This is a genomic window from Streptomyces sp. NBC_00328 (assembly GCF_036139655.1).
Taxonomy (GTDB): domain Bacteria; phylum Actinomycetota; class Actinomycetes; order Streptomycetales; family Streptomycetaceae; genus Streptomyces.
This window is the reverse complement of the sequence record NZ_CP108013.1, coordinates 57,672-115,342: the sequence shown is the minus strand read 5'-3', so window position 1 is coordinate 115,342 and position 57,671 is coordinate 57,672. Positions and strand designations below refer to the sequence as shown.

Annotated in this window: 48 protein-coding genes and 4 pseudogenes (2 of these 52 cut by a window edge); 33 read left to right on the top strand and 19 right to left on the bottom strand. The window is 67.8% G+C overall.

What is annotated here, in order from left to right:
• Positions 1-170, top strand: partial view of a TIGR03668 family PPOX class F420-dependent oxidoreductase gene (locus OG485_RS00465; protein ID WP_328663328.1) — the 3' end only. 325 nt of this gene lie to the left of the window's left edge; only the last 170 of its 495 coding nucleotides appear in the window; its start codon lies beyond the left edge, outside the window; its stop codon occupies positions 168-170.
• Between the two features lie 637 nt (positions 171-807).
• Here OG485_RS00465 and OG485_RS00460 read toward each other — a convergent pair.
• Genes OG485_RS00460 through OG485_RS00450 form a run of 3 tightly spaced genes read right to left on the bottom strand, consistent with a single transcriptional unit; the run spans position 808 to position 2,590 of the window.
• Positions 808-1,389, bottom strand: a complete 582-nt coding sequence (locus OG485_RS00460; RefSeq protein ID WP_328663326.1) for a TniQ family protein — start codon at positions 1,387-1,389, stop codon at positions 808-810.
• Positions 1,386-2,417, bottom strand: a complete 1,032-nt coding sequence (locus OG485_RS00455; protein ID WP_328663325.1) for a TniB family NTP-binding protein — start codon at positions 2,415-2,417, stop codon at positions 1,386-1,388. Before OG485_RS00455 ends, OG485_RS00460 begins: the two co-directional genes overlap by 4 nt.
• The gene (locus OG485_RS00450; RefSeq protein WP_328663323.1) at positions 2,414-2,590 is read right to left on the bottom strand and encodes a hypothetical protein; all 177 of its coding nucleotides are present in this window, start codon (positions 2,588-2,590) and stop codon (positions 2,414-2,416) included. Before OG485_RS00450 ends, OG485_RS00455 begins: the two co-directional genes overlap by 4 nt.
• Before the next feature lie 1,521 nt (positions 2,591-4,111).
• Between OG485_RS00450 and OG485_RS00445 the strand changes: the two genes are divergently transcribed.
• The 9 genes from OG485_RS00445 (at position 4,112) to OG485_RS00405 (ending at position 15,187) form a co-directional block, all read left to right on the top strand.
• Positions 4,112-6,982, top strand: coding sequence for a CRISPR-associated endonuclease Cas3'' (locus tag OG485_RS00445; RefSeq protein WP_328663322.1), 2,871 nt, complete (start codon positions 4,112-4,114; stop codon positions 6,980-6,982).
• Positions 6,983-7,286: 304 nt separating this feature from the next.
• On the top strand, positions 7,287-8,822 hold the full coding sequence (gene casA / locus OG485_RS00440) for a type I-E CRISPR-associated protein Cse1/CasA (protein ID WP_328663320.1): 1,536 nt from the start codon (positions 7,287-7,289) through the stop codon (positions 8,820-8,822).
• Complete coding sequence (gene casB, locus OG485_RS00435) at positions 8,822-9,466, top strand: type I-E CRISPR-associated protein Cse2/CasB (protein WP_328663318.1); 645 nt, start codon at positions 8,822-8,824, stop codon at positions 9,464-9,466. The genes casA and casB overlap by 1 nt, the downstream gene beginning before the upstream one ends.
• A 258-nt stretch (positions 9,467-9,724) precedes the next feature.
• Positions 9,725-10,879: a type I-E CRISPR-associated protein Cas7/Cse4/CasC gene (gene cas7e / locus OG485_RS00430; RefSeq protein ID WP_328663315.1), complete on the top strand. Its 1,155-nt coding sequence runs from the start codon at positions 9,725-9,727 to the stop codon at positions 10,877-10,879.
• On the top strand, positions 10,876-11,685 hold the full coding sequence (cas5e, locus tag OG485_RS00425) for a type I-E CRISPR-associated protein Cas5/CasD (RefSeq protein ID WP_328663314.1): 810 nt from the start codon (positions 10,876-10,878) through the stop codon (positions 11,683-11,685). The genes cas7e and cas5e overlap by 4 nt, the downstream gene beginning before the upstream one ends.
• A complete protein-coding gene (cas6e, locus tag OG485_RS00420) occupies positions 11,682-12,320 on the top strand; it encodes a type I-E CRISPR-associated protein Cas6/Cse3/CasE (RefSeq protein WP_328663312.1) in 639 nt (212 codons plus the stop codon). The genes cas5e and cas6e overlap by 4 nt, the downstream gene beginning before the upstream one ends.
• A gap of 24 nt (positions 12,321-12,344) precedes the next feature.
• Positions 12,345-13,904, top strand: coding sequence for a Mu transposase C-terminal domain-containing protein (locus OG485_RS00415; RefSeq protein ID WP_328663310.1), 1,560 nt, complete (start codon positions 12,345-12,347; stop codon positions 13,902-13,904).
• An 83-nt stretch (positions 13,905-13,987) separates the two neighbouring features.
• Positions 13,988-14,701, top strand: a complete 714-nt coding sequence (locus OG485_RS00410) for an ATP-binding protein (RefSeq protein WP_328663308.1) — start codon at positions 13,988-13,990, stop codon at positions 14,699-14,701.
• A 186-nt stretch (positions 14,702-14,887) separates the two neighbouring features.
• Positions 14,888-15,187: a hypothetical protein gene (locus tag OG485_RS00405; RefSeq protein ID WP_328663306.1), complete on the top strand. Its 300-nt coding sequence runs from the start codon at positions 14,888-14,890 to the stop codon at positions 15,185-15,187.
• A gap of 504 nt (positions 15,188-15,691) precedes the next feature.
• Here OG485_RS00405 and OG485_RS00400 read toward each other — a convergent pair.
• Positions 15,692-16,003 (bottom strand): hypothetical protein, encoded by a 312-nt coding sequence (locus OG485_RS00400; RefSeq protein WP_328663304.1) that lies wholly within the window; start codon positions 16,001-16,003, stop codon positions 15,692-15,694.
• A complete protein-coding gene (locus tag OG485_RS00395; protein ID WP_328663302.1) occupies positions 16,000-16,299 on the bottom strand; it encodes a hypothetical protein in 300 nt (99 codons plus the stop codon). The genes OG485_RS00400 and OG485_RS00395 overlap by 4 nt, the downstream gene beginning before the upstream one ends.
• Before the next feature lie 58 nt (positions 16,300-16,357).
• Here OG485_RS00395 and OG485_RS00390 point away from each other — a divergent pair, with 58 nt between their 5' ends.
• The 8 genes and pseudogenes from OG485_RS00390 (at position 16,358) to OG485_RS00355 (ending at position 23,240) form a co-directional block, all read left to right on the top strand.
• Positions 16,358-17,890 (top strand): ISL3 family transposase, encoded by a 1,533-nt coding sequence (locus OG485_RS00390; protein WP_443048633.1) that lies wholly within the window; start codon positions 16,358-16,360, stop codon positions 17,888-17,890.
• Positions 17,891-18,683: 793 nt separating this feature from the next.
• Positions 18,684-19,026 (top strand): annotated as a pseudogene (locus OG485_RS00385) (DUF5713 family protein).
• 311 nt (positions 19,027-19,337) lie between these two features.
• Positions 19,338-20,267: a hypothetical protein gene (locus tag OG485_RS00380; RefSeq protein ID WP_328663299.1), complete on the top strand. Its 930-nt coding sequence runs from the start codon at positions 19,338-19,340 to the stop codon at positions 20,265-20,267.
• Positions 20,264-20,602: a hypothetical protein gene (locus tag OG485_RS00375; protein WP_328663296.1), complete on the top strand. Its 339-nt coding sequence runs from the start codon at positions 20,264-20,266 to the stop codon at positions 20,600-20,602. The genes OG485_RS00380 and OG485_RS00375 overlap by 4 nt, the downstream gene beginning before the upstream one ends.
• Before the next feature lie 404 nt (positions 20,603-21,006).
• Positions 21,007-21,474 carry a lamin tail domain-containing protein gene (locus OG485_RS00370; RefSeq protein ID WP_443048632.1) on the top strand — a complete coding sequence of 156 codons (468 nt, stop codon included), beginning with the start codon at positions 21,007-21,009 and terminating at the stop codon, positions 21,472-21,474.
• 146 nt (positions 21,475-21,620) lie between these two features.
• Complete coding sequence (locus OG485_RS00365) at positions 21,621-21,824, top strand: hypothetical protein (RefSeq protein ID WP_328663294.1); 204 nt, start codon at positions 21,621-21,623, stop codon at positions 21,822-21,824.
• A gap of 95 nt (positions 21,825-21,919) precedes the next feature.
• A complete protein-coding gene (locus tag OG485_RS00360; protein ID WP_328663292.1) occupies positions 21,920-22,216 on the top strand; it encodes a hypothetical protein in 297 nt (98 codons plus the stop codon).
• A 358-nt stretch (positions 22,217-22,574) separates the two neighbouring features.
• Positions 22,575-23,240 carry an HNH endonuclease family protein gene (locus OG485_RS00355; RefSeq protein ID WP_328663290.1) on the top strand — a complete coding sequence of 222 codons (666 nt, stop codon included), beginning with the start codon at positions 22,575-22,577 and terminating at the stop codon, positions 23,238-23,240.
• A gap of 86 nt (positions 23,241-23,326) precedes the next feature.
• Here OG485_RS00355 and OG485_RS00350 read toward each other — a convergent pair whose 3' ends face one another.
• The 5 genes from OG485_RS00350 to OG485_RS00330 all read right to left on the bottom strand — a co-directional run bounded on the left by OG485_RS00350 (position 23,327) and on the right by OG485_RS00330 (position 28,000).
• Positions 23,327-24,280, bottom strand: a complete 954-nt coding sequence (locus OG485_RS00350) for a hypothetical protein (RefSeq protein ID WP_328663288.1) — start codon at positions 24,278-24,280, stop codon at positions 23,327-23,329.
• On the bottom strand, positions 24,277-24,981 hold the full coding sequence (locus OG485_RS43845; protein WP_443048886.1) for a protein phosphatase 2C domain-containing protein: 705 nt from the start codon (positions 24,979-24,981) through the stop codon (positions 24,277-24,279). Before OG485_RS43845 ends, OG485_RS00350 begins: the two co-directional genes overlap by 4 nt.
• 422 nt (positions 24,982-25,403) lie before the next feature.
• The gene (locus OG485_RS00340; protein WP_328663286.1) at positions 25,404-26,069 is read right to left on the bottom strand and encodes a vWA domain-containing protein; all 666 of its coding nucleotides are present in this window, start codon (positions 26,067-26,069) and stop codon (positions 25,404-25,406) included.
• 33 nt (positions 26,070-26,102) lie between these two features.
• Positions 26,103-26,543, bottom strand: a complete 441-nt coding sequence (locus OG485_RS00335; RefSeq protein ID WP_328674196.1) for a hypothetical protein — start codon at positions 26,541-26,543, stop codon at positions 26,103-26,105.
• Between the two features lie 62 nt (positions 26,544-26,605).
• The gene (locus OG485_RS00330; RefSeq protein WP_328663284.1) at positions 26,606-28,000 is read right to left on the bottom strand and encodes a hypothetical protein; all 1,395 of its coding nucleotides are present in this window, start codon (positions 27,998-28,000) and stop codon (positions 26,606-26,608) included.
• 362 nt (positions 28,001-28,362) lie between these two features.
• On the opposite strand from OG485_RS00330, the gene OG485_RS00325 reads away from it, so the two are divergent.
• Entirely contained in the window at positions 28,363-28,929 is a 567-nt protein-coding gene (locus OG485_RS00325) for a tellurium resistance protein (protein ID WP_328663282.1), read from the top strand.
• Between the two features lie 169 nt (positions 28,930-29,098).
• Here OG485_RS00325 and OG485_RS00320 read toward each other — a convergent pair.
• Positions 29,099-29,251 (bottom strand): annotated as a pseudogene (locus OG485_RS00320) (IS5/IS1182 family transposase); the annotation flags it as partial.
• A 114-nt stretch (positions 29,252-29,365) separates the two neighbouring features.
• Between OG485_RS00320 and OG485_RS00315 the strand changes: the two are divergent.
• Positions 29,366-30,073, top strand: coding sequence for a DUF1877 domain-containing protein (locus OG485_RS00315; RefSeq protein WP_328663280.1), 708 nt, complete (start codon positions 29,366-29,368; stop codon positions 30,071-30,073).
• A 52-nt stretch (positions 30,074-30,125) separates the two neighbouring features.
• On the opposite strand, the gene OG485_RS00310 is transcribed toward OG485_RS00315, so the two are convergent.
• From OG485_RS00310 to OG485_RS00300, 3 genes are all read right to left on the bottom strand, one after another.
• Positions 30,126-31,739 (bottom strand): ISL3 family transposase, encoded by a 1,614-nt coding sequence (locus OG485_RS00310; RefSeq protein ID WP_328674195.1) that lies wholly within the window; start codon positions 31,737-31,739, stop codon positions 30,126-30,128.
• 361 nt (positions 31,740-32,100) lie between these two features.
• On the bottom strand, positions 32,101-35,001 hold the full coding sequence (locus OG485_RS00305) for an NACHT domain-containing protein (protein ID WP_328663278.1): 2,901 nt from the start codon (positions 34,999-35,001) through the stop codon (positions 32,101-32,103).
• Positions 35,002-35,541: 540 nt separating this feature from the next.
• Entirely contained in the window at positions 35,542-36,483 is a 942-nt protein-coding gene (locus OG485_RS00300) for a hypothetical protein (RefSeq protein ID WP_328663276.1), read from the bottom strand.
• 269 nt (positions 36,484-36,752) lie between these two features.
• On the opposite strand from OG485_RS00300, the gene OG485_RS00295 reads away from it, so the two are divergent.
• From OG485_RS00295 to OG485_RS00275, 5 genes are all read left to right on the top strand, one after another.
• Complete coding sequence (locus tag OG485_RS00295) at positions 36,753-37,016, top strand: helix-turn-helix transcriptional regulator (RefSeq protein WP_328663274.1); 264 nt, start codon at positions 36,753-36,755, stop codon at positions 37,014-37,016.
• A 170-nt stretch (positions 37,017-37,186) separates the two neighbouring features.
• Positions 37,187-38,047 carry a DUF6083 domain-containing protein gene (locus OG485_RS00290; protein ID WP_328663272.1) on the top strand — a complete coding sequence of 287 codons (861 nt, stop codon included), beginning with the start codon at positions 37,187-37,189 and terminating at the stop codon, positions 38,045-38,047.
• A complete protein-coding gene (locus OG485_RS00285) occupies positions 38,044-38,526 on the top strand; it encodes a hypothetical protein (protein ID WP_328663270.1) in 483 nt (160 codons plus the stop codon). Before OG485_RS00290 ends, OG485_RS00285 begins: the two co-directional genes overlap by 4 nt.
• A complete protein-coding gene (locus OG485_RS00280; protein WP_328674194.1) occupies positions 38,523-39,989 on the top strand; it encodes a UvrD-helicase domain-containing protein in 1,467 nt (488 codons plus the stop codon). Before OG485_RS00285 ends, OG485_RS00280 begins: the two co-directional genes overlap by 4 nt.
• Before the next feature lie 466 nt (positions 39,990-40,455).
• Positions 40,456-42,435: a zinc-ribbon domain-containing protein gene (locus OG485_RS00275; RefSeq protein WP_328663268.1), complete on the top strand. Its 1,980-nt coding sequence runs from the start codon at positions 40,456-40,458 to the stop codon at positions 42,433-42,435.
• 31 nt (positions 42,436-42,466) lie between these two features.
• On the opposite strand, the gene OG485_RS00270 is transcribed toward OG485_RS00275, so the two are convergent.
• A complete protein-coding gene (locus OG485_RS00270) occupies positions 42,467-43,150 on the bottom strand; it encodes a hypothetical protein (protein ID WP_328663265.1) in 684 nt (227 codons plus the stop codon).
• Between the two features lie 169 nt (positions 43,151-43,319).
• Here OG485_RS00270 and OG485_RS00265 point away from each other — a divergent pair.
• The 6 genes and pseudogenes from OG485_RS00265 to OG485_RS00240 all read left to right on the top strand — a co-directional run.
• Positions 43,320-43,511, top strand: a pseudogene (locus OG485_RS00265) (SAM-dependent methyltransferase); the annotation flags it as partial.
• A 101-nt stretch (positions 43,512-43,612) separates the two neighbouring features.
• Positions 43,613-43,741: pseudogene (locus OG485_RS00260) on the top strand (IS5/IS1182 family transposase); the annotation flags it as partial.
• A gap of 473 nt (positions 43,742-44,214) precedes the next feature.
• A complete protein-coding gene (locus tag OG485_RS00255) occupies positions 44,215-44,370 on the top strand; it encodes a hypothetical protein (protein WP_328663263.1) in 156 nt (51 codons plus the stop codon).
• 884 nt (positions 44,371-45,254) lie between these two features.
• Complete coding sequence (locus tag OG485_RS00250; protein WP_328663261.1) at positions 45,255-45,848, top strand: sigma-70 family RNA polymerase sigma factor; 594 nt, start codon at positions 45,255-45,257, stop codon at positions 45,846-45,848.
• Positions 45,845-46,516, top strand: a complete 672-nt coding sequence (locus OG485_RS00245; protein ID WP_328663259.1) for a hypothetical protein — start codon at positions 45,845-45,847, stop codon at positions 46,514-46,516. Before OG485_RS00250 ends, OG485_RS00245 begins: the two co-directional genes overlap by 4 nt.
• Before the next feature lie 431 nt (positions 46,517-46,947).
• Positions 46,948-47,751 carry a hypothetical protein gene (locus tag OG485_RS00240; RefSeq protein WP_328663258.1) on the top strand — a complete coding sequence of 268 codons (804 nt, stop codon included), beginning with the start codon at positions 46,948-46,950 and terminating at the stop codon, positions 47,749-47,751.
• 66 nt (positions 47,752-47,817) lie between these two features.
• Here OG485_RS00240 and OG485_RS00235 read toward each other — a convergent pair whose 3' ends face one another.
• Together OG485_RS00235 and OG485_RS00230 are read right to left on the bottom strand one after the other, a co-directional pair.
• The gene (locus OG485_RS00235) at positions 47,818-48,150 is read right to left on the bottom strand and encodes a helix-turn-helix transcriptional regulator (RefSeq protein WP_328663256.1); all 333 of its coding nucleotides are present in this window, start codon (positions 48,148-48,150) and stop codon (positions 47,818-47,820) included.
• A gap of 397 nt (positions 48,151-48,547) precedes the next feature.
• Positions 48,548-49,813, bottom strand: coding sequence for a competence protein CoiA family protein (locus tag OG485_RS00230; RefSeq protein WP_328663254.1), 1,266 nt, complete (start codon positions 49,811-49,813; stop codon positions 48,548-48,550).
• 469 nt (positions 49,814-50,282) lie between these two features.
• Here OG485_RS00230 and OG485_RS00225 point away from each other — a divergent pair, with 469 nt between their 5' ends.
• Both OG485_RS00225 and OG485_RS00220 read left to right on the top strand, forming a co-directional pair.
• The gene (locus OG485_RS00225) at positions 50,283-51,923 is read left to right on the top strand and encodes a PD-(D/E)XK nuclease family protein (RefSeq protein WP_328663253.1); all 1,641 of its coding nucleotides are present in this window, start codon (positions 50,283-50,285) and stop codon (positions 51,921-51,923) included.
• Positions 51,924-52,095: 172 nt separating this feature from the next.
• Positions 52,096-52,830, top strand: coding sequence for a hypothetical protein (locus tag OG485_RS00220; RefSeq protein ID WP_328663251.1), 735 nt, complete (start codon positions 52,096-52,098; stop codon positions 52,828-52,830).
• 10 nt (positions 52,831-52,840) lie between these two features.
• On the opposite strand, the gene OG485_RS00215 is transcribed toward OG485_RS00220, so the two are convergent.
• Together OG485_RS00215 and OG485_RS00210 are read right to left on the bottom strand one after the other, a co-directional pair.
• On the bottom strand, positions 52,841-54,010 hold the full coding sequence (locus tag OG485_RS00215) for an ImmA/IrrE family metallo-endopeptidase (protein WP_328674193.1): 1,170 nt from the start codon (positions 54,008-54,010) through the stop codon (positions 52,841-52,843).
• A gap of 1,221 nt (positions 54,011-55,231) precedes the next feature.
• Positions 55,232-57,671 carry the 3' end of an AAA family ATPase gene (locus tag OG485_RS00210; protein WP_328663250.1) on the bottom strand. 3,902 nt of this gene lie beyond the right edge of the window, so only the last 2,440 of its 6,342 coding nucleotides appear in the window; the start codon falls outside the window, past its right edge; its stop codon occupies positions 55,232-55,234.

Sequence of the window (57,671 nt, the reverse complement as noted above, 5' to 3'; positions counted from 1 at the left end):
ACCGGAAGTACGAGTCGTTCGACGGCCCCCGCTACCTCCAGGACGGCGGACCCGTGGTGGCCATCGACATCAAGGACTGGCTCGGCTGGGCGTACAGCGAGCGATCCGCGGAAGCCGGCCGACGGCGCCCGTGGCGCGACCGGTCATGGCTGCGGTCCAGCCGTGCTTGACCGGTGCTGAAGACGGCTTTGCCAGGCTGCGACTCGAGGCGTACTTCGACCCCTCGCCGCTCGGCTCGACAAGGAGGTCGGCTTCCACTACGAGGACGGCGCGCTCGTTGCGGACGGCAGCGAGCCGCCGGCCCGCGTTCCCATGCGCAACGAGCACCGGCCCACCTCCCGCCCCGGACACCGGCTGCCGCACGCCTGGATCACCTCCGGCGGCCGGCGCCTGTCCTGACCCGGTGGCCCGCTGCTGTCGTCTCCTCCGGGTAGACGCGGACCACTTCGATGAAGGGTGGAGCGAGCCCGAGACGCCCGCCTGGCCGTCTCCCTGACCGGACTACACATCGGTGGCATTGTTCGTGATGGCCTGCCAGCGGCTGTGGCGTAGCTGACGCTTTTGCTTATTGATCTTGATGGTGACGTGCTGTTGTTCAGTTGTACTGAGCCGTGTGTTCGCTTTGCGGGGGCGGTCGTTGCGGGGCTGCGGGGTCGGTGACGGGTGGTACGTGGGCTGAGCTGGCTGTTTGGTGTTGCGCAGTGAGCTGGGTGGGGCGGCGGTTGTTGCTCAGTGTGGTTGGCGCGCCTATAGGTACCGGTGCCGGCCGGTTGTGTGAGGGTCGGGGCGGCAAGGGGTGTGGGCCGTTCAGCGGGCGGTGAGGCGTTGGTGGAGCAGGTCGTGGTCGGCGGGTGCGAGGCGGGGCAGTTGGAGGCGGCTGGCGAGGTCGTGGAGGAAGGCGGTCTGCTGGGTGGGTGTCAGGGGGTGTGGGGGCAGGCTGGGTGCCGGGTGGGTCCATGCGGGGACGGCTTTGTGCGGGCTGCGGTGAGCGGTGCAGGCGGTGCACGCAGGCAGCGGCTGCACCGCGGGCTGGGCGGGCTGCCAGCGGGCGGTGGCGGCGCGGGCCGTGCCGATGGCGGCGGGCGGGGGCCGGCGGGCCAGGGCGCGGGCGAGGTGTGCGGGCGGGATGCGGGTGAAGCCGGACAGGCGGCGGGCGGCTTCGTTGCTGAGGTGGATTTCGGTGGCGGGCGGGGCGGCGGGGGTGCCGGTGGTGGTGATGTGCAGGCCGTCCAGGAGCTGGGCGGCACTGAGGTGGTAGGCGGCTGCGAGGCGGGTGAGGTAGGAGGCGGTGGCCTCGCGGGGCAGCGGCCTCACGCGCAGTGCGCCGGGCGGGGTGGGCCACATGGTTGCGGCTCGCACGGCGGGGCGGGGCGCGGTGGGGGTGGTCACCGGCTGCCGGGCCGGGCGCGGCGGGCGGAGGTGCGGGGCCGGTAGTGCTCCTCGGCGAGGTGGTCCAGGGCAATGGAGTCCAGCAGTGTTCTGGTGATGCGTTCGCTGCTGTCCAGGATGGCTTCGATGGCGGCCTGGCGGATCAGGCGGGCCAGGCTGCCGATCCGTCCGGCGGTCCGCTCGTGCAGGTAGGGAGCCAGCCTGGGCAGGCTGCCCGGCCGGTGCGCGCTCAGGTCAAGGGCAGCTTCCAGAGCGGCGATCAGTTCGCGGAACGGCTCCCGGCCGCCGGTCCGCGCGGGCAGTGCCCCGCAGTCGATCAGGGAGGCCCGCCCAGCCAGTTGCGCCCCGCGCACCCCGGAGAATACTGCGCTGGCGGTGACGTCGATGCCCGCGTAGACGAACGTGGCGGGGACGCGTTCGGTGAGGTCTTTGAGCCAGTCGGCGGCCTCGGCGCCGGTGGAGGTGCGCGGGTTGAGGCGGTGGATCTCGTCGATCAGCACGAGCTTGACCCCGGCCGCGGTGTAGGTGTGGCAGACAGCCGTGGTGATCTGCGCGGTGGTCATGCGCGTGGTGACGGGGATGCCGAGGTAGCGGGCGAACTCCCCGGCCAGTGTCTTGGCGGTGGCGCCGGGCGGCACCAGCACATAGGCCACCGGCACACTGTCGTCGCCCGGGGCGGCACGGCGGGTGTGGGCGAGGTGGCAGGTCCGGCCGACCTGCAGCAGCGCGGTGGTCTTGCCGGTGGTGGCCGGCCCGGTGACGATCAGTGATGGCCGGGCGGTGATGTGCTGGTGCCGTCCGAGGATCATCAGTGTGCGTACCTGGCGTGCCAGGGTCTCGATGGCCGGGGTGCGCACGGTGACGAACCGCGAGTGGTAGGCCAGGCGCTCCTCCAGCGAGCGCGGTTTCTGGCCGGGCTGCGGCGGCGCGGGCGGGGCGGCGTGGGCGAAGCGGGCGAAGGCATCGAAGGTGGTGACTGCCTGCGCGGACGTTTCCTCGACGGGGGGCGTGGTGTCGGGGCTGGTCACCAGTGCTCGGCCTCCTCGAAGGCGTCGTACAGCGCGAATCGGGCCGGCGCCGGGGGCTCGTCGCCACCGGCGTGGCTGTCGTCATCGACAGGGGTGCGGGCGTCGACGGCGTCGAGACTGTCCTCGGCGTCCTTATTGCCTCCGGTCTGTGCGTCGTCACTGCTGACTCTCACGGTCCTGTCTCGTGAAGTTCTCACCCAGGTGTCATTCTCGATGAGTACCAGGAGCGTCTGTATACAGGGGAAGTGGGGAAATTGCTCCTGACATTGGACGAGAATGGCTGACGCATGGCTATGAGAATTGCCTGTTCAGCTCCACGAGAATCACAATACGAGGGTGGCTGTGACCTGCCTCTTTGCTCTATAGGTGGTCTTCAAGTATGGCCTCCACTCGATTTCGCGCCGGACTGTGGGTGCCGTTCCGCCGCGACGGCTCCCTATCGGCCGGCATGCTGGGCTGGCGGATAGGGATGGCCTCGGCGAACTTGGTCAGGTTGTTGCCGAACCCGCGTTAGCCTCGCGTGCTAGTCCTGCGACGACGAAGATTGGAGTTCCGTGTCCCCCGCTCGCGCGGGCTTTACGAGGCGGAGGCCGGCAGCCGAGAAGATCGGCCTCATGCGCGAGTTACTCCCGCTCGCGCGGGTTCTGCAACGTGGCGGTCACCGTCCTGGACAGGAAGTCTGGGTCACTCCCGCTCGCCGTAGGCGCTACCGGAATGTCGGGCGGGGCGTACGCCCAGATGGCGCGTCACTCCCGATCGCGCGGGCTCTACTATCGGCCGGAGTCACTGGTGTGGCTGGAGGGCGAGGCACTCCCGCTTGCGCGGGCTCTACGTCCTCGAACACACCACCGAAGACTGGTACCACGCGTCACTCCTGCTCGCGCAGGCTCTACGTCCACCTCAACCCCCACAAGGTCCGCCAGATCGAGTCATCCCCGCTCGCGCGGGCTCTAACGGAAGCCGATTGCCTCCCAGAGGGCGGCGATCGAGTCATCCCCGCTTGCGCGGGCTTGATGGGGTGGTGTTGCCAACCGAGTCCCGACTTCGAGGCTACTCCAGCCGTGTGCGGGCTGTGCCCTTGCGTCTGAAGACAGAAGCCAGGGAGCGGAGTTGCTCCCGCTCGCGCGGGATTTACCCCAAGTTCGCCCGGCGCAACGGCTTTGGCCTATGGGTCAGGCCCGCCCATGCGGGCTCTACCGCCATGCGCTACCGCCTGAGCTGCGCGACCGCGCGTCACTCCCGCTCGCGCGGGCTCCAACTTCACCCCGGTTCAGGGACTTGCTCCCGGCCGGTCATTCCTACTTGCGTGGGATCTGCAGCGCGGCGGTCACCGTCCTGGACAGGAAGTCTGGGTCACTCCCGCTCACGCAGGCTCTACCCCAGCGTCGAAGTGAACTTGGAGTATATGGCCGAGTCATTCCCGCTCGCGCGGGCTCTACGGGATCCTTGACCCGGTCGAGGGTGACCCGCAGGAGTCATTCCCGCTTGCGCGGGCTCTACCCTCCTTGGCCTGGGTAATCTGGGGCACTTTTCCGTCATTTGCTCGCGACCGGCAAAGGAAATGATGCCACATCTGAGGTTGAGCCCGTAGGAGATGTACGGGTGGAGCGTGGATTGTAGTGGACGCGAGGCTGGTTGCTCCGATTTTGCGTGATCATATTGTTGTGGGTTCGGGGAGACGGCAGCGTGTGGAGATGGGAGCTGCTGAGGATGCCCGGTACGACGGTATTAACCGTCGTCCCTGCGGGAAGTTCGATCGTGCGACGCTGAGGGTGTATTCGCTGCTGTTCCACTTGATCGATGTGGGTGTGGTGGCCGCGGTGCTGTGGGACCGGTTCCTGACCCCGAGCCAACGTAAGGTCATCGGCGCCGGGCACAACGTCTCGCAGGAGCATGCGCGTTCACTGGTGTCTTTCCTGGCCGCCATGCACGACATCGGAAAGCTGATTCCGAGTTGGCAGTCCTTTGAGTCCTCAGTACGCATAAGGCTGGGGGAGGACCTGCTGGCGGACATGGGGCCAGTGGTGCACGTGCCGCACGCGCGCGCGTCAATGCATGCGGGGCTGCATCTGCTGGGCGAGCTGGGATTCGCCGTCGGCGGCAACGACAGTCCCGCCGTCCGTGCTGCTCAGTCTTTGGGCGGGCACCACGGCCGGTTCCTGCAACTCGACGTGGACGGGGCGGCATCCGCCCACCGGGTGCAGGCCACCCTAGGTGGGCCGGTGTGGCAGGACCTGCGCCGCCGCTACACCCGGCTGCTGTGGCACCTGTTCGGTGTCGACGAGGCTCCGGATCGGATGTCGGTCGAGGCCGCAGTGCTGAGCACGGGTCTGACGATGGTGGCCGACCGGGTCGCGAGCCAGCGCCGCTATTGGGTGCCCAACGCGGACACTCCGTCCTTCGGGGCTGCCGAGCACTACAGTCACGCCCGCCAGCAGGCCGAGGAGGAGGTCGAGCGGCTTGGCCTTACACGCTTCGCATTGGACCGGGTCCCGTTCACCACCGCCCACCCGGGACTTGAGGAACCCAACGCTCTTCAGGCTTCCGTGATAGAGGAGTTGCCGCGGCTGGTCGCCGAGCGGGGGAGTGGCATCGCGGTGGTCACCGATGCCATGGGGGCGGGAAAGAGCGTGACCGCCCTGGAGATGGCGCGGATCTTCAACGAGCACTGTGGCACTCAGGGGGTGATGTGGCTGCTCCCGGCCACGGCCGCCGCCGACCAGGCCTACGAGGTCCTGGACCGGTACGTGCGCGCCCACCGGCCCGAGTACGCTCCCGTGACGCTGGTGCACCACCACAGCGACCTCAACGAGGCCTACACCGGCCGAAGCCTGGCCCCGGCGGACATGTCCGTTCTGGACGGACCACCCGACACCCCGTTCACCGACGGCCCGGACGATTTTGCGGCCGGCGACGAGACAGAGTCCGGCCCAGGCACCGCCGGTCCTGACCGATGGCTGCGGGGAGCGGACAACGCGCTCTTGGCCCAGTACACCGTCTCCACCACCGACCAGGCGCAGATGGCTGTCCTGCCCGTCCGCTACAGTGCGCTGCGCATGCTGGCCCTGTCGGGCAAGACCGTCGTGGTCGACGAAGCCCACGCGCTGGACCCGTTCAGCCAGCTCCAGTTGCTGCGCCTGCTGCACTGGCTGGGAGCCCTGAACTGCCCGGTTGTCCTGCTGTCGGCGACGATGCCTGCGTCCACCGCCACCGAGCTGGTACGGGCCTACCTGTCCGGAGCCGGCCAAACTGGTCTCCACGGCGCCTCGTTCGCCCCCCGCTACCCCGGGTGGCTGTTCGCGGACGCGGCAACCGCCACCGCCCACCGCATGTCCGAACCGGCCCAGGACCGGCAAAGGGCCGCCCAGCGCAGGACCGCTCACATCCGCACCCGACCGGTCACTTACCGGCGCCTGGAACAGGCCGGCCGCACCGTCGACCCGGGGGAGCGCCTGGACGTGATCGCAGACACGCTCCAGCCGGTGACCCGCCACGGCGGATGCGCGGCCGTGGTGTGCGCGACCGTCGCCGACGCGCAGGACACCTACCAGTACCTGCGCCGCACATGGACCGGCCCACCGCACGACCTGGTCCTCGTCCACGCCCGGGTCCGGGGGTGGCGACGGCAGAGCACGCTGCGGGACCTCCGGACCCGGCTGGGGCCCGCCGGTCCGCGCCCGGCGCGCCTTGTCTTCGTCACCACCAGCCTCCTCGACATGAGCCTGGACCTTGATGTCGACCTGATGGTCAGCGATCTCGCTTCTCTGGCACGCCTGTTGCAGCGCCTGGGGCGCCTGGGCCGCTTCACCCGTCTGTGGGCCGGGCAGGACCGCCACCCCGCCTGGTGGGACCGTGACAACAGCCCGACGCTGACGGTGCTGAACCCGGTCAACTCACGCGGCGCGACCGCTCTGCCGCCCGGATGGGGCACGGTCGAGCCCGCCGTCACCCTCCACGAAACCGCCCGGCTCCTCCTCACCCTGGAGAAAGAACCCCTCGTCATACCCGACGACGTCCAGGCCCTCGTCGAGCAGGTCCACGGTGTCACCTCCGGTTTCGCGGGGGAAACGACGCGTCTGCGGCAGATGGCCGCCACCCACCAGACCCGCACCCGTGGTCAGCAGCAGCTCAGCGCGATCCACCTGGCGCCCCCAGCGATACGGGTCTCTTCCCTGGCCGACCTGCACCGTCAGCACCTGACCACCGCCCAGGCGGCCACCCGGCCCGGCATTCTGCCCCGCCGCCTGCTGCCCTGCTACCGCAGCCCCGACGGCACCCTGACTCTCGACGCAGCCGGCCTTCTCCCGCTCCCGGACCAGGAACACCTCAGCCGAAGCCACCTGCGCAGCATCCTGGAACACACAGTGCCTGTCCCGGCCGCCTGGGTCACCCGTGCTTCCGCCCAGCACCAGCCGCCCGAAAGCTGGAAGCAGCATCCTCTTCTCGCTGACACCGTGCTGCTGCCCACTGATTCTTCAACACGGGAGAGTGAACAGCGTTTCGGCCATCACTGGCTCCGCATGGACGAAGAACTCGGCCTCCTTCACCGCAAAGACCATCAATGATCACTGCACGTAATACTCGGGGCTGAAAGCATCACGCCACCCTTCGATAGTCGGATTTTCTCACCGGTCGCGAAGCGCTGTGGCGACATGATTCGCTGTGCCGCATATCACCGAACGCCCGGTCGCTCATCGCACACCGTTCCGCCCCACAAGGGCGCTGCGATGTCCCCTGCACAGCACCGGCCGCGGCTGGCCAGCCCGGCCGCCGCGTTGCCCCGCAGCAGCAAACCAGCCGAGAACATGCCCTGGCCCCGGCGGCCCGCACGCCTCCTCGCGGTCCTCCCTCTTTCCGGAAGACACCCCCTTGCCCTCGTTATCCCCGCCCGCCACGTTCAGCGCAGCCGACAGCCCCTGGATCGACGTCCGCGCCGGTCACCAGTACGACCAAGTAGGCCTGCGGGCCCTGTTCCTGGACGCCCACCGCATCGACGATCTCGCCCTGCCCCACCCGCCGGCAGCCTCAGCGCTGCTGCGTGTCGCGGTCGCCATCACCGCCCGGATCACCGGCCTGGACGACCCCGAACTCACAGCCTCTCAGTGGAACGCTCTGCGCCGCCGCTGCCTGGTCCAGGGCCGCTTCGACCCGGACGCCGTCCACGCCTACTTCGACCAGCACGGCTGGGACGTCTTCGACCAGGCCAGGCCCTGGCTCCAGGACATTTCGCTGCGCACCCAGTGCCCCCACAGCACCGGCATCAACGTCTTCGTGCCCGGGCGTCCCGCCGGCAACAACCTGTCCTGGTTCAGCTCGCACAGCCACCACACCGCCGAACCCGTTCCCACCGCCGAGGCCCTGCAGATCCTGCTCATCCACCACTACTACGGGCGTTCCGGCAAAGGCACCCCCCGCACTCTGGACGGTGCCACCAGCATGAAGCAGACCAGCGGGCCCCTGCGCTCCAGCGTCTCCTTCCACCCCCTGGGCCGCACCCTGCACGAAACGCTCCTCACCGGTGTCCCCGCCTTCACCGGCGACGAGCAGCCACCCGGCGCCGACGCCTGCCCGTGGGAAGAACCCGCCCCGCCCGACCCGGGGGTGTCACCCCGCACGCCGACCTGGCCCGGCCGGCAACTGACCGGACTGAGCCGGCACGCGATCCTCCTCGTGCCGAGCCAGGGCGGCACCACCGTCACCGACGCCTACATCACCTGGGCCACCCAGCAGCCCAAGCAGATCACCACCGACCCCTACCTCGCCTACCGCTTCATCCCCGAACGCAAGAACGTCGCCCGGCGCCGCACCGTCCGCCGCGCCGACGCGTCCCGCGCCTGGTGGCGCGACCTGGAGACACTGCTCCTGGCTCCGGATGAACACGGCACGCACCGCCGGCCGGCCATCTTCGATACCCTCAACGACCTTCCCGAACCCGTGCGGCGCAGCCTGCGGATCCGCGTCCACGGATTCGACCAGGACGGCAAGGTCATCGACCGGCAGTGGTACACCGCCCTCACCCGGCCCCTGCTGAACTGGACCCAGGAACACGACCCGGTCAAAGCCCAGCGCATCGCTGAGTGCTGCCGTGAGGCCGAACACGCAGCGCACCGGCTGGCGACCGTCGCCAAACAGGCCTGGGACACCGTCACCCGCAGCCGCACCACGCAGCCCCCCTGGGCGGGCAAGGCTCTGACCCGGTACTGGCCGAGGGCCGAGACGGTGTTCTGGCGGCTTCTGGACGAGCCCGGCACCGGGGCACCCACCGCCTTCGCGGCCGCGGCCGCGGCCGCCCTGCGCGAGGTCACCGAAGCCGCCCGGATCCGTCACGCCTCCGCGGGCCGCGCCGTGGCCCATGCCATCAGGGACCTCTACCGCCAGCCCTTGACACCCCGGAAGGCTGCCTGATGCCCACCGCAGCCGAACACCGCGCCTCCTGCGACGCGTTCGTCGCCCACGTCCACATCCTGTGCACCGAGCCCGGCGTCCGCGTCCGCCTCAGCAGAGGGAGGGGCCGGCCCGTCGAGGAATGCGCCCCCATGGACCGCTACCTGGCCCGGCGCACCGCACACCGCACCGGGCGCCGCGCCTACTACACCGTCGCGAGCCTCATCGCGACAGCCGGGCCCCAGGCCCACACCCCGGGCGTGCGCCCCGACCCGGACGACGACGCCGGCCTCACGACCCTGGGAGACGATCCTGAAGTCCGCCTCGTCGCCCCCGTCGAACCAGCCCCCGCGTCATCGCCGCCGGATCCGGCGGCCTGGTTCGCCAGGCCGAACTTCGGCGCCACCCTCGCCACCGCCGTACACCGAGCCGGCCACGGAGCGGAGCGCACCGAGGATCTCCTGAGCGTCCTGACCCGCCTCAGCGACGACCAGTTGCACCGCCGCCTGTCCGCACCTGTCACACAGCTGCTGAAGGACGGCATCACCCCCGACTGGGGTGTCCTCCTCCATGACCTGGTGCAACGCCCCCACCAGCGTGACCAGGTCGGATTGCGCTGGCGCGACGCCTTCTACCTCGCCACCCCCGAACCCCGGCGCTCCTGACACCTCCGCCCCAACCGGCCCCGCCCCTCCGGGCGGACGCTCCCCACCGGGACCATCCCGGTGCAGGCCGCCCGGCGGTCCACGCCGAGGAACCGTCCGGTGCCCCTCCAGCCCCGCCCGACCGCCCAGGCCGCCCAACCCCCAGACCGGCCGGCACCACACAGACCGGTCCCGGCCCTTCACGCACCCCACGGCACCCCCGTACCCCGCGGGCCGTATCAGCGCCATGCCCGCCACCCCAGTGAAAGAAGCACACCCATGTACACCCCGGCACGATTTCTCGACCTGCACATCCTCCACCCCGTGACCGCGGCGAACCTCAACCGCGACGCGGACGGCGACCCCAAGACCATCTCCTTCGGGAACGCGATCCGGGCCCTCGTCTCGCCACAGGCATGGAAGCGCCCCATCCGCCTCAACGTCGAACAGGACCTGGGCGAGCACGCCGCCCGCACCCGCATGGTGCCGCCTCTCGTCGCCCGGAAACTGCAGGAAGCCCAGTGGCCCGAGGACCTCGCCGCGTTCGCCTCGGCGCAGATCGTCCACTCGGCCAAGAAGGGCGGCCTGAAGCACAACGAGAAGGAGGGCTACCGCACCCAGGCCATGCTCTACCTCCCCACGGACGTCATCGACGACATTGTCGCCCTGTGCGAAAAGCACCGCACCGAACTCGAAGAAGCTTTCGCCGACCACACCCCCAAGAAGAAGATCGACGCGGTCCTGCCCGCCAAAGACCTCGCCGCGCACCTCACTCGCCGCACCGCGAGCATCAACCTGTTCGGGCGGATGCTCGCCGAGCTGTCCGCCGGCCACGTCGAAGCAGCCGTACAGATGGCCCCCGCCTTCTCCGTGCACCAAAGTGACCCGCAGCCAGACTTCTTCACGACAGTGGAAGACCTGCCCCAGGACGGAGACCCCGGCAGCGCCCATCTCCAGACCGCGTTCCTGACCACCAGCCTCTTCTACCGCTTCGCGACCATCAACATCACCGACCTCCACCACAACCTCGGATCCGGCGCCCCCGCCGACACGGTCAACAACCTCGTCGAGCTCTTCGTCCGGCACTTCATCCTGAGCATGCCGGGCGGCAAGAAAACGTCCACCGCACCGCACACCGTCCCCGACCTCGTCTATTACGCCGTCCGCGACCGCCGCTCCGTGTCCTACGGCGCCGCCTTCGAACAGCCAGTCAAAGCCGCCCCTCAAGGCGGCTACACCGCCCCCGCCCGCCAGACGCTCACCGACTACGCCGCCACCATCACCCGCCTGCTCGGCACCCGCCACCTCGTCGCCCACGGACATACCGGCACCTCCGCCAAGCCCATCAAGGACCTCGGCACCCACCACACGTCCTTCGATGACCTCGCCGCCGCCTGCGCCACCGCCGCTCTCACCCCCGCAGACCGGCCGTGACCGGCCTTGTCCTGCGCCTGGCAGGCCTGCTGCAGTCCTCCGGCGAACGCGGCGTCTTCCACTACCGCGACACGTGCGCCTTCCCCACCCGCTCCTCACTCATCGGCATGTTCGCCGCGGCCCAGGGCCGCCCCCGCGAACACGCCCTCGCCCCCTACCCCCACCTGCAGGTACCGGGCGACACCACCTCCCCGAGCCACCGCGACCTGACCCTCACCATCCGCATCGACCAGCCCGGCACCCTGTACCGCGACTTCCACACCGTCGGCGGCGGCCACCCCAAAGACCAGAGCCTCCTTACCGGTGACGGCACCCGGCGCAAGCTCACCGCCTCCACACTCGTCTCCCACCGCGACTACCTCACCGGCGCCGTCTTCACCGTCGCCGTCGAAGGCCCCGAACTCCTCATCAGCCACATCGCCGAAACCCTCGAACGGCCCCGCTTCGGACTGTTCCTCGGCCGCCGCGTCTGCCTGCCCGACGAACCCCTCGTCCTCAACGCAGGCACCCCCGACCCCGTCGACGAACTCCTCACCCGCACCCCCCTCACCCGTAACCCGCCCCCCGGCCCCACCGACACCCATGTGCCCACCACGTTCGTCTGGGAACACCCGCCCCCCGGAACCGACCCCACCACCCCACCCGACCGCGAAAGCACCAGCGAACCCACCAACCTCACCCGCCATGCCCGACGCCACCTGCCACGCCCCCTGTGGATGACCACCGAGCACCTGCCCGCCCACCTCTGCACAGGACCCCGACCGATCGACGCCCTCACCACGTACGTGCACGGAGAACCCGCATGACCAGCCTCACCCGCATCACCATCGACCCCCACCACCCAGCGGCCAGAGCCGACCTCGCCGACGTCAACAGCCTCCACAAGACCCTCATGCGCATGGTCCCCGACCAGGCTGGCCCCACCCCCCGGGCCACAGGCGGCCTGCTCTTCCGCGCAGAACCCGGACCCACTCTTCTCGTGCAAACAGCCCACACACCCGACCTCACCGCCCTGCCCACCAGCTACGGCACAGCCCGCACCCTCGACCTCACCCCCCTGCTGAACTCCCTCATCCCCGGGCGCACCATGCGCTACCGCATCACCGCCGCCCCCACCACCGCACTCTCCGCAGGCAACCCCACCCGCCACCCCGTCACCGGGAAACGCCGCGGCAAAATCACCCACCTCACCGGCGACGACGCCATCGCCTGGTGGCAACGCCGCGCCACAGACGCCGGACTCGAACCCCTCACCATCTCCTCCCTCCCCAGGCCCTTTCCCCGCACCCACCTCGCACGATCGGCCCCCTACTTCAAGCTGACCCAGTTCGACGGCTTCGCCTGCATCACCGACACCGGCCTCCTCACCCACGCACTGAAGAACGGCATCGGCAGGGCAAAGACCTACGGAGCCGGCCTTCTCTCACTCGTCCCCGCCTGACCCCAACCAGAAATCACATCCGTCATGCCAAAAATCCCTGACCAGAACGCCCTGCGCGCTGCCGCCATCCACCGGCTCTACACCCTCGAGCAGTCAGAACGGCTCACCCGCTCCCGGCTCATCGGTGTTGCCGACGCCTTCGGCGTCGCCCCCCGCACCGTCGACCGCTGGCTCGCCAACGCCCGCGCCAACAACGGCACCTACCAACCCCAAAACCGCCCCTGCTTCGTCCTCACCCCGCTCATGCTCGACGCGGTTGCCCGCTGGCGCGGCAACGCCACCGCCGCATGGAGGGAACTACGCGCCGACGGCCACCTCGTCCCGTCCCTGCCCACCTTCCACCGCGCCGCGAACAGAGCCCTCACACCCGGAATACGCGCCGGCCTCCGCGGCGGCGAAAAGGCCCGCCGAGGCTATGACGTGTCCGGTGAACGCGACCGCCACCACCGCAACTACGCCTGGGAAACCGACCACGTCGAAGCCAGCGTCAAAGTCCGCATCGACGGCCACATCCGCAAACCATGGATCACCTTCTTCGTCGACTGCGCCACCTCAGCCATCTGCGGACTCGCCATCAGCCCGCAACGCCCCAGCCGCGAAGGCGTCCTCGTCGCCATCCGCGACGCCGTCCTCATCGACGAACACCACGGGCCGTTCGGCGGCATCCCCACGTACGTGCGCGTCGACGGCGGCAGAGAATTCCTGTGCGCCACAGTCAAGGAAGCACTCGGCGTCCTGGGATCCGAAATCATCGCCCTGCCCCCCTTCAGCCCCGAGGGCAAAGGCAACGTCGAAGCAGTCAACGGAGCCATCAAAAAGACACTGTTCGCCGGCATGCCCGGCTACACCCACGCCCCCACCCTCCTCGGCGGAAAACCCGTCGACCCCGACCAACCACTGCTCCACTTCGAAGCGTTCGTCGGCCGGGTCCTCGAATGGGTCCACCGCTGGAACCACGAGAACACCCCCAGAAGCCTGAAAGGCAAGACTCCCCGCCAAGCGTGGGACGCCGACCCCGCACTCATCGACACCGTCACCGCCGAAGACCTCCACACCTACACCCTCGAACGCCACGGCAAGCCCCTGACCATCAACAACGGTGGCGTCCGCTGGCACAAACGCAACTACATCGCCGACTGGATGCACGGCCGCGTCGGCGAAAAGGTAGACCTGCGCTACCTCCCCCACCACGACCACCGCATCGAGCTCTACGACCCGCAAACCGGCCGCCACCTCGGCGCCGCCGTCATGGCCGGACAAGCGACCCGTGAACAGACACTCAGCCTCAAACGAGCCCGGCGACGCGAAGCCGACCGCCTGCGCGCCCAGCTGAAGAAGGCCGAAAAGAACCGCAACACCCGCTACGCAGCCGCAACCCGCCCTGCCCCGCCCGTGCCCCTGGACGTGATGCCCGAGGAAGAGGCCATCGAGCACCTGCGGGCCCTCGACGGCTTCGACCCGGCAGCAGAGGCACTGCCCGACCTCATCCAACTGCCCGAACCAGACGCCGCATGGACCCTTCCCCTCAACCCCAACACCGCACGCCCACCCCAGCCGCCGACACCCCCCGAGGACCAGCCGTGAGCACCCCCACGACCTCGCCCCGCCCCAGCCAGCTCCCCCCACCCAGCCAGGACCACTATCTGGGTCTCACCGGAGCCAACGCCATGGCCACCAAAGCCGTAGCCGAAACCGAAGCCCGCATCCTCAAGGCCATCAAGCACAACGCCATGGTCTGCATCCACGGACACGTCGGCCTCGGTAAAACCTTCGCCGTCCACACCGTCCTACGCCGCCGCGCCCCCGAAACCACCGTCCGGCTGCGCTACAACAACGGCGCCAACATGAACGAAATCCGAACCCAGCTCTGGCGCCGTCTCGACCTGCCGGGAGAACCACCGCAGTCCGTCGGTCCCTGCGACCAGCAGATCCAAGACGCACTCGAAGCAGAGCCACGCGTCCTGCTCATCGATGAAGTGCAAGGACTCGGGACGAAGGCATTGGAATACTTCCGCAACCTGTGGGGCGACGACGCCCGCCGAGCGGCCGTCATCTTCGTCGGCAGCGGCAACGCCCGGCAGAAGATCCTCAACAACCCGGCCCTGCACTCCCGAATCCTCGACTGGTATCAGTTCAGCCCCCTCACGCCGACCGAAGTCCAGGCCGTCATTCCCGCCTACCAGCAGACCTGGGCCGGTACGCAGCCCGAACTGATCCTCTATGCCGATGACATGGCCGGCCACGGATCGTTTCGGAACTGGGCAAGAATCACCGTCCTCCTCCACGACGCACTCGAGGAGAACCCCGACCTCGCCCTCAGCAAGGACCTCATCCGCTGGGTACTCAGCCGCATCGACCCCACCACCCGCCACACGCCGTAACGCAGCTGACCGAACCGCCCGGCGGTGCGTGCACGTCCAGCTCAAGGCCCCGATCGTTCTCGTTTGGGACTGTGAGAATGGCGGTGCCGGTCCGAACACGGTCTGAGACTGTTCCTCGCGACGCCCGGTTCGTTCTTTGCAGGAGCGGCGATCCCCGGCGCCGAACTGCAGCAAACCCTGGCCTATTTGGCAGAGTACGGCCTCATCGAAACACTCGGCACCGACCCTGCAACGGTCGTGATCACAACCCAGGGCGTCAGCTGCGCCCTGGCAGGAGGAAGCGTGCAAGACCACCTCAACCAGGCGCGCCTGAGCGGCAATGTCACCTTCCACATCCAGGAGAACAGCGGCAACATCGCAGCCAACAGCAGTGCCTTCACCCAGAACGCGGCAACCCAGACCGAAGTCGATCCGGCGAAGATCCTGGCCGCAGTCAGCCTCGTTCAGCAGATGACGCCGGCCCTGACCCCGGACGCCGGCGAATAGCAGGAACTGCTCGCCAGGGTTGCAGAACTTGAGACGGCTGCCGCAGCCCCGACACCGGACCGCGGGCTGGTGCAGCGCATTGCGGGTGGAGTCCTATCCACCATCCGCAGCCTCGCTCACTCGCCCGACGTTCAGCGCCGTGCCGTCGAAGCGGTGGAGCAGGGGATCCAGAGTTTGTAATCGTGTCCCGACGCAGACGAAGTCACCTACTCCCAGCCGCAGGCGCCGCCGCCGCACTGCCAGGACCCGATGAGAGCAGGGTGCAGCTCCTTCCAAGGGACAGGTTGAGCCGGGCGTTTGCCAGCTCAACCGAACCGATGACTGTATAGATCATTTCGGAATCGGCAGGTCACGCTCAGGTGTTGGCTCATGATCGAAACGGAGGATGCCGCAGCCCCCGGCGATGTCCTACCCAGCGCTCAGGTCGACCTTCTAGCCGCGGACAGAGCTGCAGTTTATGCAGGTGAGACATCCCTCAAGAGGAACCGCACCCAAGACGGATTCCTACGGCAGCCATGGTGCCGCAACCTTCTTCAGGGGTTCGAGGCGTTGGATCGTCTTGGTGCCGACATCCCATACCCACCGTTCCGCTGTGAGCCAGGCTTCCGGAAGGACCAGGTCGCCGGAGGGGTAGAGCTCACCGGTTTCGTGGTTTGTCTGCGTTTCGCTGGCCACTCGGTCAGGCTCCCAGTCCGGTGACCCGACCAGGATGCCGGGAACCGACCCCGGAGAGTGGTATCTGTAGTTGCTGATGTCGTCCTGGCCGCCTGCCGGGATTCGCCACTCCCGCTCGTGCATCCAGTCCTCGCGGTTCACCCCGTCCGTTTGAACTGAGACCACCCAATGGCGATGGGAGCGGGAAAGTCTTCGGCGACCGACCTGGGCAGGTAGGCGACGGCGCCTCCTCCCCGGGCGAGGATCTTGCTGCGCGTCGTCACAATCCCCCAAGGCGCGAAACCCTTATCCGCGATGAGGTGGGCGAGGTGGTCGGGCGGGCTCTCGGAGAAGCACAGGACCGGGGTCTTCGCGCCGAACGGAGCGAACCCACGCAGCTTTCCCTCGGTCAGGATGCAGTTCAGCCGCCCCTGCGGGGCCATGTCGGGGTCTGTCAAACGAGCGGCTCTGGCCCGTAGTCGGTGGTGACGCCGAGTAGCCGTCCATGATCTTGTGATGGATGTCAACTCCCTTGTGGGGACGGTGTTTTCCGGGCTTTCGGCGCTGCTCGTCGAGAACGTGACGGATGACGGTGACGCGATAGTGGTCACGGCCCGCACTCGGGATGTGGCGGTGCCGTGTCCGGTGTGCGGATCGCCGACGGCGAAGGCCCATGGGTATCACCTCCGGACGGTGGCGGACGTGCCGGTCGACGGCCGCCAGGTCGTCGTTCACCTGCGCGTACGACGGCTGGCCTGCCCGATCCTGGGCTGCCGACGGCAGACCTTCCGCGAGCAGATTCCCGGACTGCTGGAGCGCCATCAGCGCCGCACGGTACGGCTGGCTGGGCAGATTGCCCAGGTGGCACGGGAGTTATGCGGCCGGGCGGCGACCCGCCTGGCCGGCCTGCTGGCCATGCCCGTTTCCCGCAGTACCGCGCTGCACCATCTGCGGCGCCTGCCGCTGCCCCGGCGGGCGGTCCCACGGGTGATCGGAGTGGATGACTTCGCGCTCAAGCGACGTCACCGCTACGCCACCATCGTGACCAACGCCGAGACCGGCGAGCGGATCGACGTGCTGCCCGACCGCACCGCGGACACCCTGGAGAAGTGGCTGCGCAAACATCCTGGTGCCGAGGTCGTGTGCCGGGATGGATCAGCCACCTACGCCGAGGCCATCCGCCGTGCTCTGCCCGACGCAGTGCAGGTCAGCGACCGCTGGCACCTCTGGCGGAATCTCTGCGACAAGGCCCTGCTCGAAATCCGCGCGCATGCCGGCTGCTGGGCCACCATCAACCCGCCCCGCCCCGGCGGCATACGCGAGCAGACCACCCGCGAACGCTGGAACAAGATCCACGATCTCCTCGGCCAGGGCGTCGGCCTGCTCGAATGCGCCCGCCGCCTCAGCCTGGCCCTGAACACCGTCAAACGCTACGCCCGCCTGCCCGAACCCCAGGCCCTGCGCCTCACCCCCGCTTACCGACCGACCCTCGTCGACCCCTACCGCGACCACCTTCGCGAACGACGCCGGGCCGACCCCGCCGTCCCCGTCACCCACCTGCTGCGCGAGATCCAAGACCTGGGCTACACCGGCAGCGCCAATCTGCTGGTCCGCTACCTCAGCCAAGGCCGCGCCGAAGGCGACCGACCAGTCACCACGCCACGTCACGCCGGCCGCCTCCTGCTCACCGACCCCGAAAACCTGCGCCCGAAGGAAACGGCCCTGCTGGAGAAGATCACCGCAGCCTGCCCGGAGATGACCCAACTCGCCGATCTCATACACGTCTTCGCCACCCTGCTGAAACCAGCCAAGGGAAACGACCTGAAGCTCACCGAGTGGATCACGACCGCCCGCGCCGCAGCACTGCCCCACCTGCACAGCTTCACCAACGGCCTCGAAAATGACCTGCTCGCCGTTAACGCCGGCCTCACCCTGCCCTACCACAACGGCCGCACCGAAGGCGTCAACACCCGCACCAAACGGATCATGAGGCAGATGCACGGACGCGCGGAATTCGACCTCCTCCGCCACCGCATCCTGCTCGTCTGACAGACACCCACCGTCACCACCGACTACGGGCCAGAGCCGAACGTTTTACAGTCCCGCTGACCGACACTGCTGAGGGCGCCCGCTTCTGGTGGCAGTACGCAGCCGGCGCCGGGCAGGCTGCTGCCGCGTACTGCCTCTACCTGCACCACCTGGCACTGGGCGAGCGGGAGACGGCCGACTGGTGGCACCGTCAGGTTGATGCCGTCCAGCCCCAGCCCGAGCCTCCGGCCTGGGATGATGGCAGCAGCTGGAATCCAGCAGAGAACCGGATCACCAGCGCATCGACCAGCCAGTTCATGCGGATCCTGCGCCACCTGGCCCAGCAGACCGTCCGGTCTCGGCCTGCGCCTATCTGCAAGCTCATGGCCTATATTCCTACGGCCGTGACTGCTGGTTACCTGCGCGAGCCCGATTCGGAACTTCCTCTGCCCGGTGGGGAATTCGCCCGTCGGATCAACGCCCTGCTTGCCGCGGTCGACCGGCCCCACACGTGGAGCAGACGGCCCACCGACCCGAAGCCCCAAACTCGCGGGTCCTCGCAGGCTGAGTCGGTGGAGCGGCCCTATCTCCAGAAGGTTCCTGAGCAGCTAGGTACGGCGAGGCGCTGAGGGAGGGTGCGTCAGTCCGCCCTTCATCGCAGTTCTTGGGGCGGCGCCGGATGTCCTGCGGTGTCCCGTGCCCTTGCATGCACTCAAAGGGGCAGGTGTGAGGTCTGGCGGACATGACTGGCGTCGCTGTCAGTGGTGCCGTGCATGATCGGCGCGTCAACTCTTCGCGGAGATAGGGAAGTGCCATGCCGATCACAAACCGGCAGGTAGCGGGACACGCGTTCCTGCGGCCGATGTGCGACGACTCGTACTTCCCTGATCACGTGGTCGACCGGGGGGAAGGCGATCCTGCTGCGGCTGTGCGAGCGCATTGAGGGCGAGCAGCCGTCGGATCTGGAGACCTTGTATGCGCTGACCCAGGCTGCGACGGAGGAGTTCAACCTGCTGGACAGGGAGTTCGTGGCGGCCGGGAGCGAGATCGAGACGGTTGCGCGTGAATGGATCTGTGACGAGTTCTGCTTCGTCGCGTCGGCATACGGGTTCACGGACGCGGATGCGGAGGAGCTGACCGCCAGCCGGGACTGGTGAACAAGGACGGGAAGGCCGCCTCCGATCAACCGCAAACGGGACATGGCCATGGACGAGGACGGTTGAGCCGTCGTGCGGGGCGCTGGACAGGAGCGCCTCGCCGGGGTCGAGCAAACGGCAGTTGGTCGGGGCGAGGTCGGGCTGGGTGATGGCGCACGCAGTGTCCGCTGCGCAGGCGAAGTCGGCAAAAGGCCATGGATATCAAGACGTGATGCAGGTCACATGATGTGTCCAAGATTCTTTGTCTCCACCCTGGGGGTGCCACGACCGATGGGTGAATCTGTTGCCACCACCCGGAGGAGCGGCACCCAATGATGATCAAACCCATCAAACGGATCTTGGAACCCCATCACGCCAGTGCCTACTACGTGCCCATGCCGTCGAAGCAGGAGTCGACGACGCCGAAGCGGGTGCTTGCCGACGAGGCCCCCGACGGCACGTTCGTCCTGACCTCATACCAGGCAGACAATGTGACAATCCATGACGACATCAGGTCGATCAGTGCCTGGTCCAGGGTTCCCGTGTCGTCCAATCAAGAGTTGCCCCCGCCGCTCATTCCGCCGCTCCCGCACGACGCGAAGCTGCCGTGGCGATGTGTGCCGGACATCGCCTATGCACTCAATGCCCGTGCGGTTCTCGTGGACAATCCGACGGAACACGACGCCGGCAATCCGCTGGCCGCGGAGATCGTCAAAATTTGCCTCACCACAGCTTTGTGTCTGCCCAACAGTGAACGGTGGCGGCAAGCCGTAAGTGATGCGCTCCTCGGCGACTGGGTTGCCCCGCTCACAGAGCAAGGTCGCCTGACGCCTCTGGCCCTAGGGGCACTCAAGGCCGAGGCGCGCAGCATCCACCGGCAGTTGGTGCCGCTGTGGCGGCGAGGGACTCGACACGGCAGGACACTCAGCCTTGACTTCCCGATCGGCGATGGTCTTTCCCTGTATGACCTGATCGCGCGCCACTCATCAACGGTCGACTCCATGCCACGCAACGACGAAGGTGATCTGAGGCTCGCCGCTCTCCTGCGCGCCCTCGCCCCCGAAGAGCGCCGCGTGGTCCACGCCTGGGCTCAGCGAGGAATTGCCACCTGGGCCGACGCCGCCTGGTACGCAGGCTCTCTCGACCCGGAGACAACGGGAGAACGTGTACGCCGCAGAGTCAGGTACGTAGTTGCTGAGCAGAAGCGGCGCCGCGCTCAGCAACTGCCGAGCGAGACACCCGATGAGGAGGGCCACTCGTGAACGTCGTCAGCGAGACGCTGCCCCACGTAATCGGCGGGCTGGTCGTTGCCGCCCTGCTTGGCACCGTGTCCTGGATCACGCACCGAGTGCGGTTCCGTAGAACCCCTAAGCCGACATCGATCACCGCTCCCACCGCCGTGCAGGCGGGCCTTCGTACCTACGCGCTGCTCGGCACGACGGACTCACTCGGCCGCGCCATGCTGCGCGACACCACCCGGCCTGTCGGCAGCATCGTTGTCGTCACCATCGATGGACGCGTCCAGCGGTTCCAGCTAACCGATGCCCCGTTGTACGGCGGCACGTTCGCAGCGGAGCCCCTGGACGAACACCAGTGAATAGGCGCCTTCCCGGGTCCGCGCTGCCCGCGGCCTGCCGCAGTGCGCACCTGCCGTCCGGAGCCATTGTTCGTGACGGAAGGGCTGTTACTCACTTTCGGGTGACGGCTGGCTGCCTGGTGGGGTGGCGGTACCTGGCGGTCAGGGCCTGATGACCAACTGCTGCAAGGCTGCCGAGAGCGGGCACGCGTCAACTTCGTACACCGGCGAAATGGATGGCTGTTGCAGCCAAGTGTCACGGCGGTGCGGTTGATCGGTAACGCACTCCGGATGGCGTTCACATCCCGGCGATCTGGAGGGCAAGGTGTGAATGCGCGGCCGGCCGGCCGCCACCCGCACACCGCACAACCCGGCACCCACCAGGGCGTTTTGAGGTTGTGCCCGCACAATGCAGGGGGATTCCTGTGACCGTATCCACGACCTCTCGCCGTCTGACCGCCGCCGCGCTGAGTGCTGCTGCCATCACCGCGGCGATCGCCGTCCCGGCATCCGCCGCCGACCCCCGCCCGCACCGCCAGGCGGTGGAGATCAGCCAGGTGCAGTACGACTCCCCGGGCCGTGACGACCGCTCCAACCGCTCCCTGAACCAGGAGTGGGTGGAGATCACCAACAACACCCGTCGCAGCGTGAACCTGGACGGCTGGACCCTCTCGGATGCGGACGGCCACACCTACACCTTCGACCACTACCGCCTGGGCGGCCGCGCAACGGTCCGCGTCCACACCGGCCTCGGCCGCGACAGTCGAACCGACCTCTACCAGGACCGGCGCGCCTACGTGTGGAACAACGACCGCGACAGGGCCACCCTGCGCAACGACCACGGCCGCTTCATCGACGACGCCTCTTGGGGCCGCCGCCACTTCCACCGCTGACCGGACCTGAACTGCCACCGCTCGCCCGGCCCGCTCCTCGCCGGGCGGGCGGTGGTAAAGCCAGAGGGGCCGGGCCGATCACCTGCGACCCGGCCCACCGTCCTGTCCGGGACTACGGGAACAAGTTCAGTGACGGCCGGTGGGCCGTGGCCGACGTACGGGACTGGAGCACGGCGCGCGAGTCGCACCCGCACCTGTGCGAGAACTGCCAGGACCAAGCCGTTGCAGCCGAACAGCAGGCTGAAGCCGACGAACGCGAGCGCCAGGACCAGGCAGGTCACCGCCAGGAGCAGGAGGCCGAGCAGGCCGCGCAGAAGGCCGGCGGCTGGTTCGGACGTCGGCGCACCTGATCCGGCCATGGCAAGGCGCAGCGACCGACCATGCAGACAGGCCCAAGGTGCTGGGCGAGCCCGCGTTGTCGGTGGCGGCTGCAACGCTGGAGGGCATGAACGGCGACGAGCAGCTGCTGAACAGGCGTGTCTACGGCGCGGACCACGAGGACCCCAACCCCGGACCGCTCCCGCACCGGACCTACGCCACATTGGTCGGCGGACCGCTGGACGGCCTCCTGCTGGACATCCACGGATGGCGGACCGAGGAAGTCGACGACGGCGTGGCCCTGCCCACCGAACTCGGGCGGTGGCCCGGCGGCCGCGCCCTGTACGACCCGCACCCCGGCGAATTCCGCATGCCTGGCCCGGGTGTGACGTGCCGTTTCTACTACTCCGGCGACACCCCCTGACCGTCGCCGCACCCTGGCCATCGCCCCGACCACGACTGGTCAGCGCGCCGCCAGCCTGCGGACTGGTACCGGCTCGCTGCATCTGCCCTCGGTGGCCATCTCGCGACGTCAGCCGACCACACACGAGGCAAAACTCTGGTCAACGGTGATCGCAGAGGGCAGGCTCGTGCCGTTTCGTCGGGCACCCCGCTCAGCTACGGCATCAGCGAGAGGGTGATGACCGGCCGGATCACGCAAGAGGGTGACCTGCAGGGGTCGGGACGGAGCTGTGCTGCATGGGCTGGTGGCTTGCCGCATTCGGGTGACCGGTGGTGGCGCCGTCGCGGGGTGACCGTTTCTGCTTCGGTAGTCATGCCGCATGACGCTCAAGAAGAGGACGCTGATCTGCACGCTGGCCGCGGTGGCGCTGGCCGGTGGCCTGCCGGTGGCCGCGGCACAGGCCCATGACCCGACCCGGGTGGGGAGTGTGCGTGAGTTGATCGCCGAGCTCCCGGTGGCGGGCGAAGTCAGGGCCGGCTACGAGCGCAGCAAGTTCCGCCATTGGATCGACGCCGACCGGGACGGCTGCAACACGCGTATGGAAGTCCTCCTGGAGGAGGCGGTCGAGGCTCCGCAGCAGGGACCGAACTGCATGCTCACCGGCGGATCCTGGTACAGCCCGTACGACGACGCCTACTTCGACAACGCCAGGAAACTCGACGTCGACCACCTCGTCCCGCTCGCCGAAGCGTGGGACAGCGGAGCCTCCGCCTGGACGGCGAAGGAACGCGAGGCCTACGCCAATGACCTCGACGACGTCCGTGCACTGATCGCCGTCTCCGCCGCGTCCAACCGCTCCAAGTCGGACCAGGACCCGAACACCTGGCTGCCTCCCTTCGCGGGCTACCGCTGCCAGTACGTCACCGACTGGGTCGCCGACAAGACCCGCTACCAGCTGTCCGTTGACCCCGGGGAGGAAGCCGCTCTCTCCAAGACCCTCAGCAGCTGCCCTAACGAGCCGATCGAGGTCACGCTCGCGCGATGACAGGAGTTCGGTAGCGGCACTCTGCCCGCACCCGTAAATGCAGGCCGCGCCAGCCGTTCTGCCGACGGATTCGCCGGATTCCCCGTCTACCGTCCAGGTGTGCGCAAGTCGATCGGCCTCCGGTCGCGCACGCCGTCCAGGACCGTGTGATCTACGGAGGGACGAGGCCGGGGTGCGGCTGCTGTGAGGGTGATGACGCCGCGGTCGCTCAATGCGGTCTGCCACTCGTTCGGACGGGGCCGGGTTCCGCGTTCGCCCGCCGCCTGCGCGAAGAGCCGTGTCGCTGCCGCCGCCTGACGCTCGTTGAGGCAGCCGGCCACGGGCCGCAACTCCTGGTCCGGTCTGGCGTAGGGATCCTGGGCGAGTACGCGTCCTGCGGTGAGAGCCGTTTTGTATGCGTCCGTGTCGACGCTCGCCTCGGTGGACGGTGCGAGCGGGTCGTTCCAGTCGGGGGTGGCGGCCTGCGACTGGACGGCCTCGCGCCCTACCCGGCGGAAGCCGTCACAGTCCAGGAAGTGGACGGCGGGCTCGGGCGTGAGCGACCACAGGATGTTGGCTTGCGAGATGTCCCCGATCACCAGTCCGGCGTCGTGGAACCAGCTGATCGCATCGACGCAGGCTCGTGCCAGGGCCCTGCGCTGCTCGGGAGTCGGCTGCGTTACTTCCTGCCAGGCCACTTTTGGCGGCCTGATCAGGTACTGCAACTCGAGGAGCTTCGTCGCGCCCGTCGCGGTGCGCCACGTCATGGGGGACGGGGCACGCCTCATGAGGAAGCCGGCCGCCCGGCCGCCCTCAATCACACGGCACAGCGGCCAGGCGGCGAGGGCGTCCAGGCGGCTCCGGTCCGTCGGGACGAGCCCTTGCCGGAACGCCACCAGGTCCGCGAGCGCCTGGCCATTGACCTTGGAGGGATCCTTGTACTCCTTGTAGAGCAGGTCACCGCCACCGACGGAATGCACGTCACCCTGGCCTCCACTGCCGACCCGGTCTCCCAGCCTGAGCGACGAGCGGGCGATGTCGGCGCCGTCCTCGGCGCTCATGCCCCCTCCTCCCACACACAGATGACGGTCCGGTCGTCGTCGTAGGACTTGGCCCGGGTCTGGGCCTGCCACAGGAAGTCCGACAGCGAGGGCACCTCGGGCCTACCCCATGCGTCGGCGAGGCGGCGTGCGAACTCCGGGTCCTTCTGCGTGAGGGGATTGGTGATGCCATCGGTGCCCAGCAGGAGGACTTCGCCCGGCACGGTGCGCAACAGGGTGGCCTTGACGCTGCGGTAGGCGTGCGGGAGCGCCTCGGTCCGAGTGTCGAGCAGGCCTTCGCCGTCGTCCGGGTCCCCGTTCTCCCAGTGGCTGTCGCGCAGCACGAACAGTCCGCCGTCGCCCACGCTGCACAGAACGCGGTCGCGGATGTGCGGGTCCGTGGGGATCAGGAGGACGTGCAGGGTGGTGGCGTAGTCCTCGTCGGCGTAGGGGCGGGGCGTGTGCTGTGCGGACCGCGCCCATGCGGATCGCAGCTCGGCGGCCGCTCCGGCGACCGCCTTGGTGGCCAGGACACGCAGTTCGCTGACGTCCTGGGCGCACAGCGCCGCGTAGATGCTCTCTGCCTCCCGGTCCAGGTGGACGGCTGCCACTTGGGAGATGTCATTGGAGCCCACGTGCGAGTAGCGGGCAGAACCCACACCGTCCGCGACCGCCAGCAGAAGCATTTCCGCATCTGGGGGCCCGATGTGTGTCACCACCATGGCGTCCTGGCGGCAGCTGCCCTCCCAGTTGTGGGAGTCTCCGCGGACGGATGCGGCCCGCACAGTCAGTCGCCCGATTTGGGTGCCGTCCAGCCGTATCACGGGGGACAGGGCGGCGAATGTGTCGCCGTCCCGCAGGGAGGGACGTCGCAGGGGATGAGGTGGATACGTCGGAGGACGTGTGCCTACGTGTGCCGGCACCCCTCGCCGGAACTCGGCCGCGGGCTCGCAGGACGGCACGGCGCCCTCGGCCGGTTGTGGCGTCGGCGGTGCCGTCGGGGAGGGGGCGGCCGTACCGGCTGCCACCACCTCGTGCGGCAGGCTCTTGAAGTGTGCGTCGAGGTCGTCTTGACGGGCGTCACGGACGGGACATTCCGGCGCGCCGTACGAGCCGTGCATGTCCTCGCCGTTCACGGGGGCGCTCACAGCTTGTCCAGGGAGACGCTGGTGTAGCCAGGCACGTGGTCGTCGACCTGTAGCTGGAAGCCCTCCCCGCTCTGCGCGGACATGCTGGTCGCTGAGTTGATGATGGATCGGGTTAGGCTCGAGGCGAACTCGCGCAGTGCGACGGCCGGGTTGATGGACTCGTCCTGCTGGATGAATGCCTTGAAGTTGGCCACCTCGGTGATGGTCGCAGCGTCGGCGTCGGCGATCCCGAAGGCGATGATCTTCGGGGCGTAGCGGAACGCGTTCACCTCCTGCAGCGCAGTGCGCCAGTCATGATCCGTGGGGATGCCGTCGGACAAAAAGAAGACAACCGGCCGGTACACGTCGTGGCCGTCGGCCTTCAATGCCGCGACGTCCTTTTCGATGGTGTCCTTCAGCAGGCGGAAGGCGGCGCCGAAGGAGGTCACTCCGCCAGCGGACAGAGACGGCAGCTGGGTCAGCTCGCTCAGGTCGGCGAGCGGCTGCAGCACCGAAGCCTGCGTGGAGAAGCCAATCAGGGCAAAGCGTATTTTGTCCGCCACGCTTGGATTGGTGCTGATCTCCTGGTGCAGGTCAGGCAACGCTGCGTTGATGGTGTCCACGCCGGTTCCCGCCATGGAACCGGACTCGTCGCACACCATGTAGAAGGGCAGGATCTGCATGGACTCTCCTGGTCGTTGAGGACGGCGCAGCCGTCAGCGGGTGTAGAAGTAGATCTCCAGGTCGGCCGTGCCGGGGGCACCGCCGTTCCAGAAGTCCCGAGTCGTCGTGTCGGTGAACATGTGCGGTCGGGCCTTGCGCAGAGACGCGTTGATCCTGCTCGCGTACGCCTGGCCGGCGCCGGGCTCGGGATCCTGGCCGAAGGTCAGCACGAACGCGGCGGTGCGGCCCTTGTAGCGCGCGGTGGCGGCGCGGAGTTGCTTCACCATCCGCGCGGTGTCGCCGGCCGCCGCCGCGACACGTATTTTCACCGGTTTGCGCTCCACCGACCGGGGGCCCGAGGGCGTCGGGCTCGGTTCGGGCGACGGCTTCGCGCTAGGGGACGCGCTGGACGTGGAGGGGCGAGCCGCGGCGGCCTGCGCGGCCAGCGGATCACCCCGGTCCCCCATGGACACCAGAGCCAGCACGAGCAGCATGTCGGCGAAGAGCCACCCGGCGAGGTGCAACGGCGTGAACCGGAACCCTCTTCTCGGCGGGCTCACCGTGCCGAACCGATTCCGGTCCGCAGCTCCTTCGCCTGCCGCAGCTCCTCCTCCGCGCGCCTCTGAGCCGCCTCGGCCCCGGCCCGCGCAGCCTGCGCCTCAGCCCGAGCCGTGACCGTCTCGGCGCGCGCCGTCTCGGTCTCGCGGAGCACCAACGCCAGGGCATCGGTGACGCCGCTGAAGCGGTCGGCCGCCTCGTGCAGCGCACGGCTGCGTGCCTCGATGCCGCGCAGCGCCTCGCGGGAGACCTCCGCGGCCTCACCGGTGCGCTCGGCCACCGCCCCGAGGTCGTTGAGCAGTCGGCCGTTGACGTCCGCGACCACTTCCACGCCGGTCGTGAACCCGCGCTGGGAGGCGGCCAGAACGGTTAGGGAATCCTCGACCCGCTGTGCCGCGTCCGACAGGGCCCTGTGGACGATGTCGCCGTTGTCGCCGACCGCGGTCTCCAGCCGGTCAGCAGCCCGCGTGAGGATGTTGCGCATCTCGTCCCCGGCCGTCCGCAGCTTCTCCAACGCCTCGTCGAGGACGCCCGTCTGTCCGCTGACAGCGTCGGCGAGCCGTCGGCCCGCCTGGTCCAGCGGGTCGTCCAGATTCCGCACCGCGCTCTGGATAGCCGTTCCGCTCTCCCGCACAGCCTCCTCGATCCGCAGCACCACCTTCTCGATCGGCCGCACGTACGTCTCCGCCTGGGCGAGACGCTTCTCCGCCTTCTCCGCGGCTTCGGCGACCAGCTGGGCAGCGCGCGTGAGTTCTTCCTGGGTGGTGATGGCTTTGGACTGCATGCGCTGCAGTCGCCCGGCCGCCGAGTTGAGTTCCGCGGCGAAGCGCTGCGGGGAGGCGAAGCGGTGCTCGTTGAGCAGGAGTTGCGCATGGGTGAGGACCGGGACCAGGCGGGCGAGGGCGGCACGGGTGCGCTCGCGGGCGTGCTCGTCTCGGCGTTCGGCGGCGGAGCGCCGGAAGCCGTGCACCGCCGTGAGCACGAACAGCGTTGCCAGGGTGACGCATCCGCCCACGGCCACGTGACCGAACCGGAAGAGCCCACCCAGGTGTCCGTCGAACCCGGACTGCCACAGCTGCAGGAAAGGCCGACCCGCGGCCTTGGGATCGTCGCCCGTGAGAGCCCCGTACGCGCTCGAGGCCTGCCACAGGCCGAACCAGGTGAAGAGCAGCGGCAGGAAGACCAGGGCTCCCAGAACCCAGTCCAGTACGGAATCCAGACGTGTGCCACGGCCGTCGGGCACCGTCTCGGTGACGCTCTCGGGCCGCGCGAAGTGTCCCATCAGGTCGAGATCAGCCCAGGCGTCCAGAGCCTCGGTGTCGCTGGAGTCAAGTGCCCCAGCCAGCGCACGCAGCTCCTCGGCGCGCGGTGCGAGCACAGGATCCTGCGCCATGTCCTCGAGGTGGCGTGCCGCCACTTTTTTGTCGAGTTGTTTTCCCGCCAACATTCCCACCCCTGCCCGGCAATGCCGGAACGTTTCTACGTGTCGAGACATGGCGAGAACCTGGGCTGGGACCAGCGCGTATGTTCCTGCCGCACAAGACGAACGGTTGACGGATCTTCACGTCCCCTTCACGGGTTGCGCAATAATAGGCCATGATCGCATCGACGGACGGCTGGGTATGAGAGCGACCGTGCAAAGCGTCAAATCAGGGGGCTTGCATGAGCGGTGATGGCAGACAACGGGGGGTCATCCGGCTGAGTGGCGGCCAGCCGACCAGGGAACGAGGCGCTCGCGAGCCACGGCCGTGTGCCGTGGACCTCACCCGTCAGACACCCCGTGCCGAGATCGCGGGGCCGGGCGTTCTCCAAGTGAACCTGAACTGGTCGGTCACGGCTGAAGCCGATCTCGATCTGGGCTGCATGGTGGCCACCAGCGACGGAAAAGGCGCCGCGGTCCAGCCCCTTGGTGGTGAGTTTGGGAACCTCGACGCCTGGCCCTACGTCGGCCTCGACCAGGACGACCGCACCGGTGAGACTTCCGACGGGGAAACGCTCCGCATCAGCCTTGAGCACCGGCACCAGTTCACCAAACTCCTCGTCTACGTCTACCTCTACGAGGGCGCGGCCGACTTTCGCATGCTCGGAGGGGTGGTCACCGTCAGCGCGCCGAGCGGCACCTGGCGCATCCACCTGGACGACTCCCCGGCCGGGGCCACCTCGTGCGCGATCGCCCTGCTGACCCCGGGGCGGGACGCCCTCGAAATCCGACGCGAGGTCCGTTGGTTCACCACCAAGCCGTGGTTGTCGAACCAGCAGCTCATCGACAAGGCGTACGGCTTCGGATTTGCATGGGTACCGGCGGTCAAGCCATCTCTGTGAGGCCGGGCGTTCCGGCGCGACGGAACTGACGAGGGCAGCCTCGGTTCCGTCGCTGCCTGCGGCGATGTCGATTGCGCGCGGGCCTGTTTCAGCGGCGGCTGGCAAGACGGCTGCCGTTCCAGAGGAAGAGGAAGTGGGGCCCTTCCCGGGCGCGTGCGCGGAGGTGTTCCGGCGAGACCGCGAACAGCGGCCCGAGCTGCCTCATGGCCAGGTTTGTCCGGTAGTAGATCGCCGCCGACAACACCTGGTCCGTCTGCGGCAGACACCACGGACGGCCGCCACCGGGACCGCTACCACCCCGCTCTCGCACCACTCGCAACAAGCCCTTACGAACAAGCCGATCGAGGTCACGCTCGCACGCTGACGGGACCACGGCGCCGACGCTGTGGTCCCGCCGGGACCAGCTCCAGCTGCTCGGCGCACGAGGGATAGCCGTTTGGCGAAGAAGGCCGCAGGGCGCGGTGGGCGGCGCAGGCGACAGTCCTTCACGGCCTCAACCTCCTGCGTGCCAGTCGAGGCCCTCTCCTTGTCGACGGTCATGCAATTCGGCTCTGGCGAAGATCTTGTGACGAACGGGGTGCTCAAAAAAGGGGTGGACGCCCCCGGGATACTGGTTGTCATGGCCGTCACCCAGCAGCTTGCCCGAGTCTCTGCGGAGTATCTCGCCGCCTGCCGGACACGCGCCGAGGAGTCCTTCGATGGTGATCACCAGTGGGACCCGCCGACGGCTGACTGCCTTGACCTCGACTGGGTCCCAGCCATGTTGGAACGTGCGTGCGATATCGCCGGAGTCGGCGAATTGCACCTCGCCGCGCTCAGGCAGGCCACCGACGGCGGTCTGGCGATGGATGTCGGTTTCCTCAATGCTCACCCTCATGCCATCGGGCCCTTCGGGCCTGCACCGGCCGCCCTTGAACCGTTGGCAGTCAGGCGAGTCTCCGGTCTGCTCAAGGAGATCGACCTCCAGGCCGTTCTGGCTGTGCTGCCACTCGACATCCGTGAGGCAGGAGCGCTGATCGGCCACGGAGCCGAAGGCCTCGTCGACGGGCCCAGAACGTATCTGATGGACCATTTCGATGCTCTTCGCGAGTTCTATGCAGGAGCCCGGAAGCAGGGCCTTGCTGTCGTCTCATGGTGGGACTGACTTCCCGAGGTGGGCTGTTGGTCGATGGTCTGTCTGACGGGCACGGGCAGGATCAGTCCGCGACGAGTATGCGTCGGCGGAGCAGGTCGAGGTTGGCGCGACCGTAGCCCTTCCGCTTGATCAGCTTGACTCTTGTCACCTGGCCTTCGACCTGCCCGGAACTCCAGTCAGTGGACAGGCCGGCGACGACGGCGTCCTGGTCCCGGCGGAGCCCTGCGACCAGGGAGTGCAGCGCGGGCAGGTCGTCGGCGTGGACGCGGTCCATCCAGGCGGGCAGCAGGTCGCCCCGCAGATCACGCATCATGTCGGCGAAGTCGCGGACGTGCTGCGCGACGGCGTCGAGGTGTGGGCAGGCGGCTCTGATCTCTTTGAGTTCTGCCGCGTCGGCGTCGGCGAGGTGCCCGGGGGTCGTCATGATCCAGCGCATGATTCGGCGGGGCTTCGGTGCCGGCCACGGTTCGGGAGGACGTGCTGGCGGCTGCCTCGGCCTGGGGCTATGGGGCTTCTTGAACGGGCGGAAGTAGCGGCGGACGCACTGGATGTCGCCGCTGAAGCCCTGCTCGCGCAGTTCGCGGTGGAGCTGGGGAATGTCGTGGCAGCCCTCGTTCCACCGTCGGTGCAGGTAGGGCTCGTAGACGTCCAGAATCGAGTTCCGGTTGACCGCCTTGACCAGGAGTTCGTCGAGGCTCTGGGCGCGGGCGAAGCGCCGTACGGTCGAGTGGTCCAGCCGCAGCTCGCGGCGGATCGCGGCCAGCGGCATCCCCGCGGACAGCCGTTTCTGGACCGCCTCGTACCGCTCGGTCGTGCGGGCGACCAGCCGCCGCGGTTTCCCCGTGACGTCGAACGTGCCATCGGGCGGGATGAACGGCACGACCTCCACCGGTGACGCAGCGGTGACTCGGGTCTCCTCAGATGCTTCCTCGGTGACCGGGGGCAAGGCGAACGCAGCCCGGATGCAGGCATGGTGGGCGCCAACCGTCTTCTCCACGGCCTCGGCAAGGTTGCGCCAGAGATGCCATCCGTCCGCGATCTGCTGTGCCTGCGGGGCTCCGGAACGAGCACCCTCGGCGTAGGCGCCGGCCCGGTCACGGCAGATGATCTCCACCTCGGGGTGGCCGCGCAGCCATGCGGCCAGCGGCTCGGCGTCCCGGCCGGCAAGTACGTCGAGCGGCCGGCGGGCCTCCAGGTCGACCAGGAGAGTGGCGTAGGTATCGCCCTTACGCAGAGCGAAGTCGTCGACGCCCAGGACACGGACCGCCGAGGCAGGCGGGTCCGGCAAGGCGCGCAGGAGATTCAAGAGCGTGTCCTTGGCGACCAGGATCTTCAACGCGGCAGCCAGACGAGCGCCGGGGCGGCCCGCCAGGCACAGCGCGATCGACACGAGCACGCTTCGTAACAGCGGCGTGTAGCGGGCATGCGGGCTGGTCAGCCCGGGGACCTGCTCGGCGAACGTCACCGCCGGACAATGGGAGTTGAGGCATTTGAACCGGCGCACCGCCAGTTCGATCACGACGGACGCACCGCCCAACGGAGCATCGGTCAGCCGACGGATGTAGCGACCGTGCACTCGCCACGACGGCATCCCGCACCCCGGGCATCTCGCCGGGAGCGACTGGCAGGCCGCATGTAACGTGACCGTCCCTGCTGTCCGCTTGACTGCCTCCACCACCACATCAGCTAAATGCGGTAGCAACCGCCCCAAACCCCCTGAACCGCACACCCAGGAGATGCCCAGTTCAGCCGGACAGCATCACAAGATCGTCGCCAGAGCCGAATTACGTGACCGTCGACAACGTCCTGGACGTCGTGCCAAACAGGCCTTCCAGCAGATCCAGGCCCGCGTGGATGCTGCCAGCAACAGCTACTTCGCCTGCGGCCGGTCGCGGCTGGCCCCACGATTCTGGTGACACCTGGCTAACGCCGCACCAGTATCAACGCACGCCCCCCTCTCGAACGGATCCGGAGCTCGCGCGGCGGCCTGGGTCCAACCGGGCTGTAGACCCGACCAGGTTTCGGTGCTGGTGGGGTCAGTTGCGGGGGCGTGGGGTGCGGGTGATTGCGTTGGCCGGGAAGTGTTCGGCGCCGGTGACTTCCACGGCGCCGTAAAGACGAATGATGAGGTCAGGCATGCTGCGCAGCGGGGTGAGGTCGATGGACCGGTGTCCGGTGAAGCAGTGAATGTTCAGTTCCTTGAGCTGGGGCAGAGCCGTGGCAACGAGCGCGAGACTGTCGCCTCTTTGCAGATTGGTCACGGTGAGTCTGGTGATCTGAGGTGTGATCGTGAGGTGTTCGAGCAGGGAGAGGCCGGCCTCGCCCTGCAGGATGAGGAGATCGAGGTGGGGTAGCGCTTTGAGGTCGCTGATTTCCTTGACCGGGCCGCACAGGTTCAGGCTGGTCAGGTTGGGCCAACGGGTGATGCCGCGGAGCGTGCCGATACTCCGGCATGTTGTGGAACCAAGGAACAACGTCGTCAAGTCGGCCGTCACGGGGAGCGTTTCGAGGCCGCACCGGGGCAGCTCCTGGTCTATGCCGAAGAACGTAAGGCCTGTCAGTTCTTTGAGGCTTTCGAGGCGTACCGAGCTGCCGGTCCACAACTGAAGATCCTTGACGGTGGAGTTGGCGAGGTCGGTCAGGTCCTCGATGTTGGAGCACCCCGTCAGGCTGACCCGTTCCAGGGCGGTGTATGGCTGGAGGAAGGCCAGTTGTTGCAGCACCGGGTTGTCGCGGAGCATCAGTTGCTGGAACATGCCGGGGTCGATGACAGAGGCCATTTCCTTGTGGGTGAAGGGCCCGTCGAAGGAGACACCCGGCAGTGAGGGCAGGGTGCGAAGGGCCGCCAGCTGTTCAGGCGTGGACACCGTGAGCATACGCAGGTTGGGCACGTGAGAGAGGACCTCGCTGGCGTAGTCGTGCGGGTCAAACCGGTCCCACGCGGCCTGAAGGGCCCAGGCGACGTTGTCCTTTTCGCTGTTGCGGAAGCGCTTCGCCACGGTCAGGGCGGCGTCGCCACCAATCAGGCCTGCGGTACGGACCACCGCTTCGGCCTCGTCGTCTTCGAGCCCGTCGGGCCCTGGCAAAAGATCGAGGATGACCGGGCCGACTGCAGAGAGCTCGCGGGCTTCGTCAAAACCGCGCGGGGGTAGGAGCGCGGCCGTGCGGGCTTCGACCTCACGGCGTACCGCCGGGTCGAGCTCTGTCGCGTGCTCAAGACAAGCCATGGCCAGGAGATACAGCCGGCTGCGGTGCTTGGGGGTACGGTCGCCGCGGCTGATCAGCCGGCACAGGAGTCGGGCGCGTTCATCGGGGCGCGCGTGAGCGACGGCCATACGCAGCACGTCTTCCCACTGGTCGTCGTGGGCGTTCTTGACCAGCAGGGGGATGTCGCGGGACTCAAGGGCGGCCTTGGCACCGAGGTAATCCTGGAAGGTGCGGTGGACGAAGTCGATGGTGTCGGCCGTGGGCTGGCGGATCAGGCCGCTGCGGGCCAGGAGATGCATGAGGACGGCGTCGGCGTCGGCCTGCTCGGCGATGTGCGGCATCGAGGGCAGGGCGTCGGCGATGAGGGCGCGGGCGGTGTCGTGGTCGAGCTCGGTCTGCCCGTTGCGGATCAGCCAGTAGGCCAGACGCTGCAGCAGCTGGATGCTGTGGTGTTCGGTGAGGGTGAGGCCTTCGGGGGCGTGGATGTCGCGTTCGGTGTCGCGGCGGTGCAGCAACATCGACAGGGCCGCCTCATACAGTTCCATGCGTCCGTGGGGCAGGTGACCGCGCCGGTCGCGGTGCAAGGCGCAGACCAACGCACACAGCAGCGGAGTGGTGGCCAGGTGGGCGAGATCGCGCTGGGCGCGCACCGTGTCCTTGAGCGCCTCCTGCAGCGCGGACAGGTGGTCACGCTCCTGGGCAGTTGTGACGTTGCCTGCCGCCGCGGTGTGCCAGCGGGTAACGAATACACCGACGTCACGGCTGCTCATCGGCCGCACCGAGGCCTCGGTGAAGTCGGCGTCTGCCAGCCATCCCTCGGGCACCGCGGAAGGCCTCGTGGTGATCAAGCAGGTGGCTCGCGGATAGGCGGCTAGCAACTCATTCAGCCACCGCCGGGTGTGGGCACGTTGGCCTTGAGGAACTTCGTCGAGGCCGTCGATGAGGAGCAGGGCGCGGCCGCTGTCGAGCAGGTCATCGGCCCAGCCGGGTGGCTGCGCCGTGTGCAGGTGGCATCCGGCGGCGCTCAGGTACTGATCTGGGGTGGGCAGTTCGCCTCGGCGCACGAGCGACCGCAGGGGCAGCACAAACGGGATGCAGCCGTTCAGGTGGGACATGCCTCCGGTCAGGTCTCGGCGGGCGGCTCCGACGGCGAGCCACTGCAGCAGCGTGGTCTTCCCGCTGCCGGCCAGACCTCGCACCAGGGTCCGCCGTCGCCCCCCCAGAGCCTGCTCGGCACGCTCCACCCGCACCCTCGCACCGCTGCCGCCATCCGGACCAGGATCGACACCACCGGCCGCTTCCATGTTCGCGGACGGGACGGCCAGTTCGAGGCTCAGGTAGGCGGCATCCAGCGGCCAGCACGCACGCTCAGGCCGTGACAGGTCCAGCCCCACAACCGACAGACGCCCGTGGCGCTGCTGCACGTACTGCCGGTACCGGTTTTCGAACCGGTCGTCTTCACCACTACTCTGCCGGGCCGGGACATACACCGGCGGCGCAGCCCGCTCACGCAGCTCAAGAAGGACGCCGGTCTCTGCCCGCAGAGCCTGACCGAGCGCTATCACGGTCGCCTCGCTGGGGATCGAGGGCCCGTTCAGCGCCTGACTGACCGTGGTGTGGCCCAGCCCGGCACGCCGTTCCAAAGCGGTCATCGACAGCCGTTGCTTGCTGCGAAGACGCCGCAAGAGCCCCTTCAGCTCATCCAGCGTCACACCGTCATCCGCCTCCATCAGACCCCCTCACCGTATGGCTCCGCACGCTGTGCCACCGGGGCGTTCATCTTCGTCCACCTGAACGTCTCCGTACGCCGATTCCGTCATGTTCCTTCCCAGCAAACGCTGTTGACGAAAGCGGAAGGACTCACCATGACCTCACAACCGACAACCCTCGCCCTGGCAGGCCTGGCCCTGCTCAGCGCAGTGCTCCTCGCGCTGCTGTGCGCTGTCGCGGCCGCGCTACTGGCTCGCGCCGACGGAGCTTCCCCTGCCGGATGCATGACCCAGGCGGCCGTCGCCTTCGCTAGCACCCTCACCCTGATCAGCGCCCTACTGGCGGTGGTTGTCAGTGCATGGAGGTAGAGGTCGATGCCGCTTGCAGTCCCAGCCGGGCTGGGGTTCCGCGCGAGGTCGCCGAAGCACGCGCCCTTTCGCGGACGTCCAACTGCCGGTCGGTGCCTCGAGGTGTCAGTGCCGAAGGTGGGTGAGAGCGGGTCCGCACGGTTGGCGGTGCCGTCGTCGGGCGGTGCGAGGGCAAGTAGTTCTCGGCGTCTCTCAGAGGGTGGGCGGCCGTCCGCTGGGTCCTTGCTGATGTCCCGCCCAGGCCGGTGGCGGCAGCCACCAGAAGACCTCATCGGTTTCCCGGTTGTGCCGCCAGGCGGTCAGGGCGTGCGATGCCACGAGCCGGTCGAGGAGTTCCGCGGTCTGCTGGGGTGAGTGCCCGCACAGGCGGGCGAGGACCTTGAGGTCGGTACTGCAGGCGTCGTCTGAGGTGTGCGAGGCCAGGGCGAGCGCGGTCAGCCGTACGGCCGGCGGCAGCCCGGCCGGTACGGCGAGCGGGGTGGGGCGCATCGCCCACTGTGCGGCACGGGCCCGCGCCCGGCTGTCCTGCTGGGAGAGGAGTGCTGCGTCCAGCAGCCGTGCCTCCACGTACGGGTGCCGACCTACCGTACGGCGCAGCCAGTCGGCGTGCTCCAACTCCTCCCACAACTCGGTGCGGCCGCGCAGCCGCATGCCGCGCAGCAGGCCCCTGGGTAGCCGGACGTAGCCGCCGGTGTCGGCGCGCAGGGCGCACTGCAGCGCGAGCAGGCGGGCGGCGGGGGAGGTGAACTGGGGGAGTACTGCTGACAAGTAGGTGAGCATCTCCCGCACGCGGGTGCGCTCGGCAGGGCCGCCCAGCGGTTTGGGGCGGCGGCCGGCGTATTCGGGCTGCCGGGGCGCGAGCAGGGTGGCTGGGACGACGGCGGTGTGGTTGGTGGCGGCTGCGCAGGCCGCACACGTGTCGGACAGACGCCAGGCGCGGCCGCTGCGGTCGCGGGTCAGGGCGAGCAGTACCGGCCCGGCGCAGCCGCGATGGCGCAGATGCCAGGAGCAGCCCTGCGCCCGGCACTGGCAGCTGCGCAGATGCGCCGGCAGCGCGTCGGCGCGCGCATGGCGGGCCAGATGCGCCAGGGCGGCAGACCGTGCGGAGGCGGCCTGCAGGGGAGGGGAGCGCACGGTGCAGTGCGGACAGATGAGCCTCGGGCCGCCTGCCCGTGAACACAGTTCCACCGTCCAGATACGCCGCACCGCGGGATGCGCGCCGGCAAGCCTCATCGGCCCGTCGTCCTCCTGTCTATCTCACCGTCCTGCCGGGAGCTCCAAACGGCACCCGGGACGCACGCACCGTAGTGCAGATCCCTGCACTGTGAACGTCACTCCCGCACCGGCAGATAGTGCAGAAGTCTGCACTGACAGGGCAGGGTCCTGCACCGTCGGATGGTGGGGTGACGATCTTGCCGCCCGACCCCGACTTCACCGCGCTGCGCGTCGAGTTCGCGCGCCTGCGGGGCGAGCGCGGCTGGACCTTCGATGAACTCGCCGACCGCAGCGGCCTGGCCCGCCGTACCCTCATCGACCTCGAACACGGCCGCACCACCGGCAGCCTCACCACCTGGCACACCCTCGCCCACACCTTCGACGTGCCAATCGAGCAACTGCTGAACACCCTCTGCGACGACCACACCTCGCCCGGCACCCCGAATCCCTGACCGCACTGCAACACCCGCTCGCGCCCGGGCCGTGAATCACCCGAACCGGCGAGCACGCATCGAACGCTTCAGCGCCAACCGGATCGGATGTTCGGTGCCGTTCGGCTGTACGGGCGACCCCGGCCCGGCCTTCTCTGCAATCGCGGGGTGTCGCCTGGCACGGTCCCGCCATGCACCCCAACACCGCCTCCGCCAGCTGCCACTGGGACGGTAGCCCACGCACCACACGCCCCCGGCGCCCACTGCGGGTGACCGCCACCAGCCCCAGCCGCCTGCTGCGCACCGGCCAGAGCAGCCGCTGCCGCCAGTGCGGCCACCGGATCGACCGGTACCAGCGCGCCGACCAGCGACCCATCGCCCTGCACCCCGCGGAACTGGACGCCTCCCAGATCCCCGCCCCTTGCCGCTGGCACCTGAGCGGCGGCATCGCCTATCCCCACGGCGACGGCAGCCCCTGGTGCCGCATCCCGCACCACGTGCTCTGCCCGCAACACGCCCCCACCGCGCCGCCCGGCCCCTACCTGGAATCCCTGCGCCGCCAACTCGCCGTCCGCACCCGCCGCCTGATCGACACAGGCCAGTTCACCCCCACACCTCCCGCCGCCTGCGAGCAAGCCGCCGGCAACGACCACCCCGCCCAGCCCGTCGTTCAGCTACTGCTGGGCCGCTACCTCGCCGACGCGCCCGTCGAAGCCATCCGGTGCGTGGCCCAGACCCGCCAGCGCCACCGCTGCCCCCACCGCGTGCTCGATCCCACCAGCCCCCGAGGCGTATGGGCACTACTACCCGCCAGTCCGCAGCGCGGCCAACTCGCGCTGCCCGCAACACTCATGGCCGTTTACGACCTCAGCCGCCTGCCCTACGCCGAGCAGCTGCGCTGGCGCACCCAGCGCTGCCACGCCCACGCCGCAACGCCCGACGCCGCAGATCTCACGCCAGCCGGATGGCAGGTCTTCGACCCCCTCCAGCACGCGGCGCACCTCCACACCCGCCTGCCCCACACCCTGCCCGCCCACCGCGAAGAGGCATGACCATGCGGCACCACGCCCTGGACATCACCCTGACCAGAGCTCTCACACCGGCCGAACTCCACCGGGCCGCCCACACGATGCCGCTCGCAGCCACCCACGACGCCACTCGCTTTCTGGCCCTCGTCCGCGCCAAAACCCCAGCCAAGGCCCTCAACCGGCTGCGCCACCAGATCGGCGGACGACTCCCCATCGACGTGATTACCACGCACTACCCCGACCCGCACGGGCAGATCTTGATCAACATCACCTTCTCGCCTGCCGCGCACGCCGCTCTCAAGGCTGCCGCCGAACAGACGAGAAGACCACCGAACCTGTTCGTACAAGACGCCATCTACCAAGCCCTGGCCCGGCACGCCGATCAGGAGGCCGATCGCCTCGACCGTGCACTCCAGCACCTGCTCGCCGGCACTACCCCTCCCTATCTCCTGGCAGCCTTCGGGCGCGCGCTCACCCACACCACCGGAGCAGCGCCGTGCTGAAGCCCACCGACGAACAGCAAGCTGCCGCCGATGCTTTCCACGCCGGCCAGCACCTGGCCCTGCAGGCCGGTGCAGGCACCGGCAAAACCACCACACTCGCCGAACTCGCCCGCGCCACCCGCCGCCGCGGCCGCTACCTCGCCTACAACCGCGCCATCGCCCAGGACGCCCACGCCCGCTTCCCGGCCACCGTCAGCTGCAAAACCGCCCACGCCCTGGCCTACGCCGCCATCGGCCACCGCTACACCCACCGCCTCAACTCCCCACGCCGCCCCGCCTGGCAGATGGGCCACGCCCTCGGCATCACGAAAGCCGTCCGCATCGGCCAACGCGACGTGTCGCAGAAGACTCTCTCCAACTCGGCACTGCGCACCGTGGCCCGCTTCTGCCACACCGCCGACACGGCCGTCGCCCGCCATCACGTCCCGCGCCTGCGCGGCCTCGAAGACACGAAACTGCACACCGAACTCGCTGACCACATCGTGCCGTTCGCCCGCAAAGCCTGGACCGACCTGCAAAACCCCGACGACGGCACAGTCCGCTTCGAACACGACCACTACCTGAAAATCTGGGCCCTCACCCAGCCCAGGATCGACACCGATTTCCTGCTCCTGGACGAAGCCCAGGACACCAACCCCGTCGTCGAACAGATCTTCCTCGCCCAACGCGACCACGCCCAGCTCGTCATGGTCGGCGACTCCGCCCAGGCCATCTACGACTGGCGCGGCGCCAAAGACGTCATGACAGGCTTCGACGGCACCCAGCTCGCCCTCTCCCAGTCCTTCCGCTTCGGCCCCCACCTCGCCGCGGAAGCCAACCGGTGGCTCGCCATCGCCGACGCCCCGATCCGCCTCACCGGCACCGACACCGTGCCCACCGACCTCGGCCCAGTCACTCGCCCCGACGCCGTGCTGTGCCGCACCAACGTCGGCGCCATGGCCCAGGCGATGAATTTCCTCGCTGCCGGCCACAAGGTCGGACTGGTAGGCGGAGGCGACAGCCTGCGCGCCCTGGCACTGGCAGCCCAGGACCTCAAGGACGGCCGTCGCACCAACCACCCAGAACTCGTCCTCTTCGCCACCTGGGGAGAACTACAGGACTACGCCTCCCACGACCCGGCGGGACGCGACCTGCAACCGCTGGTCGACCTCGTCGACACCCACGGCACCGGAACCATCCTCGACGCCGTCGCCCAGTTCGTCTCCGAAGAGTCAGCTGAGGTGATCGTCTCGACCGCTCACAAAGCCAAAGGTCGCGAATGGGCCTGCGTGAGGATCGCGGACGACTTCACCCCACCGAAAGACAGCGACCAAAAGGACGTCGACGGGCGGACTATCCCAGGCCCGATCGAAAACAGCGAGGCCCGCCTCGCCTACGTGGCCGTCACACGAACCCGTCAGCGGCTGGACATGGGTGGCCTGTCTTGGATCGACGATCATCCGGAGGGCAGACCTGTCAGATGACACCGGAATACGGACAGGGTCGCACAGTTGCCTGTGGCCCGTCCTGAAGAGACCAGGCCTTCCTCAGGGTCTGTGACGTGCCCGAGCGTGAGCATCTGGACTGGCTGGACGCTCTGTCCCGGGTATGGGACAAGAGGGACTCCTGGTACGACAACGAACTCTTCAAGAACCTGCACGAGCCCACGGGCACGAATCGGCCCGCCGAGCAGAACCTCCGGCACGAGTGGAGCCACCGGATGGGACGCAGGCCCCATAACTTGTACTTTCTGCAAGGAAGTTCAATGTCAGTCCTGAGTTGTAGTTTCTCGGCATGTTCACAGACAGGCGGGTCGGCGCGTGCACCAGCGACACCACTCTTCACGTTCGTGTGACCTCTGAGGTCCCAGGACCTCTGTGGCCGCCCCGGCCGGAACCCTTGGATCCGGCCGGAGGCGACCGCGAAGCTCGGATGCGCATGCTTCAAGACATGCGCCACTTCTGGAACGACGTTAATAGAGTGCGTCGTGAACGAGTACACGCCGAGGTAGCGGCGGCGAAGGTGCGTCAAGCGCAGGTCAGCGCTTTCTGGGACCGGCACAAGACTGTGGTGAAGGAGCGGTGGGCTGGGCGCACCGCCGGACGTGGGAAGACGATGATCGTCGACATTCCCGAAATCGCGGTCCAGTGGCACTCGGACAACACAGTCCGGCCCGAGGAAGTTTCAGCTACCGCTCAGCAACGCGGCGTCGCGGTGAGTCCCTATCTGTGGGAGTGCCCACTTGGCCTTGGGCACAAGCCCTGGCCCGCGTGGCCGAAGGACCGAGTCCAAGCTGGAGCGGGTTGCCCAGCCTGCCGACAGTTGATTCGGCTCGCTGACCTCCGGACCCTGGCCGATCAGTACCGAGGGCTGATCCCGGCAGGCGACACATCCTTCGCGGCACGTGACCGGGCGCCGTGGGTTTGTCGCACATGGGCCGTTGAGCCGACCACGGGCAGATGGCACAAGGTCGAGCATCATTTCGACGCGGTGACCAAGGAGCGAGCACTTCAAGGAGACGGCTGCCGGGTCTGTGCCGGATACGTTATAGATGACACGAACTCGCTGCAGACGTGGTTTCCGGAGATCGCCGCCGAGGTTGACGACCCAGACATCGACCCTCGCCAGTTGTCTACCAGTCAGCACAACATCTCCAGGAAGAAGCTGGACACGAACGACCCCAAAGACGCCTATGAGAGGCTATCTTGGCGATGTCGGCATGGGCACCGTTGGAAGGCAACCATCCTCAATCGCGTCCGGGGTGCCCGCTGCCCGCGTTGCTCAACGGCTGGAACTTCGAAAGAACAAGTCCGGCTCATCGCCGAGCTCGCGGGGCTGATGGATTACGTGCCGCCCCAGCCGCGGGACGCCCGCCTACCAGACGGCCTGACTGATTTCGCCTCACACCAGATCACAGTGCCACCTCTGCACAAACCCGATCACTGGCGTTACAAGGCGGTAGAAGTCGACGCCGTCTTCCATGTACAGGGCGGGCTCCGGATCGGAGTCGAGTACGACGGTTCGTATCACCACTCAGTCAAGAAGAGGGACCGCCAGCAGTTCGAATCGGAAAAGAGCCAGGTCCTAGCCGCAGCCGACAAACTAGACTTGCTCGTCCACGTGAGGGTGGGGGATCTTCCCCCCTTGGAGGCGCCCCAAGCGCTGAGCGTGCCGATACCGGAGCGGTCGGATCCCTATCAGCAGGCATGCGCAGTGGCGACCGCCATCCGAAATCGCATCCCTGACAGCGTTCCCGGCCTCGACGACTACGTCGCCAGGAGGCGCGCACAGTGCCAAGAACAGGCTGATGCGTACATTCTCGCTGTATGGGGCGAACTGCGACCCCCACGACGCAAACCCGAACGAGTGGCATCTCCGCGCCCGCGCAGGCTCAAGGAGACGGAACCCCACCACGACAGCCTTCTGACGCCCGTGGACGCCCCGTACAGAAACCCCGTCCGATCCGCAGAAATCGTTCGCGACTACCAGTGTGCTTGCGGCAATTCGCCCTTTACGGCTGTCCAGGCCCAGGTCACCTCGGGTAATACCAAGAGCTGCGGATGCCTACGCAATCAGACCAAGCAACAGCAGCGCTCCACCATCTCCAGTGTTGAGACCCGAGATGCACGTGCCTGGGCTCGGGAGCAGGGGATCGAAGTTGGCGTGAACGGACGGGTCCCCGATCGGATCACAGCTTCCTATCGGCTCAGCAAGGCGGGCCGGTTGGATGCCCTGGGGTCAGATGGACTACTCGAAGAGCATCGCGTCCAGCAATGGGCCCAGCTGAACGGTCAGAAGTTGGGCGCGCGAGGCCGGGTGACGAGCGAGGTCTGGCTTGCCTACGCAATCGACTGCCTCACCGTGGGTGAGCCGGACGACGGCGCTACAGAACAACAACCGGCACGCGAGGCGGTTCAGGAGGGCGCTTGAGCAAGCGATGACACCGAGTCGCATACCCCTTTCAGGTCTGGCCAGATTTCGGCTGAACCAAGACCGCCAGGTAGCGGAACTCGCCTCCTCTGCCACCCACTTGCGAGTACCGGCGCCACCGGAGGGGATACTCGCCGCGCAGTACGCGGGTGTTGGGAGCGTATGTGCCCTCAGCCCACAGGAGGGTGCCTTTCAGGATGCGCCCTTCGTGGATCCTGAACTCGTCGTCACGGGTTCGCGCGCGGCCCGGCGGCTGGGGCTTCCACAGCGACGCCTCGTTCGTCACGAGCAGCGCGAGGCCATTCTGGTCAGTTCGATCGCAGAAGCGCTCCAGCCTTTCCACATCGCGTACGAAGTCACGCCGCGCCACGTCCGGTGCGCCGTGGTTCCGCAGGCTGTACTCCTCGGCGGGCGTCCCCACTGTGCCTGACCACCGGCGGGTGACGTATTTGAACTCGATGGCCGTACGCCCTGTCGGTCCCAGACACAGCAGGTCCAGGTACTCCGCCCGGTCATCGCGACGTACTGGCACCTCCAGTCGGGACCGTACCTCTGGGGCCGCCTCCCACAACGCCCGGGCGAAGCCGTGCTGGAGATCGGCTTCGGAGTGGAAAACCGGGCGGTGCATCTGCAGGAGTGCGAGGATCTGCTCCAGAGAGATCAAGTCGGCGATCGTCTCGAGAGTGCTGCCCGGAAGCGGGCGTGTCAGCGTCACCGGGCCATTGAAAGCCGGCTCGCCGTCTCAGGCCAAGTCACAGGAGACATCGAGCACCTGGAGTTCGGCCTAGAGCAGGAACACGGCCGATCCCAAACGTGTGAGACTGAGCGCTTAGAGGTCCTAACAAAGGCGTTGGACATGCCGGTGGGTGATGAGGCAGGCGGAAGAGCCGGATGGGGCAGTGCGAGCCTGCTCGGAGCGGTTGTCCATCTGGCCCTACCGGTATGAGGACCTCGTGGCGCAGTTGCGCAGTGTCGGGCTTACGGTGCAGTCCACCACCTTCGACCCCGAGAGCGATGGATACCTGGTGGTCGCCAGCTGCGACCAGGCGCGAGGCACGTCTGAGCCGGCGCGCTGATCCGCCTTTCGTCGTTGTCGATGCCGACCTGTCGGCTCGCGACCGCCTGCAGCGGGTTCTTTGCAAAGTGTTCAGCGCTTGAAGCGGTTGCTGCGGGTGCGGTCCTTGCCGCGCTGGCTTCCGACCTGCGGACCGCGGCCTGCACCGCCTCCACCAAGGCATTCGTGATCCTGGACGGCACGCTGCTGCCGATCGACCGAATCGCGGCCGACCGGTCCTTCTACTCTGGGATCGCCAGTGCTCGGCGAACGTCCCGGAAGCGGAGCCCCCGGTCGGGCGGCCCGGAGCCACACCCAACCGGGAACCCTCGGCTCTCACAGATCCGCGGATGGCTCGCCGGCACGGGTGGAGCGGACCGCGTCGCTTGTGCGGTTGACGTGGGCCGCGCCCGCGCAGCCGTCCTTCGGATGGTGAGCCGATCGAGGTCTTCCGCAGTCGGTTGGCGCCAAGTATCCTCGCCCAAGCGCGTCCCACAAAGCGAACATTCCCCGGCCAGAACCCCTCTGAAAGTGCTCAGATCTGCCGATCTTGACCTGTGCACGCTGACTGGCCAATCCTCTGAGGCCTGGGGCAAGCGGCACGCCCCACACCCTCCGCGCACATCCCGCAGGGGTCGCGACGAAGATCCCTGCGGCCCCTGAGCAGCGTTAACCTCCCTCACCCCCGCTCAACAATGAGGCCCGTACTAGCCAGAGAGCCAAGGATGCGATCACGGAGAATCACGTCGTTGCTGTCCGCCGCCGTCCTCAGCGCCGCCCTGGTCGGGCTGTCCGGGACGCCGGCACAGGCGCTGCCGTCGTACAACTGCGACTACCCCAGCGGTTGGGACGTGTGGTACGAGGGCAAAGAAATGCCTTAGAAGCCGTTGTCCTATCGATCTTGAGTGCGGTTTGATCGAAAAGAGTGGCCGGGGCGGGTGATTCCGCCGGGAGCGTGCATGAAAGCAGGGGTACGCGTTCACGCCCGCGGAGTCCAACTCGCTGTCACCCTCGTGTGATTGCCTCGCTCACCGGTTCGGGAACGCTTGCGACCAGCCCGACCGGGTCCGGGCCTATGACACGGATCTGACGGACGAGCAGTGGCAGTATCGGCGAAGGACTAGCGGGCAAGATACGTACGGCCTTCGGTGTGCCTGAGAGCACCGACGTCCTCGACGACGAGGAAGAACCACCAGGACTTGAACCCCTCCACCACCCAGACAATCCGTTCTAGGCGGTCAACGGGAACGTGCCGACGGGGTCCGGGGCGGCTGCTCCGGTGTCGTCCCGCTCGGGGTGCAAGATCCTGACCTTGGTATGGGTAAAGACGGCTGCGGTGCGGAGCCGGTTTCCGGCTGGGGGCGGTGTCGCTCCAACGGGTGATGGTGGATCGGTTCTGCGCGCGGGTGTCAGGGTGTGGCGTCTGTTGGCGGGCTGGGCGTTCGGGCGCTGACTCAATGGGTGTGACGTGCGCCACGGTTGTGGTCGTTCTTACCGGCAGGACCGTGCTCCTCTTACGCGTTGCCGCTGCTCACGGGCCCTGTCTCGAACAGGATGACCCACAGAGAACTAACGTTCCGCTTACGTTGATGATCGGTGAGTAATTTTTTCCGGGGTCGGCATGAGTCTTACGCCTCCGAAATCGAGAGTGTGGTGCCTGAGGACCCCGATCAACTGGGGCCTTGCGCGGGCCGGTTGGTCCGCGTCTGGATACGCGCCGCTGCTCGACGAGGAGCAGACGGTGCTTGCATCGCCTGGAGGTTTCATGGGCACTGGCGAGGTCAGCACTGACGTGTCGCCCCAGGACGGCGGTCATGCGGCCCCTCCTGATCTGCCCCTCGACTTCGAGGGTTTCTACCTCGGGCATCAGGAGTTCTTCCACGACTTCGCGGTGATCCACCTCGGTGGCCGCCGGGTCGCGGAGGAGGTGGTGCATCAGGTGTTCCTCCAGATCCTCGGCGGCTGGGACGAGCTGCTGCAGCAGGGCGATCTCGAGCAGCAGACGCTCGCCGTGCTGCACCGGGGTGTGAGCCAGCGTCTGCAGGAGGACAACCGGCCCCCGGCCTTCCTCATCGCCGGCCCGATAGCCAAGAACCTGGAGGCGGTCCGCAACCAGCTGGAGATCAACGGTGCGGCAGGCGGCCTCTACGAGGCGATCCTGGGTCTGCCGACCCGCCAGTTCACCGTCATCGTCCTGCGCCATCTGCTCGGCTATCCGACCAAGCGGATCGCCCGCTACATGGGCCTGGACACCCGCACCGTCGACTACCACGGCCGCAAGGGCAGGGAACGCCTGCGCATCCAGCTGGGCCTGCCCGCTCCCGCCGGCAGGCCCGTCAAGAAGGGAGCAGGACAGTGACTGCCATCGATGACCTCCTCGCCGACGCACGGATCACCACCACACTGCGCGACGGGTTCGACGTGGGCGCAGCGCTGCGCCGCCTGGCCGCGGACGCGGCCGGCGCGGCGGCGCGGCCGAACCCGGACATGCTGCGTGCCGCGCAGGCCGGCCAGCGGCTGTCGACGGTGTGCCGGTGGATCCTCAACAAGCCGGACGCGGCCCACCACGTGGACCGTCTCGCGCAGGAACCCGATGCTCCTCTGGATGTCGGTCATCTGGATGTTGACGGCGCGCTGGTGTTCGCGTGCCTGCTCCATCTGACCGGTCATCCCGAGAGCGCCCAGTTCTGGTGGCAGCTCGCCGCGGGCGCCGGGCACCGTGCGGCCGCCTACTGCCTGCACCTGCACCACCTCGCCCTGGGCGAGGCCCGTGAGGCACGGCACTGGCTGCATGAGGTGACCGAGAGCGTTCTGGACTCCGAGGCACCCGACAACGCCTTCCTCGCCTTCCTGGAGAGCGTTGCCACCTACGTCCGCAAGTCCGGCCTGAGCCACGCCAGTTCCCCGACCGGGGGCCTGGAGATGGAGGTCGACCGCCTCGCCACCGCGAAGGCCGGCTCCTGCATCATCGTCCAGCGCCCCGACCGGCGCTTGGCCGACCGGCTCCACGACTTCACCCGCCGCTGATGCCCCAGCGACGCGGCCGGCCGATGCGCACCGGCACCCGCAACGCTCGCCGCTGGTTGGCCGCCCGCTCACCGGAAGTCTGTCCGCCGCAAGCCGGTCGTCGGTCGGTCGGCACGGTGCGAGCAGTGCAGGAGGCGGTGGCCGTCGCCCCCCAGCAGCAAAGTTCGCATGCCTGCCGGGGAGGGGGCGTGGAGCTCGGGACGGTGCCGCTGAAAGTTCTGAGGGTGGCCGGATCTCATGCAATCCGTCACTTCACGTTGCTCAAAGTGAGACCCAAGGGCAGCGCAGAGTGAGATTATCGGGCCGTACCTATGCCGGGCATTTTCGCCTGTCATGGGCGAGGGCTGGGCGCAGGTGCCGAGGGGGAGCCCGCCTCACCTCTGCCGTCGGGCGACGGTCCTGCCTGTTCACTGGAAAATCTGGGGCCGTACATGCACTGGTATCAACAGACGTGGTTCACCGATTTCGCATTACCGGCCGTGATCTGCGCGGGTGTCGCCTGGTTCGGCCTGCTGCGGCAGTTCAGCGGCAAGGGGCGGCTGCTGGGCACGCACCGCTCCGCAGCTCTGGCATTCAGCGTCGTCGCCCTGATGTGCGCCATCGCCATCGGAGCGGGCCTGCTGCTGCCGCACCTGGCGAAGGTGCCTCCGGCGGCGGCAGGCTTCGCGCTCGGTGCCACGGCAGCCCCCCGCCGCCGCCAGGACGGCACGGCCCAGCCGGTCGTCAAGTTCATGACTCTGGGTGTCGCGTGGCTCCTGGAGCGCCTGGAGTACCGGATGCGCACCGACGCCCTGAACTGGAGCACCGGCTTTCTCGCCGACTTCAGGGAATCGCGGCAGCTGCGCCTGTTCATCCATGAACTCCAGCAGTACCTGCTGGCCCGGCAGGACCATGCAGCCGTCATCAAGTCGATCAAGGCCCAGTACGAGTCCGCCGAGAAGGCGATCGACAGGGCACTCGAAGTACAGACGAAGATCGACGATGCGTGCAACGTCCAGACCCCCTGGCTCAAAAGGGAACCGGACGCCGACGAGGAATTCGCCTGCCGCAGCGCGTTCGCGGAAGCCCGCACCTTGTGTGAGCACTTTGTGATGCTGGCCTACCTGCACGGCCGCCGATCCGAATATTTTGCACTCGAAGCCCTGCGGACCGGTGCCTTCAATGCCGGCGCCCACCACGGTGCTTCGGTGCCGCCGCAGAAGCGCCGGCTGTCCTGGCGTCGCAGCCGCCGCTGAAAGCGCTGGCCATCTACGCGAGTGTAGGAACACGCCGTGTCGGCGGGGCCGGCAGCAGATGTCTCGTCAGTGATGCGACGGCAGGCCGGCACCGCGCATCGGCGATGAGTCCCCGCTGCCCTTCGCCGGCACGCCAGCGGTCTGGGGATGTACCGAGAACGTGATCTCGACCTGGGCTCCCAGCGCCTCGGCTGCTGCAGCCAGTGTGCGGACCGTCAGATTGGCGTCCCCGGACATGATCTGACTCACGCGCCCCGGGCTGACACCCATCGCTTTGGCCAGGTCGGAACGCGATCTGCCAAGGCCCGCCAGGATCCCCGCCAGAGAGGCAGTCGCCTGCCGGGCCAACTGCGCACCGGCTAAGTCTGTGCTGTTCTCACCTCGAGCGAAGAAACTCATAGAGGACCCCCAAGTCCGTTGGCAGCAAGGAACGTTGCCTCAACTAGGATGCCACCTTTAGCTCTAACTAAAAACTCGGTTCGCGCAAAAAGCACGGAACGCCATCTGCTCCAACCTGCCGCGCACCCAGTCTGGCCTGCACATACGCCGCCCGGCCAGACAGCCGCGCCCCGGCAGCAATATCACCCTGACGGCCGCTCTCCACGGCGCTTTCGACTGCTGTTCCCAGCCACGGTCGCGGACACTCCAGCGGTCCGCTTTGTGGGCGGCCGTGGTGACGAGAGCGGTCCCGCCGCCCGAGCGGCCGCTGAGCACGAACGCGAGTTCTACGAAGATCGCTACGGCAGCGCAGAAGAAGTCGAAGTCCGCGACACGGGGAGGTTCTACATCGCTCCCGTTACGGATGGTGAGTGGCGGTGCGGCAGGTGGGGCACGCGAGGGGGCTTCGGGGGCCGTAGCGGTGGATGGGGGTGGCGCACAGGGTGCAGGGTCCGATTTCCCAGGGCGGGCATTTCAGATCTGCGGCGATGACGAGGCGTTCACGGGGGGAAAGATGCAGAGCGATGGGCCGGCTGGGCTGGAGCAGGGTGTGGTCGGGTGCCTGGTCGAAGGTGTGGAGCCCTGTGGCGGATGTGGTCTCGCGTAGGGGGCGCGGGCTGCTGGTGTGGGGGCCGTCTTCGCCGTACCGGCAGGAGCCGTCGATTTCTTCCTCGGTGTAGGTGACGTGTTCGTCGTCGCTCTGGTCGGGTTCGGCAGGGGCGTCGGACTCGCCGGTGATCTCGCGCCAGCGCTGCACATCGCGGGCCAGTGCCCACAGGTAGGTGACGCGCCGTGGGTCGTGGGGGCTGCGGGAGCGCACGGCTAGGTGTTCGCCGTCGGCGCTGGTGATGACGAGTTCGTCGAGCGCGGTAGCACGTTCCTGGGGCAGGCACAGGGCGGCCAGGTACCACCCGCAGTGCCATTTGCCGCAGGCGTCGCCCGTATCGGGGCAGGCACGCTCGCTGACGGGGGTGCATTTCCATATCTGCAGGTGGCGGACCCCGGCGCGGATGATGAGGGCGAGCGGAGAGATGATGCGTTGCCAGGGGACGTCGTCGACGCGGGTCCAGGGGGCGCTGTCGATCAGTTGGGAGCTCGCGTCGCCGGTCACCCACAGGGGCGCGATGCCGCGGGCGCGGGCTTTGGCGGAGCGCCGGCGGACGGTGTTGGCGGTGATGGGGGAGTACTGAGCTTCCCATCCGACGCGTGCGCCGGCTCCGGTCACAAGGACATCGGTGATCACTCGTCCGTCTTCGGACCGTGCTTCAGTCTGTACGTCCAGACCGTGCCGCGTTGCGGTACGGGCGATCCGCTCCTTCATTGCTTTGTGCTTGTCACTCTCCTGGGGTGTTGCGACGTGAGTGAGCGGCAGGTGAGCCGCCTCCCAGACCAGTTGGCCGTTGCGGCGCTGACGGCGGACGAACATCCAGGGCGTTTTGCCGTCCAGCGCACATTGGCATTCGCCCCCGTTGCGGTCCTCCAAACACTGCAGCAGGTCGCGGGCGCGCCGGCCGACAGGCTGGGTGATCTCCTCCAGCAGGTGTTCACGATCTGGGTTGGCGAGGTCTTTGCGGTGCAGGTTGATCTCTATGCCGTACCTGGTGTGAAACACCCCGTTGGCCATGCATTCCACGGTATGCGCAGAGAACGGGTTCAGACAGAGCGCCGGGGCCTGCCGGCCGTCCCCGGGAACGGGGTCTGCAAACTTGAGAGTTGCGTGATGCTGGGGAGGCAGCCGCAGATGCCGATGGCGGGACCAAAGCCGGCTCGTGTGCTGCCCAGCGGATGCCAGGGATGTCGTGCCCGGCATCCACGGCTGGGCATCAGCCGACGGGCGGTGTCGGGTGCTTTTGCTGCGTCGGCCGCGGGACAGAAGGCGGCGCCAGGAGAAGCTGCTGCGCCGTCCAGCCCGGCGTTCGCGCGCCGCGGCGGCCCGACGGGAGGGCCGCCGGCGGAACAAGCCGTACGCGCCGCACGTCGGCTATCGGAATGGACTTGCCAGTGTCAAATCCGAAACGTCCATGCCTGAGGCAGTTTTATACTGCGGTGCCTGCAGTAACGCCTGCTGGTCCACGCTATAGGGGGTGCGGTCAGTGTCGACCCAGGACCTGCGGGAGCAGCTCCAACTCCATCAAGGCCGCCTTCGGGTCTGGGCCTCGGACGCGGAGAGCCATCCTGCTCATTGTGGTGTCTTCTCGGCAGCCAAGGCGCGCCGGGATTTTGCCGTCGAAGGCTGGGAGCGTCGCTACGGCGACGAACCGTTCATGCTCGGCGTGATCCGGGACATCGTCGTGGCGCTCCACCGTGACGTGCGCACCATCACCTGGGAAGGTCTACAGGAAGCCCTTAACGAGCAGATGGCGCTGCGCTCTGACAATCTCCACCCCGGGCTGAGAAGGTACGTCGCACACGCGGTGGAGCAATATCTGGATGCACACGACGCACTCGAGGCGCAGCACGGGGAGATGCGCTTCACCACCCTGGACCCCGTTGTCGGCGGCCAGGGCCGTGAGATTAAGGTCTGGGCATTTCTCTACAGCAACGGCGACGGAGTCCGCGAGATCCGCCGTCTGCGCATGAAAAGGGCACGCAGTCGTACAGAGGAAAGCGACCGCGGGGCGACAGTCGCCGGCTACGTCGCCGCCAGGCTGCAGATGCGGGTCCCGCCCACCGGGATCCGAGTCGTCGAGGTCGGCCTGCAGGACGGTTCCACCGAGGTCGTTCTTGAGCACTCGTACGAGGATGCTCTGGCCCTCTACGAGGCGCAGGGTCGGCCGGTCATCAGGCAGTTGATTTCCCCCACGGACTACGGGCCTGGGCCCTCGTGCCAGAAGTGCAAGCTGGCGGGGCGCTGCCCCAGTCTGCAAGATCTCACCGACTGCCTTGGCCAGAGACGGCCGGGCCCGTCAACGCGCTCTGTCAGCGCCGCCGATCTAGAGCTCTACTCGAAATGCGCCGCCCGCTGGTACCTCGACATGCAGTTCCGGCTGCCGACCGAGGACAACCCTTCGGAAGCATCGGACCGCGGTCGCATCATTCACCGATGGCTCGACCAGGCACACACGCGCGGTACCCAGTGCACCGAGCGGGACGTCGCGCCTCCCGACCAGGAAGGAGTCTTCACGGGGAGCCTCACTGCGGACGAGTACGCGAAGGCCCGAGAGTTCCTCGTCGCCCACAGCCGTTCCTGCCCTCTGGCTGAAGGCTCGGAGGTCATCGCCGTCGAGCCTCCCGTTTACGGCTACGACGCGAAGGCAGATGTGATCGTCGCCGCTCGACCCGACCTTGTCTATCGGGACCCGAGCGGAAGAGTTGTTGTCCGTGAAACGAAGACGACGACTCAGATGCCCGCGGACGAGAGCGATGCCTTCGACCGCTTCTTCCCGATTCCCTGGCTGATCAATATCGCTCGGACCGCGAAAGATGCCTTCGGCGAATCCGATACGTTCCCCAGGATCGAGCTCGAGGTCATCACCCCAAGCGAGGCACGGGTGTTCACCTGGGACGTGGAACGAGACCAGGACATGGTCCGCATGGCTCAGGCCGAGGTTCAGCTACGGACACGCACCTGGATTCGTGACACCTCCTGGGCCCCCTCGCCCGGCGCCCAGTGCACGTGGTGTCCCGTCCGACGGTGGTGCCCCGATGCGGCGGACCTCGACTACCGCGCCCACGAACAGCCGCAGTCCGACGACGAGCCGTGTGCCGGTCTGCCGACAGGCTCCCCCGAGTAACTCCCCGCACCCAGAACACGTGCGCGGCAGGCCAGCTCACGGTTAGGCTTGCCCACAGGGAACATATCGGCATGAGTGCGCTGCGGGAGGGTAGTTGGACAGGCTGCCCCCCACCCCCCGGGTGATGCTGCCCCGCGGCCCGAACCTTCGCCCCAGGCCGTCCTTGCCGCCGATGCGCAAGTACGCCGTCGACCCAGCGCTTCCCCAGCGCCGTCTGCCCGTCGCCACTGCCCTTGCCGACACCGGCCTGCTCTACACCCTGGCCCACCGCCCCAAGTACCTGGAGATGTTCCTCGACCTCTATGGCGAGACCGTGGTCGTCGCCACAGCTGTCGCGGAGGAAATCCGTGCTGTCGCGAGGGTGCCCCGACTGGAACGCCCCCACCAGAACCTTGTGCTGATGGGCGCTTGCGCGGACCGGCTCGTCACCAAACTCGACGACAAGATCATCACTGTGCGCGAGCCGTCCGAAAACTCAGCCGACCTGCTCTTCCCCGTGCAACAGCAACTCCGCGAACTCGACCGTGCAGCAGCGATGCGACGAGGGGAGAGGTGGTCCCCGTTCGACGCGAACAGGGCAAAGCGCCATGACGGCGAAACGGAGAGCATCCTCGTCGCTGCCGACGTCATCAAGGCCGGCGGCACAGCCATCCTGCTGACCAACGACGGAGGCGCCAGCCTCACGGCCTGGCAGCAGGGAGTGTCCGCGCGGAACCTGCGCAACATCCTTGCGGAGCTGGCCTGCGAGAACTCGCACCTGACGCAGGAAAGTCTTCTGACGGCGTTCACCGAGATGACGGCCCACTTCGGCACCCTGCCCGCCGAGGTGCGGCCGACCGACTCCTCCGCGTTCCGATGCCACGCCCTGGCCGGTGAGTGCCAGACCTGCGACGCCTTGACGCGCTAGTTCCGCAGCATTACCTCTCCGCCGCCGCAGGCAGATCCCACCCTGCAGCGGTCAACTGCCGCGCGGCCTCTACCTCATCGCCGTCCGCGATCACGTCGGCCACCATCGGCAGACTGACAACATTGTCCGCGAACGCGGCCAGAACATGCTCGGTCAGCCGAGGTGAGGCATACCTGCACCCCTCAGCCTCTGCCATCTCGGACCAGGCCGCACCTGCTCCCACGCTGGCCATCATCGACCGGACTGCCACACCCTCGCACCGATGCAACAGCGACTCCGGCGGAGCCAGAGGATCTTTCGAATCCCGCAGCGCTTTGAGAGTGGCCTGCCGACTTATGCCATAAGTGAGCATAATGTCAACGACAAGCCGGTCCGTATCTGCCAGATTCCCCGGACGGCCATGCTTTTCTAGCAGCTCCTCCAGCGCGTCATCAGGAAACAAGAAATGCCGAGAGAAGGAATCTGCGATGATTTCAGGAATAGCATTTGACGTCTGCGCCCGGTCGACGATGATCTGTCCGCTGTCCTGATAAAGAACGTGACTCAATTCGTGTGCAAGCGTAAAACGTTGGAGCGCCCAATAGTCATGCGAGTTGACGAGAATCGCCCAGACTTTACGGCTTCCCCTGATTTCTGGAACAGAAATACCGTGAACGTTATTCGGTAGAGGCCGGTACTCCACCACGCAACCCATGCTCTCAACCAGGCTTGTGAGATCCTCAATCGGGCTGAGCGGATCCAACTCAAGGCGGGCCCGTAGCCGGACGGCAGTCGTCTTGCCGTCCTCCTTCGGCTTGAACTGTCTCCTCGACACAGGGAAGGCAGAAAGATCCGCAGCTGGTGTCCGGAAGCCCCACTGCTCGGTCAGTCGGTCAGCCGTCAGAAGCTTCATGGCGTGTTCGACCGGCTCCACCACATCGTGTTCGACCTGCGCGGTCCCCAAGCGCAGACTCACGCCAAGCGAGGGCCTCTTCGCACCGGTCAGGACGCTGGGATCGACTCCCAGGAGTGCGCCCAGGAGGGACGCTTCCCGCCGCGACGGCAAACGCTCCCCGCGCAACAGTTCATCGCCGACCTCAGAAGATCCGAAAAGCTCTTCCAGGACAGACGGAGTGACGTCGTCACGGACGAGCAGCTCGCTCAACGCGCGAGCATCGAAGGTTGCTGGCTCACTCTTCATGCGTGTCACCCCCTTGTCCTTCTCTCTCTGCCCATGCCTATGCCCTCTTGCAACAGCACGAACACCCTCCCCAAAGATCCCTTCCATCGCCACCGGGCTGTGCCGACAGAAGGCCCTCAGCTGCAGAAATCACCCCTCTGCGACTGCCCCCTATGCCACCAAGGATAGAGCCAGGCACTGACAGTGGCGAGGGCGCACCAGCCACGACAGGGACCCCATTCAGCACACCAGCCAAAAGGGCTGACCTGCGAAAACGCCTCATGGGCCGAAGGATATGACAGCTTGATGCAAACACCCCTCGCCGGATGGACAGTGCCACTCACGCAGCTCCCGCTGACAAGACGCCAAGCCCCACAGAAGGGTCGCCTTGGGAGCCACGATTGCCTGTCCCCTCCCCGGCAGAGCCCCTGACAGGGCGGCGCCTGGTCCACGCAGCCACGCACCGCCAATGCCCGATGCTCCACCCATGAAAGCAGCCTTACACATACAACGTCACCCTATTGGGAGGGTTGCGATACTCCACGCAAGACCGTTGCCGAGACGCCGACGAACACGCGATCGCAGCCTCACCAGCAGAGGCGGCAATCTGCAGCCCAGTGGGACCCCCAAGTTGGCAGGGGCGGTCCAAGAACGACTCTCTGAGCGCTTCAGCTTCGTACTGAACAGCCACACCGAGCTTTCTGACTGCTGCCACGCGAAGCTGTTTATCCTGGCCTCGTGGAGCGGCGAAGACGTCTTCGCCAGGTTGTAACGGGCCTGCGGCGGCAGTCCGCGCGGGATATAAAAGCCTCCGGCCCATCCCTGATCGCCGGCCACAGATGCGCAGTGCTGCGCCACCTACCAGCGCAGCGCGTCGGGGTAGGCCTGCTGCTGATCGGTCACTGCCGGGTGTTGTCGAGGATTGCGTCTCGCAACTTCCTCCAAAAGGTCAGCCGGCCCGTTGTGGTCACGTCAAGGCCTCACCAAGTGCCCGTCACCGGCCCGTACTGGCATTAACGGTTCGAACCTGGGGTCTGGCACAAGTTCCGTGAGCCGGTCACGCCTTGTAGTTGTTGATCTCCCTTCGGAGGGTTCGGAACTCGCCTCGAAATCGCTCCTCGTGCGGGTGGTACGGCTGACATTCGGTGGCCGTGTGCGCGGCCCCTCGCGGCTGACTGGTCGCACTCGTTGTCCGATTGCGGGTGCCGGGCTATCCGATCATGGTGTCTTACCGGCTTTTGGTCAGGCGCTCTCCACCACGTGACGTGTGACGATGTCTCGGATGACGATCGGTGCGGGTGCCCGCTCGGACAGGACGTCCAGCAGGTCGGGGCGGATCACGACGGCGCAGCCGGTCGTTCGCGGCCAAGGCAGGCGGTAGGCGCTGCGCTCGTACTCGGTGCGCCAGCAGATGAGCCGCAGGGCCGGCCCGCGGTCGTCGTCCAGTGTCAGCGGGGCTCCGGGTGTCAGGCGCAGTGCGGCCCGCAGCCACGGGGTGGGGGTAAGCGTGAAGCCGGGCAGGCCCAGGCCTTGAGCTGCGTCTGCGGCGGCGGTCATGGTGCGGTCGAGGCCGATTAGCGGGGTGGCCGGCGGGCTGTCGGCGGCGGGGTTGTGCCCCGGCGGCCGGGTCCACTCCTCGAGGTCTCCCTCTGCGAAGGTGAAGGCGCTGTCTTGCTGGTTTCGGCTGTCCGTCACGTCCGGGGCCGAGAAGCTCACAGTGGTCAGGTTGGTCGTCCTGGTGTCCGATGACAGGAACTTGCGTTCCTCTGCGGAAGCGAGGATGCGCCAGCCCGGGAGGGTCTGTCCGGTGAGGACGGTGGCTTGCGCCAGTGGCCGTGTGGAGATGGTCTCGGCGGTTGTTCCGGCCTGCATGGTGTCCTGGCTGGACGAGTCGTCCGGGCCGGGTGGCGGCTGGAGGTTGGGGCGTGGCCAGCGTGCTTCTTCGAAGGCCAGCGGGATGCGGGGGTCGTCTGTTAGCAGGGCGGCCAGTTGGTCCTCCCAGAGGGCCGGGTGGCTCGCGCCCAGGCCTTGCGAGAGCCTGTGCGCGCGGCTGCCTGCCGCCACTGTCTGGATCGCCTCTTCGATGGTCTCTTCGAGGGCGAGATAGGCGTCCGGCAGCTCGTCCTCGTCGGCACTGCGGTTGGCGCGGCGCTGGGCCGTGTTCCTCTGGATGGTGCGCTCGGTGTCGAACTCGTAGCGGACCTTGGCGAGGACCGCTGGGATCAGCCCGGGCTGCAGACGCTCGGCTTCGTTCAGCCGCGCGCTGGCCACTTCTGCGACCATCCCCTTCACGAAGCGGTCTTTCTGGCTGTCTTCCTGTGCGGCGGCGCTCCACAGGCGGCTTGGCGGGTTCAGCGCGGCCGGGTCGGAGGGGCCCATGGGCACGCCGGCGGCATCGGTGAGCAGCCGGCGGGCGAGGGCGCGGACGGTGAGCAGCGGTCCTTGGGCCAGTGCTTTGAGCGCGTGCTGGCAGTGGTCCACGACAGGTTGGGCCGCCGGTTGCAGTTCCTGGAGGAGGCACAGCAGCCACATCAGGGTCGCAGGATCGGACAGTTGCTTCAGCGCGAAGGCGATGGCGGGGGCCGTGGCTTCGGGGCGCAGTGTGATCAGGTACCGCGTCGCGACCATCGCGCGGCGTTTGCCTTCCCGGTCGGCGTGGGCGAGTGCGGCCAGGGCCGCGGTCGTGAAGGCGTGGTCGAGGTCGCCGGGTGCGGGGGTGCCGTTGTCGTTGTCGGGGGCGCGGTAGGGGTGCTGGGGGTCGTCGCTGTCGTGGACGCGTGGTGCTCTGTTCTCGATGACCGTTACGGCTTCGTCCCAGAGGGCGAAGGCTATGTTGAGGGAGTGGGTCGGGGGCAGCGCGAGCGCTTGGTGGGCGAAGGCGAAGATCAGTGCCTGGGTGATGCCATGAGTCCCGTACCGGCCAGAGCCCACCACTGCTTCGACTTCTTCGGTGATGACGCGGTGGGTAAGGGTGGAGTCGAGCTGTGAGGCCGTGCGAAGGGCGTCGAGGGCTGTCTCGCCTCCGAAGTTCAGCCATCCGCCTTGTCCGCGTGTACGCACCCAGGTCAGTGCGTAGGCCTCGGCGGCGAGAGCGTCGTGGCGGTTCTGGTAGAGCTTGTTCGCGAGCTGGCGCAGCAGGAGCGGGCCGTCGCGGAAGTCGAAGGGGCCAGCGATGGCACGCAGGACCTGTGAGGCCTCGTCGGTCTGTCCTCGGGTGGCGAGGTCGAGCAGGCCGTCGCCGACGAGGTCTGTCATCTGTTCGAGGGTGTGCTGTGGTGTGCCGACCTCGTACGGGCTCCGGCGCCATGCGCGCAGTACTTGGATCAGGCCGACCGGTTCGGAGGGCACGGGCGACGGGGTGGCAGGAGAGGCTGGGGCCGGGGTCGGCTGCGCGGGGACGGGTGCGGTGCGGCGGTTACGGGGTTCGTCGGTGGCCGGTGGTTCGGGCAGGGGGGCGAGCCGCGGGGCGCCGACGCGTTCGGCGACGGCGTTGAGTTCCGCGACCAACTGCGCGTCGGCCGGCCTGGTCTCGTCGACGGAGGAGTCGCGGTTCGCCTGCCTTTCGTCGGCCCTGCTCAGTGCGAGGCGCAGCAGCTGTGGAACGTCGTCGGGCGTGGCGGGCCCGATGGTCCTGGCGAGCCGGTCCAGAAGTGCGGCGTCGCCTTGGAGGAGCGGAGTGTCC

Excerpts from the sequence above, each read along its gene's own strand:
- OG485_RS00445 (WP_328663322.1), top strand. The coding sequence starts at position 4,112 with ATGGGAGCTGCTGAGGATGCCCGGTACGACGGTATTAACCGTCGTCCC.
- casB (WP_328663318.1), top strand. The coding sequence starts at position 8,822 with ATGCCCACCGCAGCCGAACACCGCGCCTCCTGCGACGCGTTCGTCGCC.
- cas7e (WP_328663315.1), top strand. The coding sequence starts at position 9,725 with ATGTACACCCCGGCACGATTTCTCGACCTGCACATCCTCCACCCCGTG.
- cas6e (WP_328663312.1), top strand. The coding sequence starts at position 11,682 with ATGACCAGCCTCACCCGCATCACCATCGACCCCCACCACCCAGCGGCC.
- OG485_RS00415 (WP_328663310.1), top strand. The coding sequence starts at position 12,345 with ATGCCAAAAATCCCTGACCAGAACGCCCTGCGCGCTGCCGCCATCCAC.
- OG485_RS00410 (WP_328663308.1), top strand. The coding sequence starts at position 13,988 with ATGGCCACCAAAGCCGTAGCCGAAACCGAAGCCCGCATCCTCAAGGCC.
- OG485_RS00390 (WP_443048633.1), top strand. The coding sequence starts at position 16,358 with ATGGATGTCAACTCCCTTGTGGGGACGGTGTTTTCCGGGCTTTCGGCG.
- OG485_RS00380 (WP_328663299.1), top strand. The coding sequence starts at position 19,338 with ATGATGATCAAACCCATCAAACGGATCTTGGAACCCCATCACGCCAGT.
- OG485_RS00360 (WP_328663292.1), top strand. The coding sequence starts at position 21,920 with ATGAACGGCGACGAGCAGCTGCTGAACAGGCGTGTCTACGGCGCGGAC.
- OG485_RS00355 (WP_328663290.1), top strand. The coding sequence starts at position 22,575 with ATGACGCTCAAGAAGAGGACGCTGATCTGCACGCTGGCCGCGGTGGCG.
- OG485_RS00350 (WP_328663288.1), bottom strand. The coding sequence starts at position 24,280 with ATGAGCGCCGAGGACGGCGCCGACATCGCCCGCTCGTCGCTCAGGCTG.
- OG485_RS43845 (WP_443048886.1), bottom strand. The coding sequence starts at position 24,981 with ATGGTGGTGACACACATCGGGCCCCCAGATGCGGAAATGCTTCTGCTG.
- OG485_RS00340 (WP_328663286.1), bottom strand. The coding sequence starts at position 26,069 with ATGCAGATCCTGCCCTTCTACATGGTGTGCGACGAGTCCGGTTCCATG.
- OG485_RS00335 (WP_328674196.1), bottom strand. The coding sequence starts at position 26,543 with ATGCTGCTCGTGCTGGCTCTGGTGTCCATGGGGGACCGGGGTGATCCG.
- OG485_RS00330 (WP_328663284.1), bottom strand. The coding sequence starts at position 28,000 with ATGGCGCAGGATCCTGTGCTCGCACCGCGCGCCGAGGAGCTGCGTGCG.
- OG485_RS00305 (WP_328663278.1), bottom strand. The coding sequence starts at position 35,001 with ATGGAGGCGGATGACGGTGTGACGCTGGATGAGCTGAAGGGGCTCTTG.
- OG485_RS00290 (WP_328663272.1), top strand. The coding sequence starts at position 37,187 with ATGCACCCCAACACCGCCTCCGCCAGCTGCCACTGGGACGGTAGCCCA.
- OG485_RS00285 (WP_328663270.1), top strand. The coding sequence starts at position 38,044 with ATGACCATGCGGCACCACGCCCTGGACATCACCCTGACCAGAGCTCTC.
- OG485_RS00275 (WP_328663268.1), top strand. The coding sequence starts at position 40,456 with ATGCGCCACTTCTGGAACGACGTTAATAGAGTGCGTCGTGAACGAGTA.
- OG485_RS00255 (WP_328663263.1), top strand. The coding sequence starts at position 44,215 with ATGCGATCACGGAGAATCACGTCGTTGCTGTCCGCCGCCGTCCTCAGC.
- OG485_RS00250 (WP_328663261.1), top strand. The coding sequence starts at position 45,255 with ATGGGCACTGGCGAGGTCAGCACTGACGTGTCGCCCCAGGACGGCGGT.
- OG485_RS00240 (WP_328663258.1), top strand. The coding sequence starts at position 46,948 with ATGCACTGGTATCAACAGACGTGGTTCACCGATTTCGCATTACCGGCC.
- OG485_RS00235 (WP_328663256.1), bottom strand. The coding sequence starts at position 48,150 with ATGAGTTTCTTCGCTCGAGGTGAGAACAGCACAGACTTAGCCGGTGCG.
- OG485_RS00230 (WP_328663254.1), bottom strand. The coding sequence starts at position 49,813 with ATGGCCAACGGGGTGTTTCACACCAGGTACGGCATAGAGATCAACCTG.
- OG485_RS00220 (WP_328663251.1), top strand. The coding sequence starts at position 52,096 with ATGCGCAAGTACGCCGTCGACCCAGCGCTTCCCCAGCGCCGTCTGCCC.
- OG485_RS00215 (WP_328674193.1), bottom strand. The coding sequence starts at position 54,010 with ATGAAGAGTGAGCCAGCAACCTTCGATGCTCGCGCGTTGAGCGAGCTG.